The organism is Kribbella kalugense, from assembly GCF_004365875.1.
In the GTDB taxonomy this organism is placed as follows: Bacteria; Actinomycetota; Actinomycetes; order Propionibacteriales; family Kribbellaceae; genus Kribbella; species Kribbella kalugense.
Genome location: NZ_SODF01000001.1, coordinates 451,229 through 508,736 on the forward strand (window position 1 = coordinate 451,229; position 57,508 = coordinate 508,736).

The 57,508-nt window shown below is 67.4% G+C and carries 53 protein-coding genes (2 of these 53 cut by a window edge); 28 read left to right on the plus strand and 25 right to left on the minus strand.

Translation table 11 applies throughout. The features are described 5' to 3' along the window. The 4 genes in view from EV650_RS02210 to EV650_RS02225 are tightly spaced (at most 35 nt apart) and all read left to right on the plus strand, a layout consistent with a single transcriptional unit that may run on beyond the window. Nucleotides 1-1,000, plus strand: the 3' portion of a protein-coding gene (locus EV650_RS02210) for a cysteine desulfurase-like protein (protein WP_134114796.1). It extends 206 nt beyond the left edge of the window; 1,000 of the gene's 1,206 nt are visible here — the last part of the coding sequence; its start codon lies off the left edge, out of view; the stop codon is at nt 998-1,000. Nucleotides 1,001-1,035: 35 nt separating this feature from the next. Next, nucleotides 1,036-2,607 carry an alpha-amylase family protein gene (locus EV650_RS02215; protein WP_134114798.1) on the plus strand — a complete coding sequence of 524 codons (1,572 nt, stop codon included), beginning with the start codon at nt 1,036-1,038 and terminating at the stop codon, nt 2,605-2,607. Nucleotides 2,608-2,619: 12 nt separating this feature from the next. Then, entirely contained in the window at nt 2,620-3,861 is a 1,242-nt protein-coding gene (locus EV650_RS02220) for an ROK family transcriptional regulator (protein ID WP_134114800.1), read from the plus strand. 7 nt (nt 3,862-3,868) lie between these two features. Beyond that, nucleotides 3,869-5,140 (plus strand): glycoside hydrolase family 125 protein, encoded by a 1,272-nt coding sequence (locus EV650_RS02225; RefSeq protein WP_134114802.1) that lies wholly within the window; start codon nt 3,869-3,871, stop codon nt 5,138-5,140. Between the two features lie 340 nt (nt 5,141-5,480). Here the strand turns inward: EV650_RS02225 and EV650_RS02230 are convergent, their stop codons facing one another. The 9 genes from EV650_RS02230 to EV650_RS02270 form a co-directional block, all read right to left on the minus strand. Next, entirely contained in the window at nt 5,481-5,828 is a 348-nt protein-coding gene (locus tag EV650_RS02230; protein WP_134114804.1) for a hypothetical protein, read from the minus strand. 150 nt (nt 5,829-5,978) lie between these two features. Further along, nucleotides 5,979-6,836 carry a helix-turn-helix domain-containing protein gene (locus EV650_RS02235; RefSeq protein ID WP_134114806.1) on the minus strand — a complete coding sequence of 286 codons (858 nt, stop codon included), beginning with the start codon at nt 6,834-6,836 and terminating at the stop codon, nt 5,979-5,981. 32 nt (nt 6,837-6,868) lie between these two features. Continuing rightward, the gene (locus EV650_RS02240; RefSeq protein ID WP_134114808.1) at nt 6,869-7,381 is read right to left on the minus strand and encodes a DUF6879 family protein; all 513 of its coding nucleotides are present in this window, start codon (nt 7,379-7,381) and stop codon (nt 6,869-6,871) included. After that, nucleotides 7,359-7,598, minus strand: coding sequence for a hypothetical protein (locus EV650_RS02245; protein ID WP_134114810.1), 240 nt, complete (start codon nt 7,596-7,598; stop codon nt 7,359-7,361). Before EV650_RS02245 ends, EV650_RS02240 begins: the two co-directional genes overlap by 23 nt. Before the next feature lie 135 nt (nt 7,599-7,733). Further along, nucleotides 7,734-8,579, minus strand: a complete 846-nt coding sequence (locus tag EV650_RS02250) for a DUF2705 family protein (RefSeq protein ID WP_134114812.1) — start codon at nt 8,577-8,579, stop codon at nt 7,734-7,736. Then, a complete protein-coding gene (locus EV650_RS02255) occupies nt 8,569-9,468 on the minus strand; it encodes an ABC transporter ATP-binding protein (protein ID WP_134114814.1) in 900 nt (299 codons plus the stop codon). The genes EV650_RS02250 and EV650_RS02255 overlap by 11 nt, the downstream gene beginning before the upstream one ends. Before the next feature lie 99 nt (nt 9,469-9,567). After that, nucleotides 9,568-10,233 carry a response regulator gene (locus EV650_RS02260; RefSeq protein WP_134114816.1) on the minus strand — a complete coding sequence of 222 codons (666 nt, stop codon included), beginning with the start codon at nt 10,231-10,233 and terminating at the stop codon, nt 9,568-9,570. A 116-nt stretch (nt 10,234-10,349) separates the two neighbouring features. After that, complete coding sequence (locus tag EV650_RS02265; RefSeq protein WP_134114818.1) at nt 10,350-11,006, minus strand: response regulator; 657 nt, start codon at nt 11,004-11,006, stop codon at nt 10,350-10,352. After that, nucleotides 11,003-12,139, minus strand: coding sequence for a sensor histidine kinase (locus EV650_RS02270; RefSeq protein WP_238173979.1), 1,137 nt, complete (start codon nt 12,137-12,139; stop codon nt 11,003-11,005). The genes EV650_RS02265 and EV650_RS02270 overlap by 4 nt, the downstream gene beginning before the upstream one ends. 164 nt (nt 12,140-12,303) lie before the next feature. Here EV650_RS02270 and EV650_RS02275 point away from each other — a divergent pair, with 164 nt between their 5' ends. Beyond that, a complete protein-coding gene (locus tag EV650_RS02275; protein ID WP_202874316.1) occupies nt 12,304-12,768 on the plus strand; it encodes a DUF6069 family protein in 465 nt (154 codons plus the stop codon). Here EV650_RS02275 and EV650_RS02280 read toward each other — a convergent pair. Beyond that, entirely contained in the window at nt 12,694-13,452 is a 759-nt protein-coding gene (locus tag EV650_RS02280) for a FadR/GntR family transcriptional regulator (protein WP_134114822.1), read from the minus strand. The two genes, EV650_RS02275 and EV650_RS02280, sit on opposite strands and share 75 nt — an antisense overlap. Nucleotides 13,453-13,526: 74 nt before the next feature. Between EV650_RS02280 and EV650_RS02285 the strand changes: the two genes are divergently transcribed. Further along, nucleotides 13,527-14,738: an alpha-hydroxy acid oxidase gene (locus tag EV650_RS02285; protein WP_134114824.1), complete on the plus strand. Its 1,212-nt coding sequence runs from the start codon at nt 13,527-13,529 to the stop codon at nt 14,736-14,738. Nucleotides 14,739-14,749: 11 nt separating this feature from the next. Continuing rightward, entirely contained in the window at nt 14,750-15,439 is a 690-nt protein-coding gene (locus tag EV650_RS02290; protein WP_134114826.1) for a 4a-hydroxytetrahydrobiopterin dehydratase family protein, read from the plus strand. Nucleotides 15,440-15,442: 3 nt separating this feature from the next. Here EV650_RS02290 and EV650_RS02295 read toward each other — a convergent pair whose 3' ends face one another. The 3 genes from EV650_RS02295 to EV650_RS02305 form a co-directional block, all read right to left on the minus strand. Continuing rightward, nucleotides 15,443-16,585 carry a sensor histidine kinase gene (locus EV650_RS02295; RefSeq protein WP_238173980.1) on the minus strand — a complete coding sequence of 381 codons (1,143 nt, stop codon included), beginning with the start codon at nt 16,583-16,585 and terminating at the stop codon, nt 15,443-15,445. A 78-nt stretch (nt 16,586-16,663) separates the two neighbouring features. After that, on the minus strand, nt 16,664-17,302 hold the full coding sequence (locus EV650_RS02300) for a pyridoxamine 5'-phosphate oxidase family protein (protein WP_134114828.1): 639 nt from the start codon (nt 17,300-17,302) through the stop codon (nt 16,664-16,666). Continuing rightward, on the minus strand, nt 17,302-18,558 hold the full coding sequence (locus tag EV650_RS02305) for an MFS transporter (protein ID WP_134114830.1): 1,257 nt from the start codon (nt 18,556-18,558) through the stop codon (nt 17,302-17,304). The genes EV650_RS02300 and EV650_RS02305 overlap by 1 nt, the downstream gene beginning before the upstream one ends. Nucleotides 18,559-18,677: 119 nt before the next feature. Between EV650_RS02305 and EV650_RS02310 the strand changes: the two genes are divergently transcribed. Beyond that, nucleotides 18,678-19,124, plus strand: coding sequence for a putative glycoside hydrolase (locus EV650_RS02310; protein WP_134114832.1), 447 nt, complete (start codon nt 18,678-18,680; stop codon nt 19,122-19,124). Nucleotides 19,125-19,141: 17 nt separating this feature from the next. On the opposite strand, the gene EV650_RS02315 is transcribed toward EV650_RS02310, so the two are convergent. Beyond that, the gene (locus EV650_RS02315) at nt 19,142-19,822 is read right to left on the minus strand and encodes an alpha-ketoglutarate-dependent dioxygenase AlkB (RefSeq protein ID WP_134114834.1); all 681 of its coding nucleotides are present in this window, start codon (nt 19,820-19,822) and stop codon (nt 19,142-19,144) included. Between the two features lie 111 nt (nt 19,823-19,933). On the opposite strand from EV650_RS02315, the gene EV650_RS02320 reads away from it, so the two are divergent. After that, nucleotides 19,934-21,187 carry an amidohydrolase gene (locus tag EV650_RS02320; protein ID WP_134114836.1) on the plus strand — a complete coding sequence of 418 codons (1,254 nt, stop codon included), beginning with the start codon at nt 19,934-19,936 and terminating at the stop codon, nt 21,185-21,187. Between the two features lies 1 nt (nt 21,188). Here the strand turns inward: EV650_RS02320 and EV650_RS02325 are convergent, their stop codons facing one another. Together EV650_RS02325 and EV650_RS02330 are read right to left on the minus strand one after the other, a co-directional pair. Beyond that, a complete protein-coding gene (locus EV650_RS02325; RefSeq protein WP_134114838.1) occupies nt 21,189-22,094 on the minus strand; it encodes an aminoglycoside phosphotransferase family protein in 906 nt (301 codons plus the stop codon). A 101-nt stretch (nt 22,095-22,195) separates the two neighbouring features. Continuing rightward, on the minus strand, nt 22,196-22,522 hold the full coding sequence (locus EV650_RS02330) for a dihydrofolate reductase family protein (protein ID WP_202874321.1): 327 nt from the start codon (nt 22,520-22,522) through the stop codon (nt 22,196-22,198). 195 nt (nt 22,523-22,717) lie between these two features. Here EV650_RS02330 and EV650_RS02335 point away from each other — a divergent pair, with 195 nt between their 5' ends. After that, nucleotides 22,718-23,107 (plus strand): VOC family protein, encoded by a 390-nt coding sequence (locus tag EV650_RS02335; protein ID WP_134114840.1) that lies wholly within the window; start codon nt 22,718-22,720, stop codon nt 23,105-23,107. Between the two features lie 30 nt (nt 23,108-23,137). Beyond that, nucleotides 23,138-24,487 (plus strand): amidohydrolase, encoded by a 1,350-nt coding sequence (locus EV650_RS02340; protein WP_134114842.1) that lies wholly within the window; start codon nt 23,138-23,140, stop codon nt 24,485-24,487. Between the two features lie 101 nt (nt 24,488-24,588). On the opposite strand, the gene EV650_RS02345 is transcribed toward EV650_RS02340, so the two are convergent. From EV650_RS02345 to EV650_RS02355, 3 genes are all read right to left on the minus strand, one after another. Then, nucleotides 24,589-25,320 carry an SGNH/GDSL hydrolase family protein gene (locus EV650_RS02345; RefSeq protein ID WP_238173981.1) on the minus strand — a complete coding sequence of 244 codons (732 nt, stop codon included), beginning with the start codon at nt 25,318-25,320 and terminating at the stop codon, nt 24,589-24,591. A gap of 118 nt (nt 25,321-25,438) precedes the next feature. After that, entirely contained in the window at nt 25,439-28,315 is a 2,877-nt protein-coding gene (locus tag EV650_RS02350; RefSeq protein WP_238173982.1) for a S8 family serine peptidase, read from the minus strand. A 56-nt stretch (nt 28,316-28,371) separates the two neighbouring features. Next, complete coding sequence (locus EV650_RS02355; RefSeq protein ID WP_238173983.1) at nt 28,372-31,254, minus strand: S8 family serine peptidase; 2,883 nt, start codon at nt 31,252-31,254, stop codon at nt 28,372-28,374. A 132-nt stretch (nt 31,255-31,386) separates the two neighbouring features. On the opposite strand from EV650_RS02355, the gene EV650_RS02360 reads away from it, so the two are divergent. Then, a complete protein-coding gene (locus EV650_RS02360; protein ID WP_134114844.1) occupies nt 31,387-32,184 on the plus strand; it encodes a dienelactone hydrolase family protein in 798 nt (265 codons plus the stop codon). A gap of 254 nt (nt 32,185-32,438) precedes the next feature. Further along, nucleotides 32,439-33,209: a hypothetical protein gene (locus EV650_RS02365; RefSeq protein WP_134114846.1), complete on the plus strand. Its 771-nt coding sequence runs from the start codon at nt 32,439-32,441 to the stop codon at nt 33,207-33,209. Here EV650_RS02365 and EV650_RS02370 read toward each other — a convergent pair. Then, nucleotides 33,206-34,450 carry a glycoside hydrolase family 99 protein gene (locus tag EV650_RS02370; protein ID WP_134114848.1) on the minus strand — a complete coding sequence of 415 codons (1,245 nt, stop codon included), beginning with the start codon at nt 34,448-34,450 and terminating at the stop codon, nt 33,206-33,208. The genes EV650_RS02365 and EV650_RS02370 overlap by 4 nt on opposite strands. 156 nt (nt 34,451-34,606) lie before the next feature. Here EV650_RS02370 and EV650_RS02375 point away from each other — a divergent pair, with 156 nt between their 5' ends. The 8 genes from EV650_RS02375 (at nt 34,607) to EV650_RS02410 (ending at nt 48,442) form a co-directional block, all read left to right on the plus strand. After that, nucleotides 34,607-35,884 (plus strand): ROK family transcriptional regulator, encoded by a 1,278-nt coding sequence (locus EV650_RS02375; protein ID WP_134114850.1) that lies wholly within the window; start codon nt 34,607-34,609, stop codon nt 35,882-35,884. 26 nt (nt 35,885-35,910) lie between these two features. Then, nucleotides 35,911-37,395: a sugar ABC transporter ATP-binding protein gene (locus tag EV650_RS02380; protein WP_238173984.1), complete on the plus strand. Its 1,485-nt coding sequence runs from the start codon at nt 35,911-35,913 to the stop codon at nt 37,393-37,395. Between the two features lie 86 nt (nt 37,396-37,481). Beyond that, a complete protein-coding gene (locus EV650_RS02385) occupies nt 37,482-38,432 on the plus strand; it encodes an ABC transporter permease (RefSeq protein WP_238173985.1) in 951 nt (316 codons plus the stop codon). Nucleotides 38,433-38,449: 17 nt separating this feature from the next. Beyond that, nucleotides 38,450-39,487: a substrate-binding domain-containing protein gene (locus EV650_RS02390; RefSeq protein WP_134114856.1), complete on the plus strand. Its 1,038-nt coding sequence runs from the start codon at nt 38,450-38,452 to the stop codon at nt 39,485-39,487. Between the two features lie 10 nt (nt 39,488-39,497). Continuing rightward, nucleotides 39,498-40,661, plus strand: a complete 1,164-nt coding sequence (locus EV650_RS02395; protein WP_134114858.1) for a Gfo/Idh/MocA family protein — start codon at nt 39,498-39,500, stop codon at nt 40,659-40,661. Beyond that, nucleotides 40,658-41,818 carry a xylose isomerase gene (gene xylA, locus EV650_RS02400; RefSeq protein ID WP_134114860.1) on the plus strand — a complete coding sequence of 387 codons (1,161 nt, stop codon included), beginning with the start codon at nt 40,658-40,660 and terminating at the stop codon, nt 41,816-41,818. Before EV650_RS02395 ends, xylA begins: the two co-directional genes overlap by 4 nt. Nucleotides 41,819-41,902: 84 nt before the next feature. Then, nucleotides 41,903-47,272: a ThuA domain-containing protein gene (locus EV650_RS02405; RefSeq protein WP_134114862.1), complete on the plus strand. Its 5,370-nt coding sequence runs from the start codon at nt 41,903-41,905 to the stop codon at nt 47,270-47,272. A 168-nt stretch (nt 47,273-47,440) separates the two neighbouring features. Next, nucleotides 47,441-48,442: a sugar phosphate isomerase/epimerase family protein gene (locus EV650_RS02410; RefSeq protein WP_134114864.1), complete on the plus strand. Its 1,002-nt coding sequence runs from the start codon at nt 47,441-47,443 to the stop codon at nt 48,440-48,442. 4 nt (nt 48,443-48,446) lie between these two features. Here the strand turns inward: EV650_RS02410 and EV650_RS02415 are convergent, their stop codons facing one another. Continuing rightward, the gene (locus tag EV650_RS02415) at nt 48,447-49,505 is read right to left on the minus strand and encodes an epoxide hydrolase family protein (protein ID WP_134114866.1); all 1,059 of its coding nucleotides are present in this window, start codon (nt 49,503-49,505) and stop codon (nt 48,447-48,449) included. A gap of 59 nt (nt 49,506-49,564) precedes the next feature. Here EV650_RS02415 and EV650_RS02420 point away from each other — a divergent pair, with 59 nt between their 5' ends. Both EV650_RS02420 and EV650_RS02425 read left to right on the plus strand, forming a co-directional pair. After that, nucleotides 49,565-49,885, plus strand: coding sequence for a hypothetical protein (locus EV650_RS02420; RefSeq protein ID WP_134114868.1), 321 nt, complete (start codon nt 49,565-49,567; stop codon nt 49,883-49,885). Continuing rightward, the gene (locus EV650_RS02425) at nt 49,882-50,625 is read left to right on the plus strand and encodes a YqjF family protein (RefSeq protein WP_202874325.1); all 744 of its coding nucleotides are present in this window, start codon (nt 49,882-49,884) and stop codon (nt 50,623-50,625) included. The genes EV650_RS02420 and EV650_RS02425 overlap by 4 nt, the downstream gene beginning before the upstream one ends. Here the strand turns inward: EV650_RS02425 and EV650_RS02430 are convergent. Then, the gene (locus EV650_RS02430) at nt 50,544-51,308 is read right to left on the minus strand and encodes a hypothetical protein (RefSeq protein WP_134114870.1); all 765 of its coding nucleotides are present in this window, start codon (nt 51,306-51,308) and stop codon (nt 50,544-50,546) included. The two genes, EV650_RS02425 and EV650_RS02430, sit on opposite strands and share 82 nt — an antisense overlap. Before the next feature lie 66 nt (nt 51,309-51,374). Here EV650_RS02430 and EV650_RS02435 point away from each other — a divergent pair, with 66 nt between their 5' ends. Together EV650_RS02435 and EV650_RS02440 are read left to right on the plus strand one after the other, a co-directional pair. Continuing rightward, on the plus strand, nt 51,375-51,869 hold the full coding sequence (locus EV650_RS02435; RefSeq protein WP_134114872.1) for a MarR family winged helix-turn-helix transcriptional regulator: 495 nt from the start codon (nt 51,375-51,377) through the stop codon (nt 51,867-51,869). A 227-nt stretch (nt 51,870-52,096) separates the two neighbouring features. Then, nucleotides 52,097-52,885, plus strand: a complete 789-nt coding sequence (locus EV650_RS02440) for a GNAT family N-acetyltransferase (RefSeq protein WP_134114874.1) — start codon at nt 52,097-52,099, stop codon at nt 52,883-52,885. Here the strand turns inward: EV650_RS02440 and EV650_RS02445 are convergent. Further along, nucleotides 52,882-53,565 carry an alpha/beta fold hydrolase gene (locus tag EV650_RS02445; RefSeq protein ID WP_134114877.1) on the minus strand — a complete coding sequence of 228 codons (684 nt, stop codon included), beginning with the start codon at nt 53,563-53,565 and terminating at the stop codon, nt 52,882-52,884. The genes EV650_RS02440 and EV650_RS02445 overlap by 4 nt on opposite strands. 41 nt (nt 53,566-53,606) lie before the next feature. Between EV650_RS02445 and EV650_RS02450 the strand changes: the two genes are divergently transcribed. After that, entirely contained in the window at nt 53,607-54,461 is an 855-nt protein-coding gene (locus EV650_RS02450; protein WP_134114879.1) for a phosphotransferase enzyme family protein, read from the plus strand. Here the strand turns inward: EV650_RS02450 and EV650_RS02455 are convergent. Continuing rightward, a complete protein-coding gene (locus tag EV650_RS02455) occupies nt 54,458-55,024 on the minus strand; it encodes a GNAT family N-acetyltransferase (protein ID WP_134114881.1) in 567 nt (188 codons plus the stop codon). The genes EV650_RS02450 and EV650_RS02455 overlap by 4 nt on opposite strands. After that, nucleotides 55,021-55,815, minus strand: a complete 795-nt coding sequence (locus EV650_RS02460; protein WP_202874329.1) for an SGNH/GDSL hydrolase family protein — start codon at nt 55,813-55,815, stop codon at nt 55,021-55,023. Before EV650_RS02460 ends, EV650_RS02455 begins: the two co-directional genes overlap by 4 nt. Nucleotides 55,816-55,877: 62 nt before the next feature. Here EV650_RS02460 and EV650_RS02465 point away from each other — a divergent pair, with 62 nt between their 5' ends. Next, entirely contained in the window at nt 55,878-56,315 is a 438-nt protein-coding gene (locus tag EV650_RS02465) for a cupin domain-containing protein (protein ID WP_134114883.1), read from the plus strand. Between the two features lie 52 nt (nt 56,316-56,367). Beyond that, on the plus strand, nt 56,368-57,508 hold the beginning of the coding sequence (locus EV650_RS02470) for a hypothetical protein (protein ID WP_134114885.1). Its footprint extends 1,892 nt past the window's final position; only the first 1,141 of its 3,033 coding nucleotides appear in the window; its start codon is at nt 56,368-56,370; its stop codon lies off the right edge, out of view.

Genomic DNA, 57,508 nt, shown 5'->3' on the forward strand with positions numbered 1-57,508 from the left:
GGCGATGGCCGAGCTGCTCGGCACGACCGCGCAGGGGATCGTGTTCGGCCGGAGCATGACTCAGCTGACGTACGACTTCTCCCGCACTCTTGCCAAGACCTGGTCTGCCGGTGACGAGGTGATCGTCACGCGTCTCGATCACGACGCGAACGTCCGCCCCTGGGTGCAGGCTGCCGAGGCTGCAGGTGCCACGATCAAGTGGCTCGGTTTCGACCCCGAGACCTCCGAGCTGGACGACCTCGCCCCACTGCTCACCGACCGCACTCGCCTGGTCGCGGTCACTGCCGCGTCCAACCTTCTCGGCACCCGCCCGGATACACAGAAGCTCGCCGATCAGGTCCACGCGGCCGGCGGCTTGATCTACGTCGACGGCGTCCACCTCACCGCGCACGCGCCGGTCGATGCCGGGTACGCCGACTTCTACGTCTGCTCGCCGTACAAGTTCTTCGGCCCGCACCTCGGTGTCCTGACTGCCGCGCCGGAGCTGCTCGAGACGCTCAGGCCCGACAAGCTCCTGCCGTCGTCGGACGTCGTACCGGAGCGGTTCGAGTTCGGCACGCTGCCGTACGAGCTGCTCGCCGGGACGACCGCGGCCGTCGACTTCCTCGCTAGCCTCGGCGGCGCCGGTGCCACCCGCCGCGAGCGACTCGTGAGCTCCCTCCAACTGGTCGAGGAGCACGAGGACAGCCTCAGAGATGACCTCGAGTCGCGCCTCGCGGCGATCCCCGAGATCACGCTCTACGGCCATGCGGCACGCCGTACGCCGACCCTGCTCTTCACCCTCGACGGTCACAGCCCGGCCGCCGTCTCTGAGCACCTCGCGAAGGCCGGAGTCAACGCTCCGGCGGGCTCGTTCTACGCCTACGAAGCGGCGCGCCACCTCGGTCTTGGCCCGGCCGGAGCGGTCCGCGCCGGCCTCGCGCCGTACACGGAGCAGTCGGACGTCGACCGGCTCGTGGCCGCCGTCACCGCCTTGACCACGGCGAGAGGGACTAACTAAAGTCTGTGGGGAAATTAATTCGCCCGAGGAGCCAGGTGAGAGAACCGAGTGCTGTTTTCGTCCAGGCAGACCCCTCGGACGGACTGACCAGCGCGGTCCGCTCCGGCCCGACCTGGTCGGCCGCCGGTGCTGAGGTCAGCTGGAATGACGGAGCCGTCGAGGTCACGGCGAACACGATCTGCCGCGTCGCCCTCCGCTGGACCGAGAAGCTTCCGGCCGGCGCACTGATCCTCGGTGATGCCTGGGAGCGTTCGTACGGCGACCTGCAGTGGCGTCACCAGGAACCCGAGCGCCTGCTGCCGTGGTACTTCCTGGTCCACGACCCGGAGACCCAAAGCACCACCGGCGCGGGCGTCGACGTGCAGCCGAGCGCGTTCTGTTCCTGGACAGTCGACGGCAACGGCTTCACCCTCTGGCTCGACCTGCGCAACGGCGGCGGTGCGGCACACTTGAACGGCCGGACGCTGACCGCCGCAACCGTGCGACGATTCGAAGACGCCGGCACACCCTGGCAGACCCTGAACGCAGCGGTCGCCACCATGAGCACCCGGCTACCGGCGCGACCTGAGCCCGCGCCGGTGGTCGGGGCCAACAACTGGTACTACGCGTACGGCGAGAACTTCGACGAGAAGGCAGTCCTCCAGGACGCGACCACGATCGTCGAGCTGGCGGACGGCCATCCAGTCAAACCGTTCAGCGTGGTCGACGACGGCTGGTACCCGGGCGGCATCGCCTCAGGTGGTCCCTGGGACCGCGGTACGCCGGGAGTCTTCGACGACCTCGCCGGTACGGCGGCCGCGATCAAGGAGATCGGGGCTCGGCCGGGGCTGTGGTTCCGCCCGCTGCTGGTCCGCGAGCCGGGTCGGTGGGCGTCGACGGCGCCTCATGACAAGCCGGGTCGCGCGCTCGATCCGTCGTACCCGGAGGTTCTCGACGGGGTCCGCGCGGATCTGGAGCGGTTCAAGGGCTGGGGTTTCGAGCTGGTCAAGCACGACTTCAGCACGTACGACGTGTTCGGCGCTTTCGGCCCCGCGATGGGGTCGCGGCTGACTCGCGACGGCTGGCAGTTCCACGATCCTTCGCGGACCACAGCCGAGATCATTCTGGCGTTCTACCGGGAGATCCGGGCCGCGGCGGATGGCGTCGTACTGATCGGCTGCAACACCGTCGGCCACCTCGCCGCGGGGCTTGTCGACGTACAGCGGACCGGTGACGACACGTCCGGACGGGACTGGGAGCGGACCCGGAAGATGGGCGTCAACACGCTCGCGTTCCGGCTGCCGCAGCACAACCGGTTCTTCACCGTGGACGCGGACTGCGTTCCCTGCACGCCGCAGACGCCGTGGGAGCTGAACGAGCGCTTCCTTGATCTGGTCGCCCGATCCGGTACGGCGCTGTTCCTGTCGATCGATCCGGCCGCGCGCACCGAGCGGACCGACCGGGCGCTGCGAAACGGTATACGGTTGGCGCTCAGTGGTGGTACGACGGCTGAGCTCGAGCCGACCGACTGGCTGGTGAACACCACGCCCACCTCCTGGCGCGCGGGCGACGAAGCCATCCACTACGACTGGTCTCGTCCGTGGGGTGCGGACCCGACCGCCAACTGACCTGGGGGCTGTGTGAGCGTACGGCGAGGCACCAATCTCGATCGTGTCGGCGGCTTCAACGACGCCGTCGTACTGGACGCGATCCGCCGCAGCGAACAACTCAGCCGCGTCGAGCTCGCCGAAGCCACCGGCCTTTCCGGCCAGGCCATCTCCAACATCGCCCGCCGCCTCCTCGACGCCGGACTGGTCCGGGAGGCAGGCAGGTTGCGCGGCGCCGGCCTCGGCAAACCGCGGACGTTACTCGAGCTCGAGCCCACTGGGCAGTACGCCGTCGGTGTGCACCTCGACCCGTCCGTCGTCACCGTCGTACTGCTCGACCTCACCGGCGAGGTGATCGCGCGGCGGCCGGTCGACCAGTACGCCGACGATCCCGACGTACTCATCGCTGGCATCGCGAAGACGATCGAGGAAGTCATCACGTCGTCCGGCGCACTGCGTGAGCGCGTCACCGGCGTCGGCATCGCCGCACCCGGCCCGATCGACGTCGACCGCGGTGTGGTCGTCGATCCGCCGAACCTGTCGGCCTGGCACTTGGTCCCGCTCCGCGACGAACTGCGGGAGCGGACCGGCCTCCCGGTCCTGCTGGACAAGGACGTCACGGCGGCCGCATCGGCGGAGAAGTGGGCCGGTCAGAGCGGCAGCTTCGTGTTCTTCTACCTCGGCACCGGGGTCGGCGCCGGACTGGTCATCGGCGACGAGGTGGTCCGCGGTTCGTCGAGCAACGTCGGCGAGATTGGTCACGTGATCGTCGATCCGGACGGCCCGGTCTGCTACTGCGGGCGGCGTGGTTGCGTTGGTGAGACGAGCCAGCCGCGATACCTGGTGCAGCAGGCGGTCCGGGCCGGAGTACTTGCCCAAGGCATCGATCTCGACGACCGGCCCGCGGTGGACGCAGCCTTCGCCAAGCTGTGCGCGCTGGCCGTGGACGGTGCCGGTGGCGCGCGGGAGATCGTCGCCGCGTTGGCCGGGCGGATCGCCAAGGTGGTCGAGGACATCGCCAACCTGCTCGACCTGGAGCGCGTGGTCTTCGGCGGTCCGCACTGGGAACACCTCGCTCCCGTCCTCGGCGACGCAGTACGCGATGCGCTGGACGGACGCTTCTTGCTCCGCGCGGTCCACCCGTTCGACGTCGCCGGTACGGCGCTCGGCGCGGACGTCGGCGCTATCGGCGCGGCCAGCCTGGTGCTCGACCAGACCTTCTCGCCCAACCCCTCCTTGTTGTTGCAAAGCAGTGCACTCGTCGGTGAAAGGTGACGTGTAGATGATCGACCCCGAGGTCCTTGCCCGCGCGGTTGCGGCTGTTGAGCGGGCCACCGGCGACGAGGTGATCGCGGAGATGTTCCGGCGCTCGATGGCCGGCAACCTACCCGCGGTCGCCGAACCGTTGCCGGACGGGACGACGTTCGTGCTCACCGGCGACATCCCGGCGATGTGGTTACGTGACTCCGCCGCACAGATGCGTCCGTACCTGCTGCTGTGCAAGGACGATCCGGGTCTGCAGGACTCGCTGATCGGGGTGCTGCACCGGCAGCTCGAGTACGTCGTGCTGGACCCGTACGCGAACGCCTTCAACAAGGAGGCGAACGGCGCCGGGCACACCACCGACGAGACCGACATGTCGGCGTGGGTGTGGGAGCGTAAGTACGAGATCGACTCGCTGTGTTTCCCGCTCGAACTGGCGTACCGGCTGTGGCGGATCACCGGCCGCGCGGACGTGATCGACAACCGGTTCCGGGCAGCCGCCGAGGCGATCGTCGAGCTGTGGACGGTGGAGCAGGATCACGAGGCAAGGTCACCGTACCGCTTCCAGCGGCTGCACGACCGGCCGTCGGACACGCTGGTCCGTGAAGGTCGTGGGCGGCTGACGCAGCCGACGGGGATGTCGTGGAGCGCGTTCCGGCCGAGTGACGACGCGACCGAGCTCGGGTTCAACGTGCCGGGCAACATGTTCGCGTCGGTGGTGCTCGGATACCTGCAGGAGATCGCGACCGAGGTACTACGGGACGAGCCGCTGGCCGATCGCGCGAAGACCTTGAAGGCGGACATCGACGAGGGCATCGCGCAGTACGGGACGATCGACCATCCTGTGCACGGCCGGGTGTACGCGTACGAGGTCGACGGGTTGGGGGAGTCGTTGGTGATGGACGACGCCAACATGCCTAGTTTGCTGTCGATCCCGCTGACTGGGTACGCCGCGCCCGACGACCCGACGTACCTCGCTACTCGGCAGTTGTTGTTGAGCCCGGAGAACCCCTACTACTACAGCGGTACGGTTGCGGCCGGCATCGGCAGTCCGCACACTCCGCCGCGTTATATCTGGCACATTGCGCTTGCTGTGCAGGGGATTTCGAGCACTTCGGCGGAGGAACGCCAACGCTTGCTGGAGCTCCTCCGCGACACCACCGGCGGCACCGGCCAGATGCACGAGGGCTTCAACGTCGACGACCCCTCGCAGTACACCCGAGAATGGTTCTCCTGGGCCAACGCCATGTTCTGCGAACTAGCCCTAGTCCACGCCGGCATCAAGAGTTAGAAAAGCGCGAAAAGCGGACACCGCTCCGCGGCGGCTGTCTTGTTGGCCGCCTTCGGCGGCGCGCGAACTGTTGGTTCGGGCAGCCGCATCTGGCGAAGCAGCTGCCCATCCGGTCGGACCGGTGAATTCGACACGCTTCGCGGCAGAGTCCGAGCGGACCATTAGATGCCGCGACGATTGCTCCCGCCCGGTGGCATGGAACGGCTGGCGCAGTGCAGGTCTGGCCTCACTGCACCGCGCCAGCCGGTATGGGGTCCCTGGCCGAGTCGTCCACAGGGGATAGGACGACTCGGACAAGGACGCTCGTGATGACCAGGTCGAGGCCGCTCGGCGCAAGAGATCAAGAGATTGCCTCGCCGACAAGGTTGGTCACGTCCTGGTCGATGATGACGATCCGTGCCTCGGTCGCAGCCTCGAAGTACTCGCGGATCCGGCCCGGAGACCCCAGGACCATGACGTGCAGCAGGCTCGGCAGGAGCACGACTTCGACCTGGTCTCGCACAACGGCCCGAAAGAACCGCTCGAAAGCCAGCGGCCGTCTAGCGTCGTCTTCCACGAAGGTTGCCGCGAGCTCCAACCCGGACGCTGCGGCGAAGGCATTCAAGCGCTCTTTGGTTCGGTTGACCTCGGAGGCGCACGGCAGCAGGTAGGCGCACAGGTACGCGTAGGCCAGTGGGTGATCGAACATTTGGCGGAGGTTCCCACGAGCGCAGTTGAGTGCACCCGTTGGCGTCCGAAGGTCATACCCCGATGTCACCCTCCGACCGTATGGATGGGAAGCAGGCCGGATCGATGAACTTGCGCCAACTTGCGCGCGTTCTGTGACAGGTAAGCCTCCCTAGGTCGACAGGTCAGCCAAGGCAGCCTTGATGAGGGTGCGGGCCGTAGAACCGTAGACGGCGAGCTTGGAGAGCGCGGCGAAAGTCTCGCCGTACATGGCGATTTCGCGCGGCTGGGTGATGGTCAGGAACCCGGAGACGAGCTCGACGTTGGCTTGGGCGTTGTCGAAGACGTAGAAGTCTTCGACAGGCCAGCGCGACGTCCGGTCGGCTGCGGTCGGGATCACGCCGAGACTGAGCGACGCCAGCTGCATCACGTCGAGGAGGTGTCGCAGTTGTCCGGTCAAGACCTCCGGGCCGCCGACTTGGTAGTGCAGGGCGGCTTCTTCCAGCACGAAAGCGAAGGTGTGTCCGCCCTCGACCAGGATGCGCTGGCGGTCTGTGCGTTCAGCCACGGTCGCGGCCACGTCGTCTACCTGGACGCGCCGGCGATCCCGCAGCGACGTGAGCACGGCGGTCGTGTAGTCGACGGTCTGCAACAGGCCCGGGATCATGCTCTGGCAGTAGGACCGGTACTGCCTGGTGCGGTCGTAGAGTTCCCGCACGGAGGCGTTGAGGTGGCGGAGCCCGGTTTGCTCGGCGCGCCGCCAATCCAGCCACATCGAGTCGACAGACCGGAGCTCGGCGATCAGCTCCGGAAGGACCTCGCGCGAGGAGCAAACCGCACACCAAATGCGGAGGTCGGATTCGGAAGGTTGCTGCTTGCCACGTTCGATCTTGGAGGTCTTGGCCTCATGCCAGCCGGCCGCGGTAGACAGCGCCCGCGCGGTCAGTCCCGCGTCGAGCCTGACCTCCCGCAGCCGGTCGGCAAGCGCCTGACGGGCGCTTTGTGCACTCGAGGATTGCGAAGCAGACATCCGGATTCGTAACGCCGAGAAGTAGGCCGGGGCTATAGCGCGATGGAGTAGTCGTCGTGGTCGATGCCACGTTCCCACACAGCCTCGAACGCCTGGAGGCAGAGCTTCACCACATCGGGGTCGGTGCTCACCTCGTTGCCGACGAACTGCCCGTCACCGGCGAAGAAGATGAACTGCAAGGTGCTTTCATCGAAGACCCAAACGTCATTGCCGGGAAGAGCAACCGCCGACAGTCGTGCGCGCGGCACCCAACGAATCGTCTCACCGGCCGCCACGTTGGCACGCGAGGTCACTGCGTGCTCGAAGGCGATGTAGTCAGACACCGGTTCGCTGATGACTCGAACCCGCTTCATCTGGATCCCACGCTCCGTCGCGCTTCGGGCGGTATCGGTCCAGCCGGCGTACTCGCGGACCGCCTGATCGAGGTCGCCCGCTTGCCAAGCCACATAGCCGGGATCATCGGTCATGTACTGGTCGCGAAACTCCAGCTTCAGCGCAGTCCGAGTACAGCTGGCGAGCAGTTCAGCGAACGACGGCTCCGGCACGGCAGGCCTCCACAATCATCTCCGCCATCCGGGCGGGCAGCTTCACAACGGACTCCGAGTCGGCTAGCCCGCTGTCCTGAGACAGCCTGACCAGTACCTCCGGGGCGATCACGGTCTCGCCCTGGAAGTAGAGATCTCCTGTCTCCTCGTCCCGGAAGACCGCCGGACAGTTGTTGCCCGGGCAGTTGGGATCCTTGCCGTAGAACTCTAACGCCATGATGACCTCCCGTATCGGGTAATGCGCGGACGGTGCTGGCCTATCATCAAGCGGACTACCGCCTGTAGCCAACCCTTGGGTGGGCCATCGCGCAAGTTTGAGCAAGTTGCTTGCCAGCCGATGGTTCGACTGCGGTCAAGTGATGTCCCGGCGGCGGGTGGTCCACACCGCCAGTGCGGTGAAGACCGCGCAGTAGCCGATCAGCGTCAGTAGGGCGCGGCCGCCGCTGACTGCGTCGCGTACTCCGGGTGGGGCGTCGGATGATGCCATGTCGGTGACGGTGAAGACTAGGGAGCCGGCGTTGCTGCCGGGGAGGGCGTTGGCTAGCCATTTGAGGCCTGGGAGGAGGCTGCTTACTACGCCGGCCAGGAGGGTCTCGATGCCTAGGATCCAGACGACGCCTAGGCCGATCGGTAGGGCGACGTTGCGGAAGGCAACGGCTAGTGCGGCGCCGGCGAGGCACCACATCATCAGGACCAGCCAGCCGCCGGCCAGCCCTTGGAGGAGGTTGCCGATGCTTGGCCACGCGGTCGAACCGTTCTCGGCGGCGGCGATGCCGACGCTGCAGAGTGCGCAGGCGGCGAAGATGCCGACGACCCAGAGCGCGACCGTTGTGGCGAGCGCGAGGAACTGGGCGCCGAGGATCGTGCCGCGCCCCGGCCGCTGGGTGAGAACGGTCTTGAGCGTTCCCCAGGTGTACTCGCCGCCGATCACGATCGCGCCCAGCACGAGTGCGAGCGCTCCGGCGAAGATCGGGTACCCGCCGATCGTGTTGTCGATAACGCGTTCCGGCAACATTCCGCGAAGGATCTCGGCCCGCGGTACGCCGTCGGTCTGCGGGTTGTCGTCGCCGGTCGCGTAGCCCAGGTACGGCAGCAGGTAGCCGAAGATCAGGCTCAGCACCAGGCCGGCGCCGAACAGCACCCAGACCGCGGACCGTTTCCGGAGCTTCAGCAGCTCCGCTCGGTAACTACCCAACATCAGCCTTCTCCTCGGTTGCGGTGAGCTCGAAGAAGACGTCCTCGAGAGCTCGTTCGGTACTGCGCAGTTCGGACACCGCGATCCCGGCCTCGACCAGGACCCGGTTCACCTCGGCGGCGCGATCCGGAGTCACCTTGACCCGGAGCGTGTCGTCGTACTGGTGCACGCTGCCGAACCGGGTCAGGATCGCCTGCGCCTGATCCTTCGGGTTGGCGCGGACGACCAGCTCCTGCTCGCCGCGCAGCTCGTCAACGTTGTGCTCGGCAACCATTCGGCCGGAGTTGATGATCCCGACGCGGTCGCAGATCTGCTGCACTTCGCCGAGCAGATGACTGGACAGCAGTACGGTCCGGCCGTCGGTGCCGAGCTCGCGGATCAGCCGGCGCATGTCGCGCATCCCGGCCGGGTCGAGGCCGTTGGTCGGCTCGTCGAGGATCACCAACTCCGGATCCTTCAGCAGCGCGGCCGCGACCCCGAGCCGCTGCTTCATCCCCAGGGAGTACGTCGAGAACCGGTCCTTGGCCCGATCGGCGAGGTCGACCAGCTCGAGTACTTCGTCGATCCGCTGCCGCGCCACCCCGGCGTACTCCGCCAACAGCCGAAGGTTGTCCAGCCCCGACAGGTACGGATAGAACGCCGGCGACTCGATCATCGACCCTGTCCGCCGCAGTACGTCGGCCTGCCCGGGCCTCCCGCCGAGCACGCGCACGGTTCCACTCGTCGGCGCAATCAGTCCGGTGAGAATCCGGAGCGTTGTCGTCTTGCCCGCGCCGTTCGGTCCGAGGAATCCGTACACCTCGCCCGGCAGCACTGTCAGATCGACACCATCGACCGCGAGGGTGTCGCCGTACCTCTTCGTCAGCCCGCTGACCTCAACTAGCGCATCCATACCTAGAGGGTGGCGGTCGAGGCCGGTCCGTCGCGTCGCCCAGCGGGAGTGACCGCACCTACCGCGGTGGGAGTAGCGAAACAACCTGTGAGCAGCAGGTCAGCCGAGCCAGCCGGGGCGGACGAGGCCGGTTTGGTAGGCGACTACTACCAGTTGGGCGCGGTCACGGACGCCGAGTTTGATCATGGCTCGGCTGACGTGGGTCTTCGCCGTTGCCGGGCTGAGGACCAGGCGTTCGGCGATCTCGTCGTTCGACAATCCCTCGCCGACCAACGCGACGATCTCCTTCTCGCGTTCCGTGAGTACGTCGAGTTCCTTGCTCGCATGTGGTTGCCGGCTGCGTGACGCGAACTCGGCGACCAGCCGCCGCGTGACGCCGGGGGAGAGGAGTGCATCACCTCGGGCGACGACCCGCACCGCCTGCAGCAGTTCGACCGGCTCGGTGTCCTTCACCAGGAAGCCGCTCGCGCCGACCCGGAGCGCCTCGAACACGTACTCGTCCAGGTCGAACGTCGTCAGGATCACCACGTGTACGTCGGCCAGCTCGGGGTCCGCGCCGATCTCGCGGGTTGCCTCCAGCCCGTCGGTACCAGGCATCCGGATGTCCATCAGCACCACGTCGGGCTTCTCGGCCCGCGCCAGCGCGACCGCCTCCGCGCCGTCCGACACCTCGCCGACCACCGTGATGTCGTCCTCGGCGTTCAGCAACGACCGGAACCCGGCCCGCACCAACGCCTGATCATCCGCCAGCAACACCCTGATCATGCGCTCACGCTAGAGCATCCGCGTACCGACGGACGGGTAGTAGTCGCCTCCGCTCCCACTTCTACGGCGTGGGCGCCTCGAGAAGCGCCACCACTACCCGTTCTTCGGTACGCCGCTCAGGCGAGGCCGGCGTCGTGGGCGAGGAGGGCTATCTGGGTGCGGTTGCCGAGCTCCAGCTTGGTGAGGATGTGGGAGATGTGTGCTTTGACCGTTGCGAGGCTCATGAAGAGCTCGGTGGCGATCTGGGCGTTCGCTTTACCTTGGGCGACGGCCAGCATCACGTCGTACTCACGGGGTGACAGCCGCTGGAGCTTGTCCTGCGCGATCGTGTGCGCGTCGGCCTGAGTCGCCGCCCGGTCCATCAGTCGGCGGGTGATCGCCGGCGACAGGATGGGGTCGCCGGCCGCGACCCGCCGTACGGCGTCGACGATCTGGGCCGGCGGCGTGTCCTTGAGCAGGAACCCGCTCGCCCCGGCGCGGAGTGCATGCAGCACGTTCTCATCGGTGTCGAAGGTCGTGAGTACGACGACCTCGGGCGGATTCGTCCGCGCCCGCAGCCGACGGGTCGCGACGATCCCGTCCACCCGCGGCATGCGCAGGTCCATCAGCACGATGTCGGGGAAATGCGCGTCGACCGCGGCAGGTACTTCGTCACCGTCGGCGGCCTGACCGACCACGGAGATCCCGTTCGCCCCGTCGAGCATCATCTCCAGGCTGGCCCGGACCAACGCGTCGTCGTCCACCACCAGCACACGAATGGTCGGCTCGCTCATACAGGCCACGGTAGCGAGGCCTCGAGCCGGAAGCCGCCACCGGGCACCTGCCCGTGGTCCAGCGTCCCGCCCGCCAACTGCACCCGCTCGGTCAGCCCCACCAGCCCGGTCCCGCTCCCCGGCGTCAACGACGTACCGTTCGACGCCGGATTGGTCAGCTCAATCCGCAGTCCGTCACCAGGCCGCCCGTCCACAGTCACCGTCACGGGACGCCCGGCGGCATGCTTCCGCGCGTTCGTCAGCCCTTCCTGCACCACCCGGTACGCCGTCCGCCCAGTTGCCGGGGGCAACGACGCCGGATCCGCGACGCGATCGTCGTACGCGACCGCCGTACCTGCCTCGCGCGATTCGTCGACCAGCGCCCGCAGATCACCGAACGTCGGCTGCGGCCGCCCGCCCGGCAGATCGTCGATCTCCGTGTCGCGCAGCACGCTGATCACCTCGCGCAGCTCATCGAGCGCCTGGTGTACGCCGGTACGGATCACGCCTGCCGCCTTCGCAAGCTTCTCCGGCGACGAATCCGGCCGGTACTCGAGCGCACCGGCATACGTCGCCAGCAGCGACAGACGATGAGCGAGTACGTCGTGCATCTCGCGGGCCATCTGGGTCCGCTCCAGGGTGCGCGCCTCGGCGACTCGGCGACCCTGCTCGGCCTCGGCCCGAGTCGCGCGCTCACGAAGCGACGCGAGCAACTGTTGACGAGCCTGCGTGCCCTGACCCCAACCGAGCAGAGCGGTATGCACAGCGACATCCAGTATGGCGAACCAGAGGAAAGGCAGCCCGTGGATCGGTTGCCAGAGGCCCTGGATCAGATGGCCGACTGTGCCGGCGAGCGCGACCAGGGCGGCCGTGCGGAACGGGCGGCGGAGCGCCACGGTCAGCGTGCCGACGGTGGACGGCGGCGTACCGGCGGGGGAGAGGGCGGCGAGCACGGCCAGTGCGATCGCGCCCGGCGCCGGGCGGCGGAACATGATCGGGAGAACCGCGACCGCGACGATGCCGACCGCCACGTCGAGCACCAGGAACTTCCGGTGCGACGGATCGGACAACCGCCCCACGATGGTCATTCCGGTCAGTACCGCGATCAATCCCATCGACACGGCGGTCACCCACCAGGGCGCCTTCCGCGCCATGCACGACTCCATGCCGCCGAGACTAGGTGGCCGCCCCGATCTCCACCACCGACCAAAGTCGAGGCCGCGCCGACTTCGGACCACCCTCGGGCAGCTTCCCGGCCGATGCCGCGAGTACCCGCGTTGCAGCACTGTGATGCCACCAAGCCACTGAAGGAGCCACAATGCCCAACTCGATCACCCCGATGCCCGCCGCAACCGACGCACCGGCATCAACCCGACGTACCGTCTCCGGTCGCAGCCGTCTCGCTGTCGTCGGCGTTGCCGCCGCCGCGGCGCTGGCCGACTGGGCGATCCTCAGCCCGCTCGCCGGCCTCACCCTCGAAGCTCGGCAGGGCGGGGTCCAGCACATCGGCGCGATCTCTGTCGTCGTCGCGACCCTCGTCGTCGCCTTCGCCGGCTGGGGACTGCTCGCGATCCTCGAACGTCGTACCCAGCGCCGCGTCGGCTGGGCGCGCGACACCTGGACCGTCGTCGCGACTATCGTCTGCGTCCTGTCGCTCGGCAGCCCGTTGACGAACGGAATCGGCCTCGGCGCCAAACTCGGTCTGGCGTCACTCCACCTGATCGTCGGCGCGACGGTCATCATCGGCCTCCGCCGCACCGCCCTCGCCGCCGAACGGTGCTAACTGGGCCGCTTGGTAGAACCCCCGGATGTGCGCGGTCACGAGGTCGGCCGCGCGCTCCGCTTCGCCGCCGCGCACCGCGGCCAGGATCGCCCGGTGCTCGGCGCGCAACCCCATCGCCGTCGCTTCCCAGTCGAGCAGATTGGGTACGGCGGCCAGCACGTACCCGTGGATCGCCGACCGCAACGACGCCATCACGGCAGCGATCAACACGTTCCCCGCAAGGCCGGACAGCGCGACGTGGAACTCCGCGTCGAGCAGATGAAACTCCTCCGGCGACAGACCGGCGTCGTCCATCCGGTCCAGCAATTCCGCCGCGACTTTCAGCTCGCCAGCCCCGAGATCCCGCTCGGCGGCCTCCCTCGCGGACCACGACTCCAGCAGCAGTCGAGTCTGTACGACGTCCGCCATCGGCAGATGATTGGTTGCCAGGTGCAACCGCAGTACGGCGGTCAGCGGGGAGACCGGCTCGGCCACGATCACCGCGCCCGCCTCCGGCCCGGACCCGGTCGCGGTCCGTACGACGCCCATCGCCTCCAGCACCCGGACCGCCTCCCGCACCGACGGCCGGCTGATCCCGAGCTGCTCGGCCAGCACCCGCTCCCCGGGCAGCCGCCCCCCGATCCGCAACCGCCCGGCCGCGAGGTCCGCCTCCACCTGATGCAGGACCAGCTCGTAGTTCTTCACGTGGACGACCCTACCTCTGTGGTCGGACCACAGGGTAGGGTGTGGTCCGACCACAGATTCAGCCGGGAGTTGTGATGACCGATCGCCAGATGCCCAAATGGTCCGAGTTGAAGCCGTTGCTGCGGCCGAAGCCGATCACGACCAACCCGACCGACCGGCGGCTGGAGAAGGCGCTGACGATCGCGGACCTGCGGTCGATCGCGAAACGGCGTACCCCTCGCTCGGTGTTCGACTACACCGACGGCGCCGCCGAGGCCGAGATCAGCCTGCGCCGCGCCCGTCGGCTGTTCGCCGAGATGGAGCTGCAGCCGTCGATCCTGCGCGACGTGTCCGACATCGACCTCGGTACGTCGATCCTCGGCGGCCGCTCCGAGCTGCCGTTCGCGTTCGCCCCGACCGGTTTCACCCGGATGATGAACCACGAGGGTGAGAGCGCGGTGGTGAAGGTCGCCGAACAGATCGGCATCCCGTATGCCTTGTCCACGATGGGCACCACCTCGATCGAGGACGTCGCGGCTGCTGCTCCGAACGCGCGGAAGTGGTTCCAGCTGTACGTCTGGAAGGACCGCGACTCCGGCGAGGATCTGGTGAAGCGCTCGGCCGCTGCCGGGTTCGAGGCGCTCATGCTGACCGTCGACGTACCCGTTGCCGGTGCTCGCCTTCGCGATGTCCGCAACGGCTTCACGATCCCGCCGTCGCTGACGGTGAAGACCGTGCTGGACGCGTCAATGCATCCGGCCTGGTGGGCGAATCTGCTCACCACCCGGCCGCTGACGTTCGCCTCGCTGTCCACCTGGGACGGCACCGTCGCCGAGCTCCTCGACAAGCTCTTCGACCCGACCATGACGATCGACGACCTCAACTGGCTGCGCTCGATCTGGGACGGCCCGTTGATCGTCAAGGGCATCCAGACCGTCGAGGACGCCCGCCGCGTGGTCGATGCCGGCGCGGACGCGGTTGTGTTGTCCAACCACGGCGGGCGTCAGCTGGACCGCGCTCCGACGCCGCTGCGCATCCTGCCGGACGTTCGCAAGGCGGTCGGCAGCGACGCCGAGGTCTACCTCGACACCGGCATCATGTCCGGCGCGGACATCGTCGCGGCGATCGCGCTCGGCGCTGATGCCTGCCTGGTCGGCCGTGCGTACCTGTATGGCCTGATGGCCGGTGGTCAGCGCGGTGTCGCCCGCGCCGCCGAGATCCTGACGAAGGAGGTACGGCGGACGATGGCGCTACTCGGTGTCTCGAGCGTGGCCGAGTTGAACCCGTCGCACGTCCGCCTGCCTTAGGGTCTGCAGTCATGGAACAGGTATTGAGCCGGCCGGAAGCGTCGGACGCGGTCTCCGACGCTGGGTGGCGCTTCTTGCTGGGCACTTTTCGAACGTCGATCCCGGTCGGGTCGTTGGCTCGTGCGATCGGCTTGGCAGCGGACGCTGTCGCGGCGTGCGGCGACGACGCCGACGGACACCTTCGGGTCGATGCCCGCGCCGATCGGGTCGTCTTCACCCTGCAGTCGTTGGAGCACGCGGCGGTCACCACCCTGGACGTCGAACTCGCGCTTCGGATCTCTGCCACCGCGGACAGTTCTGGGTTTCTGACCGAGCCCGAAATCGGAACCGGGGCACCGCGATCCGTCCAGATGCTGGAGATCGCGATCGATGCTCTGGACATTGCTGGGATTCGGCCGTTCTGGAGGGCGGTGCTGGGCTACACCGGTGAGGCGGGTGCCGAGGGACCGAAGGATCCGCTCGTCGATCCGGTCGAGCAAGGTCCGGCCGTCTGGTTCCAGCAGATGGATGAGCCGCGCCCGCAGCGCAATCGCATCCACTTCGACATCTGTGTTCCGCATGACGAGGCACAACGGCGCGTCGAAGCTGCACTGGAGGCTGGGGGCCGACTTGTGTCCGCGACGCGTGCGCCCGCCTTCTGGGTCCTTGCCGACCAGGAGGGGAACGAGGCCTGCGTGACCACTTGGCAGGGCCGAGACTGATCTTTACAGCGGCAGAGTCGCCGTGATGCGCAGACCGCCGGTGGGTGTGCGGTTGGCGGTCAGCGTGCCGCCGAGTGCGGTCGCTCGCTCCCGCATGCCGGAGATGCCGTTGCCTTCCGTCGGCGTACCGGTGAGCGACTGGCCGTCGTCGTCGACCTGCAGTACCAGCGCCTGTTCGCCGTACTGGATCCGGACCGTCGCCGACGTCGCCTTCGCATGACGTACGACGTTGGTCAGCGACTCCTGGATGATGCGGAACGCGGCGCGGTCGAGGCTGGTCGGTAGTGCACGCGGGTCGCCGTGGACGATCTTGTGCACCTCCAGGCCGGCCCGGGAGGTGCGGCTGACCAGGTGGTCCAAGTGGTCGAGTCCAGCGACCGGTTGCCGGGGCGCAGACTCGTCGGACTGCCGCATGACGCCGACGATCGACCTGAGCTCCACCAGGGCTTCCTTGCTGGCGTCCTTGATCGCCGAGAGCGCCGGAGCAGCCTGCTCTGGTTGCCGGTCGACCAGGTGGAGGGCAGTGGACGCTTGCACGTTGATCAGCGAGATGTGGTGCGCGACGACGTCGTGGAGCTCCTGTGCGATCCGGAGGCGCTCTTCACCGGCTCGGCGGAGCTCCTCCTCTTTCCGGGTCCGCGCTGCCGCGTTGACCCGGTCGCGGTGCGCGCGGAACAGTTCGGCGAGAAAACCGAGGACGACGAAGCACGTGCCGACCAGAAGGGTCTGGTACAGGCCGAACTCGTGCAGGCCGAGCACCATCCGTCCGCCGACATGCCCGACGTACAGCACAGCCAGCGCCGACCAGCCGGGAATCCGGTAGCCGAGCCGGATCGCGGTGAACACGGCGATGACGAACGCGAAGATCATCGGGCCGTAGGCGTACTCCATCAGCACGTAGACGAGCGTCGACACGACCGTTGCCCACAGCACGGGGATCGGCCGGGTCCGGAGCCAATACAGCGACAGCGATCCGATCAGGATCAGCACCACCATGAACCAGTCCGGATGCCGGGCCTCCGGCTCACCGTGGACCGCCGCGCCGATCGACCCGACCACCGCGATGATCGAGACGACGACAGGCAGGCCGATCCGCCGCGCCCAGTACCCGAAGGTCGGTGCGGTGATCGGCTCAGTCGTGCTCACAGTAAGCAACCGTAGAGTGCGGCCGGGCAGGTGTCATCGTCGCCACGGAGTACTTCGGCCTGCGCCCGTGGCAGTAGGTCAGTACTTGACCTGGTAGATCTTCTCCTCGTAGATCGGGCCGTAGTACTCCTCGAGCGTCGCGAGGTCCTCGCCTTGGCGCTCCAGCGCCTGCGAGATCCGCGCCCGGCTCGGCACCGCGTCCGGCTCCCAGGTCTCCGGCTTCCACAGCTTCGAGCGCAGGAACGACTTCGAGCAGTGGTGGAAGATCTGTTCGATCTCGACCAGCACGGCCAGCTGCGGACGGTTGCCCCGGACGATCATCTCGTCGAAGAACGGCGCTTCCTTGATGATCCGGGCCCGGCCGTTGATCCGGAGCGTGTCAGTGCGGCCGGGGATGAAGTAGATCAGCCCGACGTGCGGGTTGCTGATCAGGTTGGTGAATCCGTCGACCCGGCGGTTGCCGGCCCGGTCCGGGATCGCGATCGTCGACGGGTCCAGGACCTTGGTGAACCCGGCCGGGTCTCCCTTGGGCGAGACGTCGCAGGTGCCGTCGGCTCCGGAAGTGGCGATCAGGCAGAACGGCGACGCGCCGAGCCACTCGATGTCCAGGTCGTGGAGCTCCTTGCGCTCCTTGCTCGCAGCGGCTGCCAGTGGCGGCGGGACGAGCTCACGCAGCTCGTCGTACGTCGTGATCTCGACCAGTCCGGGAATCTCCATCAGGCGGCGTTCTCCTCTACCAGCGACGGCGTGGCTTCCACGTCGACGGCCCTCGTCCGCGCAGCCCATCGTACGGCGGGACCAGCTGCGCAACTGGTCCCCAGGAAGAGGACGCCGACCAGGATCCAGCCGATCGGACCCCAGCCGAGGATGACCGTGGTGAGCAAGGCCGGACCGAGCATCCTGGCCACTGCGGGGCCGGTGCCGAAGAAGCCTTGGTACTGACCCTGCTTGTCGGCGGGTGCGAGTCCGAAGCTGATCTCCCAGGCGCCGGACGCGAGCTTCATCTCGCCGACCGTGAGCAGCGCGGCCGCGATTACCAGGACGAGCGCAGCGATCGCCGGGCTCAGGTTGGCGGCAGTTGTGGCGAATACGGCGCAGGCGGCCAGCATCGCAATTCCGGCGTACCGGACGGAGCGGGTCGCGGTGCGGAGATCCTTGACCCGCTTGGCGATGTGGACCTGGAAGAACGCGACGCCGAGCGTGTTGACGATCATCAGCGAGGCCACGGCCCAGCTCGGTGCGTTGGTCCGGGTGACGATCCAGAGCGGGCCGACCAGGCTGATCAGCGGCATGAAGAGCAGCATGATCGAGTTGATCAGCGCGAGTACGGCGTACGGGCGGTCATGCAGTACGGCGAGCCGCGGTTCACCCTTGCTGCGAACCGTTACCGCGATCGATGGGACCCGACGGATCAGAGCGGCGGCGATCAGGAAGCTGAGTGCGTCGATGGCAAAGACGGTGAGGTACGCCGCTTTGGTGTCGAAGCGGAGCGCGATCCCGCCGAGCAGCGCGCCGACCGCGAGACCGGCGTTCACCGTGGACTGGAGGAAGGCCCGGATCCGGGTCCGCTCGGCCGGCTGTACGAGGCCCGCGAGGAGCGCCTGCCGGGCCGCGGTCAGTCCGGTCTGACTGCAGGCGTAGACGATTGCGGCAATCAGGAAGGCGGCGAAGCCTCGGACGAACAGGAACGAACCGACCGCGGTCGCTGTGGTCAGCGCGAGTACGACCCCGACGCCCCTCGCGCCTCGACGGTCCGCGAGGTTGCCCAGCGGGACGCCGGCGAGGAATCCGAGCAGCCAGGCGACCGTCAGCCCGAGCCCGACTTCGGCGGTCGAGAGGCCGACCACCCTGGTGAAGAACAATGCGGAGGTGACGACGAACGCGCCGTCGCCGACCGAGTTGGCCAACTGCGCCATCGCCAGGTCCCGCGGCGCTCCGGCCGGGGGAAGCATCTGTCCAAGTCTGCGGCTCATGACTTGAGCCTAGGATCTCGGCGGCCCAGCGGGCAGGTCCATTCGCGGGGTTAGATGTTGGGCCACTTTGGTCTGTGGACAACTCGGATCCGGGGCCGGAACCGCTGCACTTTATAGGCATGAGCTTCGACAATCTGACTCCTGCCTGGACCGACCAACCACTGACCAACCCCGGCGTCGCGGCCGATGTCGTCGACCTCGTGCTGAGCCTCGGCGACCGCCAACGCGGCACGTTCGCCGTGGTGCTCTGCGACCCGGATGATCACTACCGAGCCACCGTACTGATCGACCTCCCGTCGGAGTTCGACCACCTCAGCCCCGTCGTGGACGCCGCAGAGGTCTGCACCACGGCCCTGAAACCGATCATCGCCGCCGTCGACACCGCACCCGACACCGGCGTCATCCTCGCCCTAGGCCGCCCGGGCCACGCCAACTTGCCCGACCTAGACGCCGAATGGACCAAGGCAGCCACCACCATCTGCACCACAGCCAACATCCGCCTCCTCGGCTTCTACATAGCCACCAAGGAAGGCGTCCACCACCCCAACTCCCTAGCCGCAGCCTGACCCCCGCGCCCCCGCGCTCAGCGGACGCCCTGGGGGCGGAACTGGATGCTGATTCGCGGGCCGATCCGGCCGGCAGCCTTGGGAATCGCGTGTTCCCAGGTGCGTTGACACGATCCACCCATCACGATGAGGTCCCCATGCCCCAGCGGATACCGAACAGTCGAACCCACCGGCCCACTAACCCCACTCCCGTGACCCGCCCCACCTGCGCCGCCCGATCCGCCGGGTCGTGGGCGGAGTGTCAGTACGCGTGGTTCGCCGACGGACAGGATGGCGACCATCGTGTCCTCGTGGTTCCCTCGCCCGATCCGGTCGCCATGCCACGCGACGCTGTCCCGACCATCCCGGTAGAAACACAACCCCGCCGTACGGAACGGCTCACCCAGCTCCTCCGCATAATGCGCACTCAACGCATCCCGCGCCTCGTCCAGGATCGGCAACGGCAGGTCCACGTTCTCCCCGTAGAAGCAGAGCAGTCGCGGTACGTCGACCACCCGGTCGTACATCTGCCGCCGCTCAGCCTGCCACGGCACGTCGCGCGCCAGCCGCCCGTACACCTGATCGGCCCCGGTCAACCACCCCGGCAACACGTCGACCCAGGCTCCACGCCCCAGCTCGGTCCGCGCCAGCCCGTCCAAGGACCCCAGCTCCGGATCCTCGAAAGCATCCAGCAACGAGCCCTGAAGATCAGCACCCATACCCCCACCATACCCGAGATTCGAACATACGTTCCCCTAGGTCTCCGTAACGATGGTGAGGGCGAGGCCGGGGAGTACGGTGTAGGCGGAGTCGCACATGGGAGGTCGAGCATGACTGGGGCTGTGCTGGGCGGGTTGGCGGCTTTGCGAGACGAGCTGGCCACGCTGTATCGCGACTTGCATCAGAATCCTGAGCTGTCGCTGCAGGAGACGCGTTCGGCCGGCGTGCTTGCGCAGTGTCTGCGTGCTGCCGGCTTTGACGAGGTCACGGAGCAGGTGGGTGTGACCGGCGTCGTGGGCGTGCTGCGCAACGGTCCCGGCCCGGTGGTCATGCTGCGTGCCGACTTCGACGCTCTGCCAGTAGAGGAGAAGACCGGCCTCCCGTACGCGAGCACGGCTCGGGCTGTGGACCGCGACGGCGATGACGTTCCCGTGATGCACGCCTGCGGGCACGACATGCACGCCACCTGCCTGGTTGGCGCCGCGACTCTGCTGAAGCGGGCCTCAGACGAATGGCGTGGAACGCTGATGGTGGTGTTCCAGCCTGCCGAGGAGCTCGCGATCGGTGCACGCGAGATGATCGACGACGGACTGTTCGAGCGCTTCGGCAAACCAGAGATCGTCCTCGGTCAGCATGTCGCCCCACTGCCGGCCGGCTTCATCGGCTACGGCACCGGCCCGGTGATGGCGGCCGCCGACTCCCTCAACCTCACGCTGTACGGCCAGGGCGGGCACGGCTCCCGCCCCGAGTCGACGATCGACCCGGTCCTGATGGCGGCGAACGTCGTCACGCGCCTGCAGGGCATCGTCGCCCGCGAGGTGCCGCCGGCCGAGTCAGCCGTGGTCACCGTCGGCCGACTGCAGGCAGGATCGAAAGACAACATCATCCCGGACAAAGCCGAGCTCGGCATCAACGTCCGTACCTACACCCCGCAGGTCCGAGACCTTGTCCGCAACGCCATCGAGCGCATCGCTCGAGCTGAGTCCGCGGCCAGCGCCGCCGTGGCGGAGCCTGATCTCGACTGGTTCGCCAGCGTGCCCGCGCTGGTCAGTGAACCTGAGGCCACCAACATCACTATCGACGCTTTCAGCCGGCACTTCGGCGTGGAGCGGATCCAGCTGATGCCGCAGGTCAACGCCAGCGAGGACGTCGGCGTGTTCGGAGAGGCGGTGCAGGTCCCGACCGTGTTCTGGTTCTGGGGCGGCCTCGAGACCGAGCCCACCCTTGCCGCCTTCCGTGAGGGACGCATAGATCAGCTTCCGGGCAACCACTCGCCGTACTTCGCCCCAGTCATCGAGCCGACCTTGACCACCGGCGTCGAAGCACTCGTCCTGGCCGCCCTGGCCTGGCTCGGCAAACCCTGACTCATTGCGGAGCTGCGAGCGCCTCGCCGATGGCGTGCCGCGTGTAGGTCGTCAGCGCCGGGTTGGTGTCCTTTTGGTACGACCACACGATCAGGGCCTGGGACAGTACGCGCCCGCGTCCGCGCAGCCACGTCGCGTCGTCCACGTCCAGCGCCGCACGGAACTCGTCGCGGACGTTCGCGGGCAGCAGGTACCACACCGGGAACAGGTCGCACGCCGGATCGCCGACACCGCAGGTCTCGAAGTCGAGCACCGCGGTCAGCCGGCCCTCCGCCGACACGAGCAGGTTGCTCGGCGTCAGGTCCGAGTGCACCCACACCTCGCGCCCGTCGTACGGCGCCGCGAGCGACTCCTCCCACGACGCCAGCGCCGCGCGAGTGTCGATCAGGCCATCCAGCTCGCTGATCGCCTTCCGCGTCGGGGAGTCCATCGAGACCATCGAGGCGCGCGTACGGCGCTCGCCCGGATACGCCGGCGGCCGGTCTGGCAGGTCGATCCGCCGGAACGCGTCGACGAACGCCGCGAGGTCCGTCGCCAGCCCACGCGGATCAACCAGCGCGTAGGGGGAGGGGTGCGCACCGGCGAGCCAACGGTGGACGGACCACTCGCCCGGGAACGCGTCGGTGGGTGAGCCGATCGCCTCGACCGAAGGGATCGCCACAGGCAGGAACGGCGCGAGTGCCGCGAGTTTCGCCTGCTCCCGTCGGACTTCGTCGGTGATCGACGGCCGGAGCGGAAGCCGTACGGACAGGTCGGAACCGAGGCGGTAGATCGCGTTCACCAATCCACCGGAGTCGACCGGCTCCAGCGGCAATGCGGCCCACTGCGGGAACTGCTCGGCCAGCAGCTCGCGGACGAGCGGCGTGTCGATGTCGGCCTGATCGGCGTGGACCTTGCGGGGACTCACGAGCCATTCGAACGGTCGGATCCGTCCGCGGTCAACCCAGTTTCGCATCGAGTCGCTCAACAGCCGGGGAGTCGACGCACGCTCGAGGCACCGACGTCGAGCTACGCGGGTTTCAGCGGTCCGGTGGGCTTGTAAGTGGTGAGGATGACGCCGGACGGGAACGGCGTCGCGCTGGTCAGTTCGAAGGTCTGCGCCGAGGTGCCTTCCGCGAACAGGCGTTTGCCGGTGCCCAGCAGGACCGGGTTGATGATCAGCAGGACTTCATCCGCCAGCCCGTGTTCGAGCAGCGTCGAGGTCAGCGTGGAGCTGCCCGAGAGGATGAGGTCGGGGCCGTCTTCTGCCTGGATGCGCCGAACGCGGGTCGACGAGGTATGGTCCAACGCCTTCGAACGGGCCCCAATCGAGACTTTCCGGATGGTGGGTGGCAACGAACTTCGTCGCCGCGTTGATCCGGTCCGCCATCGGGCTGCTCGGCATCTTCGGCCAGAAGCCCGACCAGAGATCGTAGGTGCGACAGGCGTCACGAGATTCTGGTGATTCCCATGGAGCTGAGCGCCTGGTCGTAGTGCTGCGTTTAGGGTGTGGGCTTCGGCGGAGCCGCTGTTTGAGTCGGAGGTCGGGCAATGACCAGTAAGTTCACTGAGCTGGCGATCGACTGTGCCGATCCGAGTGGGCTCGCCCGGTTCTGGTGCGCGGTACTCGGCTATGAGGTACAGGACGAGGAGGACGGGCTGGTGACGATCGGGTCGCCGTTGCTGCCCGAAGGTAGGGAGCGTCCTGGGCCGGTGCCGCCGACGTTGACGTTCGCGCGGGTGCCCGAGGGCAAGACGATCAAGAACCGGCTCCATCTCGACCTCAATGCGACCGACGGGGGACAGGACGAGGAGGTACGCCGCCTGCTCGACCTCGGTGCCCACCACGCCGACGTCGGCCAAACCGGCGAGGAGAGCTGGGTAACGCTTGCCGACCCGGAGGGCAACGAGTTCTGCGTCCTAGCCGGCCAACACCCCTGACTGCGCCACCGATCAACGGTTGGAGAACGCATGACCCGCATGCTGATCCGGAACGTCTCCGTGCTGGTAGTCCCCGAGCACGGCGACTGCCGAGTAGACCAGGCCCAAGACATCCACATCACCAACGACCAAATCACCGCAATAACCCCGACCGGCGTGGGGGAGGTGGGGGAGCGGGAGGTGATTGATGGGACTGGGTTGGTGGCGGTGGCTGGGTTGGTTAATTCGCATACGCATAGTCCGATGGTGATGATGCGGGGGGCGGCCGAGGATCTTTCGATTGAGGATTGGTTCAATCGGCGGATTTGGCCGATGGAGGTGAATCTGACGCCGGAGCGGGTGCGGGTCGGGGCGCGGTTGGCGTGTGCTGAGATGTTGCTGGCTGGGGTGACTACGTTCGTCGACCACTACTTTCACGCCGAGCAGATCGCGGCCGCTGCGATCGAGTCCGGGATCAGGGCTGACCTCGCGCCCACGTTCTTCTCGTCCACCGGCCATTCCACCGCGGGGCAGGATGTGATCGGAGCGGCTTTCGACGTGACTCGTGAGTTGAGTCGGGTTCATCCGCGGATTAGCGCGAGCCTTGGGCCGCACGCGACGTACACAGTCACTGACGATGATCTGCGGCGTACGGCGGACTTCGCGCGGGACGAGGGGTTTCGGATCCATCTGCATGCGGCCGAGACGGACGATCAGACTCAGGCGTCGCTCGATAGGCACGGCGTCACTCCGATCCAGGTGCTTGAGCGGACTGGCGTACTCGATGCCGGCGCGCTGATCGCGCACGGGTGCGGCATCCGTGAGTCTGACCTCGCGATCCTCGAGCGGTATGCAGACCGCACGACAGTTGCCTCTTGCCCGAAGGTTTACCTCAAGCTTGCGATGGGCGAGGTCACTCCGATCAAGGGGCTCCGGTCGGCTGGCGTACGAGTCGGGATCGGCACTGACGGAGCCGCCGTGCACAACACCCTCGACGTCTGGGAGGCGATTCGCATGGTCGCGCTGACCCAGAAGCAACGTGAGCATGACGCCGAGTGGATGACGCTGTCCGACACCCTTCGTCTAGCCACCCGAGGCAGCGCGGCAGCCGCTGGTCTCGCCGACAGCATCGGCGTCCTTGAGCCAGGCCGCCAAGCTGACATCGCGCTCGTCGATCTCAACGGTCCGCACAACCAGCCGCTGCACGATCCGCGGGCGGCCCTGGTGTACTCCGTGCGCGCCTCGGACGTGGTCACCGTTCTTGTCGCCGGGCAGGTGGTCGTCCGCGACCGGCAGTTGCTGACCATGGATCGCGACGAGGTCGTCGCCGAAGCGCGCGAACTGGCCCACACCCTGGTCGATCTCTCCCAAGGCGGGGCCGTTCAGCACTACGCCCCCTGACTCAGCACCACGAGCCGCAACTCAGCACCACGGGCCGCGACTCAGCACTACGCGCCCTGACTCGGCACGACGGGCCGTGATTCAGCGCGCCGAGCCGTGGGTCAGTTTGATAGGAGGGCTTGGAGGATTAGGTCGTTGCGGGCTGTTTGGCCGGCTGGGACTGAGGTGTGGACGCCCTCTCGCAAGTACGTCGTCAGGTGGGCTGGTGATGCGGCCAGGGACTCCGCCCAGCGGACCACCTTCAGGTTCGAGTACTTCTTCGAGGCGTCCGACAGCTGCGAGTTGATCCACGCGCTGTTGCGTTGGTCGGCCAGCTGCACGGCCGCGGACTTCGCCGTACGAGCGCACTGGACGTTGACCCAGACAACCGTCCGCTGCGAACCGACGATCCGCATCGTCCGGTCGACCTGCGCGGCGAAGACCGGCGGGTTGAAGATGTCGTTCGTTCCCGTCGCCATCAGGATCCGGCGCGGCATGCCGTACCGGACTGCCCAGTTCTGCAAGGCGTCGACCGCCGGCGCGGTCGGACGGCCGGACCAGTTGTGTACCGCGATGGTCTTGCCGGTGCGCGCGATCAGCTGCGACGCGAGCGCCTTGCCGTCCTGCACCGCGATGCTGTCGCCGAACATATAGACGCCGTCGTTGTCGCGGACGGACGTAATGGTTGCTTCAGTTGCGATCGCGTGGCTCAAGATTGTCCAGTCGCCGAGCGCGCCGGACCCATACGGGTCGGACGCAGCGGCGGTCTGGGCCGTCGATGCCTCGCCGGTGGCGACGGCCGCGACAGTGGCCACGGCTCCCGCCATCAGGACGTGGCGACGGTTCGGTTTCATAGTGTTGCCCCCAGGAGATGGTCGGGATCCGCGTGGACGATACAAGGTGACTGAGCGCAACCGTCAAGCCGTTGTGATCCAACAGAGATCTGACAGACGGTTGGCTGCAATCATTTCGTCAGCTGATCGTGAGGATCTTGTTCGCGGTGAACGCCTGCGCATGGTCGGCATCACCGGGGAACCAGACCCGGTAGGCGACCTGGCCGCGGACGGCCGGTTTGATGCCGAACGCGTACTTGCCCGAGGCACTCAGCTTCACCGAGGCGATCGACTTCCACACCTTGCTTCCGTACTGCTGCAGGTAGACGGTCTGGCCGGCGTGCGCGGGAGCGACGTACCCGCTGATGGCGGCGGCCTGGCCGAGCCGGATCGCTGCCGGCGCCAGGGTCGCGGAGATCGTCGGTGCGACCTGGACGGTGATGTCTGGCGTCCGCGTCCCCATCAGGTCGGTGTTGCCGGGGAACGTCATCATGAACACCGACGACACGGTCGGCTTGTAGGAAAGGCTGACGGTCCCGGTCGACGAGGTCTTCAAAGCGGCGAGCAGCTTGAACGTCGAGGAGTTCTTCGGCCGCACGTACAGGTTCGTCGGCAGACCGGCGTACGCCAACTTGTCGATCCGCAGCGTGCTCCCGGTCAGCGTGATCGACCCGCCGTAGTTGATCAGCGTCGATGACGGCGTGAGCACGGTCTTCATGCCGAGCAACTGGCTCGTCGCGATCAGGCTGAACTTGCCACCGCGGTCCTTGACCCAGGCGCCGTAGGTGTAGGTGACGCCCTGAGCCAACCCGGTGTTCTTGTACGCCGACGCCGCACCCGAGTAGACCAGCGTGCCGGTCGTCGGAGTCGGTGCCTGGCTGGTCGAGTTCCGCCGCACCATGACCTGGTCGAGGTCTGGCGTCGGCGGGATCTTCCACGTCAGGTTCGCAGCCAGGTACGCACCGGTCGCGTCGAACGTCAGCTTCTGCGGCGCCAGGTCGGCCGTCGCGAAGCCACTGCTGACCGGCAGCACCTCGTCCCCGTTGGTCTCCGTGATCCCCTCGAGGACCTGGATGCGGTACGCCGTGTTGTCGGTCAAACCGCCCGTCGGCGTGATCACTGCCTGCCGAGTCGTCGCGTCATAGCCGACCGTCGCCCCGATCGTGGCGCCACTCTTGGCGTTGACGAGCCGGACCGTGCTGGCGGTGACAGTGCTCGCGACCACGGGACGGGCGAACGTCACGAACGGCCGGGTCGACAGGTCCGAGATGGTCGAGCGGTCCTCCGGCTGCGCATCCCGGAGCGAATAGTCCGTGCCGGAGCCCGCGCCGCCGGTGCCCTCCTCGGTGATGTTCAGCGAGTAGGCCCGGGTGTCGCGCGACCCGTTGTCGTTGCTGACCGCGATGTAGGTGCTGCCCGGATTGGCGCCGACGTCGACCGATGCGGTCAGCGGACCCCACTGCGGTTCCTGCGACACCGGGTCGATGTCCGGGAAGGCCTTGACCGCACTGCCGAGCGCCAGCAGGGTGCCGTCGTACACCTGGACCCGCGGACCCATGTTCTCCGCGTAGATCGGCTGGAAGTCGGCGCCCGTGACCGCGATCCGCAGGTTGCGGGCCGCCTCCGAGGTGACCTCGAACCAGTCGACGTCACCCTCGGCGCCGATCGTGGTCTCCAGCGGGCTCGACTCCGGGCTGACCGAGATCGCCCGCTCGGGCTGGTCGTTGCCGTCGGACCCGCTGACCGGGAAGTCCGGCGCGAAGCGGCCGCCGAGCGCGGCGTACGCGTCCAGGATGCCGGCGCCGTAGTACGGGTCGGTGCCGCGCGGACCGGCGTCCCGGGCGAGCGTCTTGAGCCGGCTCTCCACCTGCACCGGCGTGAACGTCGGCCACTTGTTCCTCACCAGGGCCGCGACGCCCGCGACGATCGGCGCGGAGCAGGACGTGCCGGTGCAGAACCAGTACGGCGCCTTGCCGGCCGGCGTCAGCGACCGGGCGCCGGTGGTCAGGATGTTGAAGCCGGGAGCAGCCAGGTCGACCCAGCTGCCGTACGAGCTGAAATCGGTCTTCACACCACCCGGGCTGGTCGCGCCGACCGCGATCACGCCGTAGAAGGCCGCTGGGTACTGCACGACGTCCGTACCGTCGTTGCCGGCCGCCGCGACCACGACGACGCCGTGGGCGATCGCGTTCGCCACCGCTTTGTCGAGCACAGCGTCGTACCCCGGAGCGCCGAGCGACATGTTGATCACCTTGGCGCCGTGACCGACAGCCCAGTTGATGCCTTCGGCAATGTCTGCGTCGTACCCGCTGCCGTCGGCGCCCATGACCTTGACGGGCATCGCCTTGACGTTCCACCCGACACCGGCGACACCGATGCCGTTGTTGGCGCCGGCCGCGATGATGCCGAGCGTCATGGTGCCGTGGCCGTTGTCGTCGACCGGGTTGGGCCGGGTGGACGAGACGGCGTTGTAGCCGGTCACGAGATGACCGACGAGATCTGGATGACCGGCATCAACGCCGGTGTCGAGTACGGCGACGATCTGGTTGCCGGTCGACTTCGACAGATCCCAGGCGGCCGGAACCCGGACTGTGTTCAGCGAGGTCTGCTGATTGACCGCGTAGTACGTGTCGTTCGGGGTGGCCGAGATCCGGCGCTTGTAGTTCAGCGAAGCGAGCTCGACGGACGGGTCGGTCTGGACCTTCTTCAGCAGGTCCTGGGCCGGGAGGTCGCCCTTGAGTTTCACGACGTCCGACGAGACGGAGTCCTCGGTGGTGGCGCGGACCTTGGCGACCGCGGCGTGGCGGGCCGAGGAGGTGCTCTTCTTCTTGAACTTCACCACCACCGCGTTCGGCTCGAACTCAGGCTTGCCGGTCTGGTGTGCGGCCGGGTACGGCGGTTGGTACAGGTCAGGTTGCGCCGCCGAACCGGACGAGCTGGTCAGGGCTACCAGCGAGCCGGCGACCAGCGCCGCGGGGACGGCGAGACGCAGGAGGTGGGCAGGACGGAAGGACACAGGACTTCCCAGTGGTTGCAAAATCAAGGACGACGGGCCGGGGCCATGCAGGGCCTTTAGCTGATGGTGACGATCTTGTTCGCGGAGAACGCCTGCGCGTGATCGGCGTCGCCGGGGAACCAGATCCGGTAGGCGATCTGGCCCCGTACCGCAGGCCTGATGCCGAAGGCGTACTTGCCGGACGAGATCGGCTTGACCGACGCGATCGACTTCCAGACCTTGTTCCCGTACTGCTGCAGGTACAAGGGCTGACCAGCGTGGGCCGGCGCGATGTAGCCGCTGATCGCGGTGGTCTTGCCGAGCTTGACCGCCGTCGGTGCGAGAGTGGCCGAGATCGTCGGGGCCACCTGGACGGTGACGTCCGGCGTCCGGGTGCCCATCAGATCGGCGTTCCCGGGGAACGTCATCATGTACACCGAGGAGACGGCCGGCTTGTAGGTGTAGCTGACGGTCCCGGTCGAGGACGTCTTCAGCGCGGCCAGCAGGGTGAACTTCGTCGAGTTCTTCGGCCGGACGTACAGGTTGGTCGGCAGACCGGCGTACGCCTTGTTGTCGATCCGCAGGGTGCTCCCGCGCAGCGTGATCGAGCCGCCGTAGTTGATCAGCGTCGACGTGGTCGAGATCCCGGTCTTCATCCCGAACAGCTGCGTGGTCGCGATCGGGCTGGTCTTGCCACCGCGGTCCTTGACCCAGGCGGCGTACGTGTACGTGACGCCCTGCAAGAGCCCGGTGTTCTTCACCGCGGAGCCCGTGCCTGCGTAGACCAGCGTCCCGGTCGCCGCCGTCGGCGGCTTGCTGATCGGGTTCCGGCGGACGATCACCTGGTCGAGGTCGCCGGTCGGCGGGATCTTCCAGGCAAGGTTCGCAGCCAGGTACGCACCCGTCGCGTCGAAGGACCCGGCCGCGGACGGCGTCTGGTCCACCGTCGAGAACACACTGGTGAACGGCGCGATCGTCCCACCGTCCCCTTGCACCCCGCTCACAACAATCCGGTACGGCGTGTTGTCGAGCAACGGCACCGTCGGCTTGAGAGTGGCCAGACGGGTCCCGGCGTCGAAGGCGACCGTCGCGCCGACCGACGAACCGGTCCTGCCGTTCAGCAGCCGCACCGTCGTCGGGTTCACGCTGGCGGCAACGACATCCCGCGCGAACATCACGATCGGCGTCGTCGTCAGCACGGCGTTGGCGGACAGGTCGTTCGGCTTCACGTCCGCGACCGGGTAGGCGGTCCCGGTCGGGGTCGAGCCGGCGCCCTCCTCGGAGACGGTCAGCGTGTACTTCCGGGTGTCCCGGGATCCGTTGTCGTTGCGCACGGCAATGTACGTCGTGTCGTTCGCGCTGACGTTCACCGTCGCGGTCAGGTTGGTGGCCTGGGGACAGCCGGTGGCGGGGTCGATCGGCGTGGACGGATACGGGTTCACCGCATGGCCCAGGGAGAGCAGGCTGGAGTTGTAGACATCGATCCGGGGCCCGAAGTTCTCCGCGAAGGCACAGCTGAACAGCGGCCCGGTCACCGACACCTTGAGGTTGCGGTTCGTCGCCGACGTCACCTGATACCAGTCGACGTCGCCTTCGACGCTGATCGTCGAGCTGGTCGTCTTGGAGCCCGCTACCGGGACCGCCACCGGGAAGGAACGCGATGGCTGGTCGAGGTTGTCCTCGGGGTTGACCGGGAAGTCCGGGGCGAAGCGGCCGCCGAGGGCGGCGTACGCGTCGACGATGCCGTGGCCGTAGTACGGATCGATTCCGCGTGGACCGGCGTCCCGGGCGAGGACCTCGAGCCGCTGCGCGACCTGGGCCGGCGTCAAGGTCGGCCACTTGTTCCGGACGAGGGCCGCGATCCCGGCCACGATCGGCGCCGAGCAGGACGTGCCGGTGCAGTACCAGTACGGCGCGAACTCCGGTGGCGTCAGCGAACGCGCGCCGGTGGTCAGGATGTTCCAGCCGGGAGCGGCCACGTCGACCCAGTCGCCGTACGAGCTGAAGTCGGTCTTCACACCGCCAGGGTTGGTCGCGGCGACCGCGATCACGTCCGGGTACGCGGCCGGGTACTGCACAACGTCGGTCCCGTCGTTGCCAGCGGCAACCACAACGACGACGCCCTTGTTGACCGCGTTCGTCACGGCGTTGTGCAGCACGGAGTTGTCGCCGGGCCCGCCGAGGGACATGTTGATCACCTTGGCGCCGTGGGCAACGGCCCAGTTGATGCCTTCGGCAATGTCCGCGTCGTACCCGGAGCCGTTGGCGCCCATCACCTTGACCGGCATCGCCTTGACGTTCCAGCCGACACCGGCGACGCCGATGCCGTTGTTCGCGCCGGCTGCGATGATGCCCAGCGTCATGGTGCCGTGCCCGTTGTCGTCGACCGGGTTCGGCCGCGTGCTCGAGGTCGCGTTGTACCCCGGCACGAGGTGGCCGACGAGATCCGGGTGACCGGCGTCGACGCCGGTGTCGAGTACGGCGACGATCTGGTTGCCGGTCGACTTCGACAGATCCCAGGCGGCCGGGACGCGGGTCGTGTTCAGGTACGTCTTCTGATCGCTGTTGTAGTACGTGTCGTTCGGGACCGCGGAGACGTACCGCTTGTAGTTGAGCGAGGCCAGCTCGACGTTCGGGTCGGCCTCGACCTTCTTCAGCAGCTCGGGCGCGGACAGCTTGCCGGTGACCTTCACGAAATCCGAAACGACAGAGTCTTCGGTACTGCCGCCGACCTTGGCGACCGCGGACCGGCGAGCGGCGGTCGTTGCCTTCGGCTTGAACTTCACCATCACGGTGTTCGGCTCGAACTCGCCTTTCGCGGACGGATGGGCGGTGAACGGCGGATGGAAGGGACGCGGCTGTGCGGCCGAGCCGGACGACCCCGTCAGCACGATCAGCGAGCCGGCAACCAGAGCTGCGGGCAACCCCAGGCGCAACAGGAGCGCAGGGCGGAATGACACAGGACCCCCCACGGGTCAAAGTGATAGACCTGCGGATTATGGCAGAGGACTGAATTCCAGTGGAGACCGGAATCGATGTCACAAGCTGCAATTTCACGACAAGGTGACGGCATGCCGCTCTAAGCTCTGGTCATGACTGAGGAACTGAGTTCCTGGCGGAGGGCGCCGTTCACCGGCGGCGGCCTGACCTACGACTGCTTCGAGAAGGGCGAGGGGCCGGGCGTCGTCCTGATCCCCGAGATCCCCGGACTTAGCCCTGGCGTCATCGGCTTCGGCGAACACCTGGTCGAGGCGGGCTTCACAGTCGTCATCCCGTCGCCCTTCGGTACGCCGGGACGCAAGGAGTCGATGGGGTACGTACTGGGCACCGTCGCGCGACTGTGCGTCTCGAAGGAGTTCCGCGCCTTCGCGGTCAACGCCGAGCGGCCGATCACGAAGTACCTGCGTGCCGTCGCGACCGACCTCGCCGGCCGGACGCCCGGACGCGGCGTCGGTGTGATCGGGATGTGTTTCACCGGGGGATTCGCGCTCGCCACCGCCGTCGAGGATGTCGTCACCGCGCCAGTGCTCAGTCAGCCGTCGGTGCCGTTCCCAGTGAGCGCCAAGCGGCGCAGCGATCCGGGGTTGTCGCAGCAGGAGTTCGAGGTCGTCAAGGAGCGGACGCGGACCGACGGGCTGTGCGTGCTCGGCCTGCGGTTCAGCGGGGACCGAGCGGCGGCGCCTGAGCGATTCAGCACTCTGCGCGCGCAGCTCGGTGATGCGTTCGAGGTGATCGAGCTCGACTCCTCGCCAGGGAATGCGGACGGATACAGCAAGAATGCGCACGCGGTGCTCACGGCCGAGGTCCGCGACAACCCGCCGAACTCGGCCTTCGCCGCCCGGGCCCGAACCGTCGACTTCCTCCGGGAACACCTGACAGCGACCGCCTGACGACGTTCCGTGTGGAAATGTCAAAACCACGTTGAGTAACGCAGACGGTGTGATTCGGTCGCCGTTGAGCGGGGGAGGCTAGGAATGCCTGGGGATTGATCGTTGCGGTCCGCAAGTATGGGGGTGCGGTGGGTGACGCCGATGTTTTCCTCTGGTCGTGGGTGCCTGGTGCATGGCACGATCGGCCGTCGGAGGCACAACAGGGGACGCGCATCGCGCATGGCGGGTGCCAGGCATCAGATGAGTGAGGCTGTATGAACGGGCGGGTAGCGCAAGACAACCGGATCCAAGTGAACGGGACCAACGGTCACGGACATGGTCACGCTCCGCAACCAAGCGCTCACCTCGAAGCACCGGCGGACGACCAGAAGGACGAACAGCAGGTCGACCAGACGGTCGATCAGAAAGGCGACCAGCCGGCGCCGGAGTGGCAGTCCGGGCAGCAGATCGCCGAGATCCAGGTGCGCCAGCCGGACGACGTACCTCGTTCGGAGTGGCTGTCCGAGGTTCGCGATCGGCCTAGAACGCCGAACGGTACGACGCTGCGCCAGTTCAACACCCCTGTCCGCGTGGACGAGATCGCGGTTGCGGCGATGACCCTGGCCGAAGATCTGCACGCGGCGACGCAGAGCATGCCGGATTCCGTTGAACTGCGGCGTTTCCGGCGTGATCTCGACCAGGCCGCGACTACCTTCCGCGACTTGGCGACCAAGCTCGAGGTGACCGCCGGCAAGCTCGTCCGGCTGGCGGCGAACGAGGGCCAGGCGTGCGGTGTCGGCTGGGGCGTCTGCCCCGAGCACGGCCTCACGCTGATGAACATCGGCGAGACCGCGACCTGCCACGTGCTCGGCTGCGGCCGGCAGAACGAGGGCGAGGTCGAGCGCTGCGAGCACCCGGTCGCGTACCGCGTCGTCGACGCGGCCGGACCGGCTCTGCTCACCTGCACCGGCCACGCCATCGCCTGCCGGCTGTACTTCGACAACCCGGTCATCACCGCGGCTGCCGACAGCATGGAGCTCTTCTAGACAACGGGTTGCGTCGGTCGCGTCTCCGTGACCGGCGCTTCGCCCTTGAGCATCCGGCCGCCGTCGTTGGTCAGCCGGAGGTAGTAGTCGGACGAGCAGGCAGTGCCGTCCTCGTCGAGCGCGCGGATGCCGGAACTGGACGGAATCCAGGCCGAGGACTCCGCGGTCTTCGCGATCTGGTTGCCCTCGTTGAACTCGTCGAACATCGAGATGTAGAAACCCTGCACGCCAACGCGCGTCAGGTTGTAGAACTGCCGCCACATCAGCTCACCGTGCGCACGATGCCCGGACTGCAGGTCACCTGGGATCACGCACGGCTGGTAGTCGATCCCGTGGGCGTTGCAGTCCGCCTGGTCCTGCTGGTTCACGTTGTTGTAGTAGTGATCGGCGCCCGCGATGTCGCTGATCCGGCCGACCATCCACGGCGACAGCATGTTGAACGCGTGGTAGACGTCCAGGTACCCGGGCCGCGAGTCCTCGTTCCCCGGCAGCCAATGCGTCGGTACGCCGCCGATCACGTAGCAGCCCTGGTCCTTGAACCAGTTGATGACGTCCAGACAGACCGATGCCGGAAAGTCCTTGTTCGCCTCGTTGAAGCCGAAGCCCCAGATACACACGACCGGCTTGCCGTTCTGCCGCGCGTACGCCGATGACGACGTGTACGCGCTCATCTTCGAGGTCCAGTCGGACTTCATCTCCGACTGCATGTTCGTCCAGCCGGTCGCGTCGTACATGATGTAGAACTTCCGCCCGTACTGCTCGGCGGACTGCCGCACCTTCGCGGCCATCGCGTCGCGGGTCGGCCCTTCGCCGCCGGTCGGGTTGAACCGTTGCAGCGCGGCCGTGTCGCAGCCGTTCTGCTGCATCCACTGGAAGTGCGTGTCGACGGTCTGCTGGTCGTACGACGAGAACAGCTTGGCCGGCTGTCCGTTGCCGAGGTTCGAGTACGCGGTCTGGTACGTCGAGTTGTAGTCGCGGACGTCGGGCCAGCTGACGATCGCGGTGTTGGTCGGCGAGGGCGGCTGCCCCCAGTTGTTGCTCCAGTGCCACCACCCGTTGATCGGGGCGCCGTCACCGGCACAGGCGAACCAGCCCTGGTATCCGACGGTGACTTTGCCGACCACGTCACCAGGCGGGCTGGCGGCGAAGGCGGACTGGAGATTGGTGCCGACCGTGCCGGCTGTGCCAACAGTGGCAGCGGCGGCGGTGGCGGCGAGGAAGGTACGGCGAGAGAGCGTCATGAGCGTGCTCCTGGTGGGGGCGGACAGGAGAGAACCCGGCGAGCGTACAAAGTTCGACAAAGCCCTGCAAGAACTCGACTGTTGCGAACACTTGACGGTTTTCCGGCGTGAACTTAGTTTGTTGGGTCAACAGACAAAGTCTGGAGAGGGGGCTGGATGACGCTCACCGACGGTCGTCGCCCGGGGAGCCGGGGCGTCGCCGCAGACCACGTCTCGCTCCGGCGGAACAACCTCTCCGTCGTTCTCCGGCACGTCCGCGACCTCGGTCCGCGCTCCCGCGCCCGGATCGCCGACGACACCGGCCTGAACAAGGCGACCGTCAGCAGCCTCGTCGCCGAGCTCGTCGAACGCGGACTGCTGCGCGAAGGACGAGCGGACTCCAGTCGCGCGCTGGGCCGCCCGGGACAGCTCGTCGAGCTCGGCGGCTCCGCCGTCTGCGGCGTCGGCGCCGAGATCAACGTCGACTACCTCGCGGTCGCCGCCCTCGACCTATCCGGCGATGTCGTTCTGGAGAAGCGCGTCCCGGTCGACGTCGCCCACCTCGACCCGGGTACGACGCTTGACCGGTTCGCGGAGCTGGTCCAGGAAGCGGTCGCGGCCGTGGATGCGCGTGGCGGGCAGTTGGCCGGCGTCACCCTCGCCGTACCGGGTCTCGTCCAGGGTGAGACCGGCGAACTGAAGCTCGCGCCGAACCTGGGGTGGGGCGAGCTGTCGGTCGCTCAGGAGATGCGCACGCGGCTGGGCGAGCCGACGTACCCGCTGCATGTGGACAACGAGGCGAACCTGGCGGCGTTGGCGGCGTACGCCGATCTGCGCCAGACCGAGGACGGGCCGGTGCATGACCTGGTCTTGCTGACCGGAGCCGTCGGTGTTGGTGGTGGCGTCGTGGCCGGTGGGCATCTGCTGCGCGGCGGGCACGGGTACAGCGGCGAGGTCGGGCACATGCCGGTCGCGCCGCCGGGCCGGACCTGCGGCTGCGGGCGGACCGGATGCTGGGAGACCGTCGTCGGGCTGACCGCACTGTTGCACAAGGCAACGGACAGGGACGACCCGGTGCGGGATCCGTCGCTGGACGTGGAGCAACGGCTGGCCGGGATCACCCGGCGGGCCGAAGCGGGGGATGCGCGGACGCTGTCCGCGCTGAAGGACGTCGGCATCTGGCTGGGGATTGGGGGAGCGATCCTGGTGAACATCCTGAACCCGGACGTGCTCGTGCTCGGCGGCTACTTCGCCGTACTCGGGCCGTGGCTGAGAGAACCACTGGAGAAGGCGATCCGCGAGCGCGTGATCGCACCGGACGGCGGCGGCTGCCGGGTCGTCCGCTCGGAGCTCGGCTTCGCCGCGGCCGTCCGCGGCGGCGCGCAGATCGCGCTCGACCGGGTCTTCGTAGACCCGACGATGATCGGCCGCTCCGAGACCGGAGTGGCGCAGTGAATATGCCTGGGAGCGATCTACTGACCATGACGGGGATCGTCAAGGAGTTCCCCGGCGTACGGGCGTTGGACGGTGTCGATCTCGATGTCCGGGCCGGCGAGGTGCATTGCCTGCTCGGGCAGAACGGCGCCGGCAAGTCCACGCTGATCCGGGTGCTGACCGGTGCGCACCAGCCGGACGCCGGCACGATTCGTCTCAACGACGAGCCGGTCCAGCTGAACAGCCCGACCGCGGCGATCGAGCGCGGTATCGCCGCGATCTACCAGGAACTCGACCTGGTGCCCGAGCTGACCGTTGCCGAGAACATCTTTCTCGGCAACGAGCCGTCCCGCTTCGGCTTCAGCCGGGCCCACGAGGCGACCACGAAGGCGCGGGAGATCCTGGCCGGTCTCGGGCACGCCGAGATCCCCACCCATCGGACGGTCGGTTCGCTGCCGGCCGCCGGGCAGCAGGTCGTCAGCATGGCCAGGGCGCTGTCCCGGGACGCTCGACTGATCGTGATGGACGAGCCGTCCGCGGTCCTCGATCCGGAAGAGGTGTCGAACCTGTTCCGGGTGATCCGCGGCCTGACCGAACGCGGTGTCGCGGTCGTCTACATCTCGCACCGGCTCGAGGAGATCCGCCAGATCGGCAACCGGGTCACGGTCCTGAAGGACGGCGCGACTGTCGCCACCGGACTCGATGCGCGCGACACCCCGACCAGGGAACTCATCCGGCTGATGACCGGCCGCTCGATCGAGTACGTCTTCCCGCCGCGCAACGAGATCCCCACCACGGCGCCCGTCATACTCGAGGTCATCAACCTGAGCCGGCCCGGTGAGTTCGCCGGCATCGAGTTCAGCGTCCGCGCGGGGGAGATCGTCGGACTGGCCGGACTCGTCGGGTCCGGGCGTTCCGAAGTACTTGAGACCGTGTACGGCGCACGTCGGCCGGCGACCGGGTTCGTCAAGGTCGACGGCGTCGCGCTGCGGCCGGGGCGGGTGCAGGCCGCGGTGAAGGCGGGGATCGGGCTCGCGCCGGAGGAACGGAAGAGTCAGGCGCTGCTGCTGGACGAGGCCGTGTACAAGAACATCACGGTGTCGACGCTGGGACGCTTCGCCAGCGCGGGATTCCTGAACAACCACGCCGAGCGAGAAGCGGCTGCGAAGTTGACCCGGACGTTGGATGTTCGTCCGGTCGGCGTGGACCAACCGGTCCGGAACTTGTCCGGCGGCAATCAGCAGAAGGTCGTGCTGGCTCGCTGGTTGCTGCGCGACTGCCGGGTGCTGCTGCTCGACGAACCGACGCGCGGCGTCGACGTCGGTGCACGCTCGGAGATCTACACGCTGATCCGCACGCTGGCGGCCAACGGGGTCGCGATCGTGCTGGTCTCCAGTGAAGTCGAGGAAGTGCTCGGTCTGTCCGACCGGGTCGTCGTACTGCGGGAGGGGCGTTCCGTCCACACGGGACCCGCACAAGCCATCGACGAACACCAGGTCCTCGACCTGGTGATGGAAGGAAGTGCGGTGTGATGAGTGAGGACATCACAACCCCTGAAACGACACCGTCTACTCAAGCGACAGTGACCCCACCGGCTACCCGGAACTCGGCCAGGCTGATGAGATCCGGTGTCGGACGCAACCTTGGTCTGGTCGTTGCGCTGGTTGTCCTTTGCATCGTCGGGGTGATCACGGCCGGCGATACGTTCGCGACTGGTGCGAACGTGCTGACGATTCTGCGGCTGGCGGCGGTTATCGGCGTGGTCAGTGTCGGGATGACGTTCGTGATCACCGGGGGCGGGATCGATCTGAGCGTCGGCGCGATGGTCGCGCTGGCGTCAGTTTGGGCGACTACGTTGGCGACCCAGCAACTGGCTGCCGACTTCCACTGGATCTTCATGGTCACGACCGCGCTGGTGGTCGGCGCCGCGTGTGGTCTGGTCAACGGGCTCCTCGTTGCCTACGGCAAGATCGTGCCGTTCATCGCGACGCTGGCGATGCTGGCGGCGGCGCGTGGTCTGGCCGAGATCATCTCCGACCGGAAGACCCAGATCATCACGGTCAACTCGTTCGTCGACTTCTTCGGCGGCTCGCTGCTCGGCGTACCGGTGCTGGTCTGGATCTTCCTGCTGGTCGCCGCGGCCGGCTGGGTGGTGCTGAACCGGACCACCTTCGGCCGCCGTACCTTCGCCGTCGGCGGCAACGCCGAGGCCGCCCGCCTCGCGGGTATCAAGGTTCAGCGTCACACCGTGGCGCTGTACGTCCTGGCCGGGCTGTGCTGCGGGATCGCCGCGGTGATGCTGATGGCGCGGACGACAACGGGGAGCTCCACCCACGGTCAGTTGTACGAACTGGACGCGATCGCGGCGGTGGTGATCGGCGGCACGCTGCTGTCCGGTGGCCGCGGCACGATCGTTGGCACGGTGATCGGCGTACTGATCTTCACGACGTTGAACAACGTCTTCACCCTGAACAACCTGAGCATCTCCGCCCAGTCGGTGGCGAAGGGCGCGATCATCGTGGTCGCCGTCCTGCTCCAGCAGCGCCTCGCCCGCAGCAGCAACACCTAGTTCTGAGGAGGACAAGGATGTCCCGTTCCGCCCGAACACTCGTCCTGGCCGGGGTGAGCGTGCTCGCCCTCACGGCCTGTACCGGTAACACCCCGAAGGCCGAGGAGAACGCCGGCAACGCGCCGGCCAACCAGGCCGCCGTCAAGAACGACGAGCCCGGTAAGAAGGTCAAGATCGGCTTCTCCGCACCGGCCGCCGACCACGGCTGGATGGGCGCCATCACCAAGGCGACCCAGGCCGAGGCGAAGAAGTACTCCGACGTCGAGCTGGTCGTTGCCGAGGGCACCAACGATGTGAACCTGCAGATCAGCCAGGTGGAGACGTTCATCAACCAGAAGGTCGACGCCATCGTCCTGCTGCCGTTCGACGGGGCCGCGCTCACCCCGGTCGCGACGAAGGCGATGGAGGCCGGAATCACGGTGATCAACGTCGACCGCGAGTTCGACAGCCCGTTCGCCGCCCGTACGACGGTGCTCGGTGACAACCATGGGATGGGCGTGTCGGCCGGCACGTACATCTGCGACCAGTTGAAGGGCAAGAAGGACGCGGTGGTCGCGGAGATCGCCGGGATCGACTCGCTGCCGTTGACTCAGGACCGCAGCAAGGGCTTCAAGGAAGCGCTGGCCGACTGCGGCCTGAAGGTGAACAACCGGGTCGCCGCCGAGTTCACCGTCGAGTCCGGTGAGAAGGCCGCCGCCAACCTGTTGCAGGCGGCACCGAAGATCGACGCGATCTGGAACCACGACGACGACCAGGGTGTCGGCGTGATGGCCGCGATCAAGAACTCCGGCCGCAAGGAGTTCTTCGTGGTCGGCGGGGCCGGCTCGGCGAACGTGATGCGGGACATCAAGTCCGGCAGCTCGTTGCTGAAGGCCACCGTCATCTACCCGTCCACGCAGGGTGCCGACGGCATCCGGCTGGCCCGGCTGCTGGTGCAGAAGAAGGCCCTCGGCGACCTGGTGGAGGTCGAGGTGCCGCGCACGGTCCAGCTGTACGCGCCGGTGGTGACCAAGGACAACGTGGACCAGTACCTACCCACTGCATTCGAGAGCTGATTGGAGAGTTATGAGTGACCTGGGCATCGGCCTGATCGGCTACGCGTTCATGGGAGCGGCCCATTCGCAGGCCTGGCGGAGCGCACCGCGCTTCTTCGACCTGCCGCTGAACCCTGCCATGAACGTGTTGTGCGGTCGCAACGCCGAGGCTGTGCAAGCGGCCGCCACCAAGCTGGGCTGGAAGGAGACCGAGACCGACTGGCGCAAGCTGCTCGGCCGCGACGACGTCCAGCTGGTCGACGTGTGCACGCCGGGCGACAGTCACGCCGAGATCGCCATCGCCGCCCTGGAAGCCGGCAAGCACGTGCTGTGCGAGAAGCCGCTGGCGAACACCGTCGAGGAGGCCGAGGCGATGACCGCCGCGGCCGAGGCGGCCAGGGCCAAGGGGATCAGGTCGATGGTCGGGTTCACCTACCGCCGGGTGCCGGCCATCGGGCTGGCCCGCCAGCTCGTTGCCGAGGGCAAACTCGGTACGATCCGGCACGTCCGGGCGCAGTACCTGCAGGACTGGATCTCCGACCCGGAGGCGCCGCTGTCGTGGCGGCTGGACAAGGAGAAGGCGGGCTCCGGCGCACTCGGCGACATCGGCGCGCACATCGTCGACATGACGCAGTACATCACCGGTGACACCATCGGCGAGGTCAGCGCGCGGCTCGAGACGTTCGTCAAGGAACGGCCGGTCGCGGCGGAGCACTCGGGTCTTGCCGGTACGGCGGGGACCGAACGCGGACCCGTCACGGTCGACGACGCGGCTGTCTTCCTGGCCACCTTCCGGTCCGGCGCGCTCGGCGTCTTCGAGGCGACCCGGTTCGCGACCGGCCGCAAGAACGCGATCCGGATCGAGATCAACGGGAGCCTCGGAAGTCTGGCGTTCGACTTCGAGGACATGAATCTCCTGCACTACTACGACGCAGGAGAAGACTCGAGGACCGCGGGTTTCCGCCGCATCCTCGTCACCGAACCCGCCCACCCTTACGTCGCCGCCTGGTGGCCGCCCGGCCACCTGCTCGGTTACGAACACGGGTTCACCCATCAGGTCGTCGACCTGGTCAATGCGATCGCCGAAGGAGTCGATCCGACACCGTCGTTCGCCGACGGGCTGCAGGTCCAGCGAGTGCTGGCCGCGGTCGAGACCAGTTCGACGTCACGACAATGGCAGGAGATTCCTGAATGAGTAGCTATACCCCGACCAAGGACGACAAGTTCTCCTTCGGTCTGTGGACCGTAGGCTGGGAAGGCGTCGACGTCTTCGGTACCGCGGTCCGCCCGCGGATGGACCCGGTGCACGCGGTCGAGAAGCTCGCCGAACTGGGCGCCGCCGCGGTCACGTTCCACGACGACGACGTCGTACCCGACGACGCCACTCGCGGCCAGGTGCTCGAGCGTTTCACGAAGGCCCTGGCCGACACCGGCCTGGTCGTCGAGATGATGACCACGAACCTGTTCAGTCATCCCGTCTTCAAGGACGGCGGCCTGACCGCCAACGATCGTCAGGTACGGCGGTACGCGCTGGCCAAGGTGCTCCGCAACGTCGACCTCGCGGCCGAGCTCGGCGCGTCGACGTACGTGCTCTGGGGCGGTCGCGAAGGCGCCGAGTCCGGTGGTTCGAAGGACGTGCGGGCCGCGCTGGATCGGTACAAGGAGTCGATGGACCTGCTGTGCGCGTACGTGCGCGAGCAGGGGTACAACATCCGCTTCGCGATCGAGCCGAAGCCGAACGAGCCGCGCGGTGACATCCTGCTGCCGTCGATCGGGCATGCGATTGCCTTCATCAACGATCTCGCCGATCCCGAGCTGGTCGGGATCAACCCCGAGGTCGGGCACGAGCAGATGGCTTCGCTCAACTACGCGCACGGGATCGCGCAGGCGCTGTGGCACGGGAAGCTGTACCACATCGACCTGAACGGGCAGCACGGTCCGCGGTTCGACCAGGACCTGCGGTTCGGTGCCGGGAACCTGCGGGAGGCCTTCTGGACGGTCGACGTACTGCAGGGAGCCGGAAGCTACCCGGCGTACGACGGGTACATCCACTTCGACTACAAGCCGCCGCGGACCGAGGACGAGGAAGGCGTCTGGGAGACCGCCCGTGGCTGCATGCGGAACTACCTGATCCTGCGCGACAAGGTGCAGGCGTTCCGTGCCGACCCCGAGGTTGCGGAGGCACTCGCCGACGCACGGGTCGCGGAGTTGTCCGAACCCACCCTGGCCGAGGGTGAGTCGCTGGACGAGCTCCGCAACGCGAAGTACGACCGGGAAGCGCTGGCCGAGCGCGGTCTCGGGTTCGAAAAGCTGGACCAGCTGGCGATGGAGCACCTGCTCGGCGTTCGTTGATCCGGTAGTGGTCCCGCGCAGGGCAGAGCACGGGATTCGTAGTGATGGAGCGCGCACCCTTATCCGTCCCATGAGGAGCTCCGCATGATCCAGCTACGCAGACCTGGCACGTTGGTGTGCCTTCTCGTGCTCGCCCTGATCGCGGCTTTGCTGGCACCGTTGCCAGCCAGGGCCCACCCTGGTCACGGTGACGAGACTTTCAACGCCCTGATCTTCAGCAAGACGGCCGGCTTCCGGCACGACTCGATCCCGGCCGGCATCCAGGCGATCACCGAGCTGGCGACCGAGAACGGCTTCACGGTCACCGCCACCGAAGACGCCACCATGTTCAACGACACCGAGCTGGCGAAGTACGAGGTCGTCATCTGGCTGTCCACGACCGGTGACGTGCTGAACGCCGACCAGCAGGCCGCCTTCGAGCGGTACATCCGGGCCGGTGGCGGGTACGCCGGTATCCACGCTGCCTCCGACACCGAGTACGACTGGCCCTGGTACGGCCAGCTCGTCGGCAGCTACTTCGACAGCCATCCCGCAGGTACGCCGACCGCGACCGTGAAGGTGGAGGACCACGCCCACCCGTCGACGGCCGATGCGCCGACGCTGTGGCAGCGGACCGACGAGTGGTACAACTACCGCACCAACCCGCGCGGCACCGTCCACGTGCTCGCCTCACTCGACGAAACGTCGTACACGGGCGGGAACATGGGGCCTGAGCACCCGATCACCTGGTGTCAGGACTACGACGGCGGCCGCGCCTGGTACACGGGCATGGGTCACACGATCGAGTCGTACTCCGATCCCACCTTCCGCAAGCAGCTGCTGGGCGGCATCAAGACTGCTGCCGGTGTCGAGCCGGCGGACTGTGGCGCGTCGCTGAGCGACAGCTACGAGAAGGTGACGCTGGACGACGACACGTCGAACCCGATGGAGCTTTCGATCGCCGACGACGGCCGGGTGTTCTACATCGACCGGAACGGCGCGGTGAAGATCATCAAGACCGACGGAACCGTCGTCACAGCGGGCACGCTGGACGTCTACACCGGCCAGGAGTTCGGCCTGCTCGGGATCGCACTGGACCCGGCCTTCGCGACGAACGGTTTCATCTATCTCTACAACTCCCCGGTGGGCACCGAGCCCTTCGATCAGGTCTCGCGCTTCAAGGTGACTGGTGACACGCTTGAGCTCGCGAGCGAGAAGCAGGTACTGCGGATCGACACGCAACGGGACCAGTGTTGCCATGCCGGCGGTGCGCTGGAGTTCGATGGCAACGGCAACCTTTTCGTTGCCACCGGCGACAACAGCAACCCGTTCGACTCCGACGGGTACGCGCCGCTGGACGAGCGACCGGGCCGCGCGGCCTGGGACTCGCAGCGGAGCGCGGCCAACAGCAATGCCCTGAACGGCAAGATCCTCCGGATCCACCCGGAGGCGGACGGTTCGTACACGATCCCGGCCGGCAACCTGTTCGCGCCGGGTACGGCGAAGACGCGGCCGGAGATCTACGCGATGGGCTTCCGCAACCCGTTCCGGATCGGGATCGACCCGACCACGAACCACCTGTTCGTCGCGGACTACGGACCTGACGCCGGCGCGGTCTCGCCGACCCGCGGTCCGGACGGCCGGGTCGAGTGGAACATCCTCGCCAAGCCCGGGTTCTACGGCTGGCCGTACTGCGTCGGCGCGAACACGCCGTACAACGACTACGACTTCGCCACCGGTACGTCGGGGCCGACGTTCGACTGCAACGCGCCGGTCAACGAGTCGCCGAACAACACCGGCATCACCCAGTTGCCGGCCGCGATCCCGGCGACGATGTGGCAGGGCAAGTCCACGACCGGCGTACCGGAGATCGGTGGCAGTGGCGCGCCGATGACGAGTGGGGCTTACAAGTACGACGCTGCGAACCCGTCGGACCGGAAGTGGCCGCAGTACTTCGACGGCAAGGCGGTGTGGGCCGACTGGAACGACAGCCGGCTGTTCTCGGTGCAGCTGAACGACGACCGGACCGGCGTTGCCGACGTGTCGCGGATGTTGCAGAAAATGAACTTCATCCGGCCGCACGCGTTGCAGTTCGGACCGGACGGCGCGCTGTACGTGATCGAGTGGGGGAGCGGGTTCGGTGGCAACAACGCCGACTCGGGGATCTACCGGATCGACTATGTACAAGGGAATCGGGCACCGATCGCGCAGTTCACCACCGACAAGACGTCCGGTCCCGTCCCGTTGACGGTCGCCTTCGACTCGACCGGATCGCGTGATCCGGACGGGCAGCCGGTGACGCTGGCCTGGGACTTCGACGGCAACGGTACGACGGACAGCACCGACGCCAAACCGTCGTACACCTATGCGAGCGCCGGCGTGTTCACGGCACGGTTGACTGTGACTGATCCGGATGGTCGTACTGCGGTCTCGAACCGGACGATCACGTCTGGGAACACCGCGCCGACGATCACCGTGCAGGCGCCGGTCGACGGTGGGTTCTTCGACTTCGGCGACACGATCCACTACAAGGTGACGGTCACCGATCCCGAGGATGGCGTTGTCGACTGCAACGACGTGATCACCCAGCCGGCCCTCGGGCACGACGAGCACGCGCATCCGTACGAGCAGTATCACGGGTGCGAGGGTGACTTCCCGCTGCCCGGCGACCAGGGCCATGTCGGCGCGAACATCTTCGGCATCGTCACCGTCACGTACACGGACAAGGGTGCGCCGGGGACGGGCAAGATCACGACCCAGAAGGTGGTCCAGCTGCAGCCGAAGACCCGGGAGGCCGAGTTCTTCAACGAGACCGGCGGGCCTGGATCGGCGCCCGGCGTACAGGTCGAGGACACCGGTGACACCGCGGGTGGAGGCAAGAACATCGGGTTCATCGAGGACGGCGACTGGTGGGGCTGGAAGCCGACCAACCTGACCAACATCAACCAGCTCCAGTTGCGGGCCGCGTCACCGGACACCGGTGCCACCGTCGAGGTCCGGCAGGGATCGCCCACGGATGGTCCGGTTGTGGCAACGATCCAGGTGTCGCCGACCGGTGGTTGGCAGACGTACGGCGACTTCACCGGTCCGGTCAGTGGTGCGTCGCTGGACAGTGGGCCGTTGTACTTCGTGAAGACGACCGGGCAGCTGAACGTCAACTGGGTGAAGTTCATCGGCAAGGGCGTGACGGAGAACGAACGACCTGACGTGACGGTGACAGCGTCCGTGACCCAGGGCAAGGCGCCGTTGGCAGTCGACTTCACCGCGGCGGCGACCGATCCCGAAGGTGACCTGCCGCTGACCTACGCCTGGAGCTTCGGCGACGGTGGAACGGCAACTGGAGCAACCGCGAGTCATACCTTCACGACGCCGGGCACGCACACGGCCGTCGCGACGGTCACCGACGCGCGGGGAGCCGCGGGGACCGCGAAGGTCAACATCACCGTGGACGCCCCGACGCTGCCGACCTGCCTGACCGGCCGGTCCGACGGCTTCGAGGATACGGCGCTTGACACCGGACGCTGGTCGTCCGTTGTCCGGGGCAACCAGGAACTGTCGGTTGCCAACGGCAATCTGTCGATCCCGTTGACCGCGACGGACATCTACGGCACCGGCAACACCGGTACGCCGAACCTCGTCCTGCAACCACTGCCCGCGGGAGCCTGGTCGGCGACGACCAAGGTGACGTTGCCGGCGCGACTGGCGTATCAGCAGGCCGGGCTGATCGTGTACGGCGACGACGACAACTACGCGAAGATGGTGATCCAGGGCCGGTCGACCGGTGATCCGTCGGCGGCCGACCGGATCTTCCAGTTCATTCGTGAGGAGAACGGCGTACCGAACGAGGTGGCGGCGTCGAACACAGCCAACCTCGGGGAGGCGTATCCGGACGCGGTGTGGGTCCGGCTCACGTCGGACGGCGCGAACCTGAAGGCGGCGTACAGCGCGGATGGTGCGACGTTCACCGAGATGCCGGAGACGAAGCAGCTCGCCGGGATCACGAACCCACGGATCGGTCTGTTCGGGCTGGCGAACCGGACCGAGGCGCTACCGATCACGGCGTCGTTCGACTACTTCACGATCACCCCGGACGACACCGCCGAGCAGCCGACGCCGGACGACGAGTTCACCGGCACCTCGCTGGACGCGTGCCGCTGGACGGACGTCGTACGACCGGATCCTGCCGCCTACCGGGTGACCGGTGACGGGCTGGAGATCGACACCAGCAACGGCGACATCTACGGCGGTACGGCGACCAACCCGCGCAACCTCGTACTGCAGCCGACGCCGGACGGCGACTGGACGATCGAGACGAAGGTCGACGCGTCGTCATTCGACGAAGCCTTCCAGCAAGCCGGCCTGATGGTCTATGCGGACGACGCGAACTACGTGAAGCTCGACTACCTCACGACCAACGCAGCCGGATCAGCTGTTGCCCGTGGCATCGAGCTTCGGAGTGAGGTGGCTGACGTTGTGCAGTTGACGCAACCGAACGCTCCGGCTCCGACGCAGGGCGTTTGGTATCTCCGGATCAGCAAGTCCGGCTCGACGTTCACCGGGTCCTACAGCTCGGAGGGTGTCGCGTGGAACGCTCTCTCACCGGTGACCAACACCGCGCTGGCAGCTGCGAAGTTCGGCGTCTACGCGTTCGGGGTGGATCAAACCGCATCGAAGACGGCGAAGTTCGACTACTTCAAACGAGTCACGGACACGGTGGCTCCGACCGTCACGCTGGGCCTCGATCCCTCGACACCATCGGGTCAGGCCGGGTGGTGGACCGCTCCGGTGAGTGCCACTGCGATGGGCGTGGACGACCAGGGTGGTCAGGTGTATCTGGAACAGAAGGTTGGTGACGGCAACTGGTCCGAGTGCACCGCACCGGTCACGCTCTCGACGGACGGCACTCACACGCTGTCGGTCCGCGCGAGTGATACCGCGGGCAACGTCTCGGAGCCGGCAACCGTCACGGTCAAACTCGACCAGAGCCCGCCCACAACAACGGTCACCGGTCTACCGGCCACCCTCGGCGTCGCTTCGACCACCACGGTCGTAGCAACTGTCGCGGACGCGCTGTCCGGACCGGGCGCCGCCACGCTGGCTGTGGACGGTAAGGCGACGACGGGGAGCCTTGACGGCGTCGCTCTAGGCCTCGGTGCACACACGCTGTCGGCTACAGCTACCGACAAGGCCGGCAACACCTCGGTGACGAAGGTTCCGTTCACCGTGGTCGCGTCGTACGCCGAAGCGGTCAAGCTCGTCGATCGCTACCGTCTTGGCGGAAAGGTGCCGTTGGCAACAGCCGTTGTGATGAAGATCCAGCTCGGCCTGGCCGAGCGCGCTGCGGGCCGTGGGCAACCATTGGTCGCCGCGGTCGCGCTGAACCTGTACCTGGCTCAGGCCCGGACCGTCCGGGACGTGCCCGCAAGAACCCTGCTGACCGCGGTCGGACAGGACCTGAAGGCACGGCTCGGCTGATGACGTCGCCGTGGGAACTCGCTGCCGTACACCTGCCGCCGCCCCGGCTGGTTCGGCCCCAGACGGGCGACGGTAACGCGAGTCCCACGGTGACCGTCCCCGGCGGCGGCCTCGCGCTCCGGACGCCGCCGGGGACACCCCTGCTGTAACACGACAAGGAGAAGACGAATGGCTCGACCGATCACGTTGTTTACCGGGCAGTGGGCCGACCTCCCGTTCGAGGAGGTGGCACGGCTGGCGTCCTCGTGGGGTTACGAGGGGCTCGAGATCGCCTGCTGGGGCGACCATCTCGACGTACGGCGTGCTGCCGAGGACCCGGCGTACGTCCAGGACCGCCTGGACATCCTGGCGAAGTACAACCTGAAGGTGTGGACGATCTCGAACCACCTGCTCGGTCAGGCCGTCTGCGACGACCCGATCGACCAGCGGCATCAGGCGATCCTGCCCGCGCACATCTGGGGCGACGGTGACCCGGAGGGTGTGCGGCAACGGGCCGCCGAGGAGATGAAGACGACGGCCCGGGCCGCGCGAGCTCTCGGCGTCGACGTGGTCGTCGGGTTCACCGGGTCGTCGATCTGGAAGACGGTCGCGATGTTCCCGCCGGTACCGCCGGCGATGCTCGAGGCTGGCTACCAGGACTTCGCCGATCGATGGAATCCGATCCTCGATGTGTTCGACGAGGTGGGGGTGAAGTTTGCCCACGAGGTGCATCCCTCGGAGATCGCGTACGACTACTGGTCGACCGTCGCGACGCTGGAGGCGATCGGGCACCGGCCGGCGTTCGGCCTGAACTGGGACCCGTCCCACTTCGTCTGGCAGGACCTGGACCCGGTGGGCTTCCTGTGGGACTTCAAGGACCGGATCTACCACGTCGACTGCAAGGACGCGAAGCGCCAGGTCGGCAACGGCCGCAACGGGCGGATGGGTTCGCACCTCGCCTGGGGCGACCCGCGCCGCGGCTGGGACTTCGTGTCCACCGGGCACGGGGACGTCCCGTGGGAGGCGTGCTTCCGGATGCTCAACACGATCGGGTACGACGGCCCGATCTCGGTGGAGTGGGAAGACGCCGGGATGGACCGACTGGTCGGCGCCGCCGAAGCCGTCCAGTTCGTCCGCTCGCTGGCCTTCGACGCGCCGACCGCGTCCTTCGACGCGGCGTTCTCGTCCTAGAGTCCTAGAGCTTGCCGAAGAACGCTCGGAGGTCCTCGATCACCAAGTCGGGGACCTCCAGCGCGGCGAAATGCCCACCGCGGTCGAACTCGGTGTAGTGCACGACGTCGAACTCCCGCTCGACCAGCTTGCGAACGGTGCTGTCGTTGGGAAACACGGCGAGGCCTGTCGGAACCGGACAGTGGGTGACCTCGGCACCCCACGATGACTGGCTTTCGCGGTACAGCCTGGCCTGTGAGCCAGCAGTGCCGGTCAGCCAGGTCAGCGTCACGGTGTCCAGGATCTTGTCGTTGCTGATGGCACCGATCCGGTGGCCGTAGTCGTCGTACCACTCCAGGTTCCAGGCCAGCTGACCAACGGGGGAGTCCACCAGCGCATACGCCAGCGTCTGCGGTCGCGTGCCCTGGATCGACGCGTACCCGGACCGCTCCGCCTGCCACCGATCCAGCCCACTCAACCGCTGCTGCTCGGCCTCCGTCAGCTCCTCACCCTGCGGAAACGCCAAGTAGCCGTCCAGGTGCAGACCGACCACCCGTTCCGGCGCCAACCGGGCGAGCGCCGGCCCGATGCGCGCACCCCAGTCGTAGCCGTGTACGCCGTACCGTTCGTATCCGAGCTGCTCCATCAACGTCGCCCACGCCCGCGCGATCCGGTCGACGCCCCAGCCGGTCGCGGTCGTCGGGCCGGAGAACCCGAAGCCCGGCATGGTCGGGATCACCAGGTCGAAGTCCTCGGCGAGCGGCTCGATCAGCTCCAGGAAGTCGGAGCTCGCTCCCGGCCAGCCGTGCAGCAGAAGCAGCGGCGGCCGCGACGACTTCGTGTGGATGTATTGCACCCGCTGCCCGTCGATCTCGGTCACATACTGCGGATGCGCGTTGAGCCGGTCCTCGAACCGCCGCCAGTCGTACGACGTACGCCAGTACTCCGTGATCTCCTTCAGCCGGTCGCGCTCCACGCCGTACGACCAATCCGCCTCCGGCAACTGATCCGGCCACCTGGCTGCGCCGAGGCGTCGTTGCAACTCGTCCAGCTCTGTCTGCGGTACTTCTGCCCGAAAGTCCATACGGCCGACACTAGAAGGGGTAGCGGACACCGGGTGACCGCTGCGGCTACTCTCGGCCTATGAGTGCTGGAAAGTACACCGCGCGCATCGTGGAGGTCCCGGACCACGGCATCAAGCTGGAGCCGGGGGAGGGCACGACTGTCCCGGAAGAGCCGAACGAGGTGAACCTGCTCGGAATGGCGATCGCGCTCGCACTCGGAGCAGCCGGCTACCGGCACCACGAGGAACAGCGCGATCCTGAGTTGCAGACGCTGGACGCCTTGCTCGCGGGTGATGCGGTCATGCCGTGGAAGCCGGCCGAGTCCGGCAGTACGGCGTACATAGTTTGTGAACTGAACGATGGCCGGCCGACGTGCGAGGTTCGGCCCACAGCGGAGTGACCTGGCCGGAGGCGCCGCCGTTGCCGCGGCCGCGCATCCTGCGGCAGCGATGGCTTGATCTGACCTTCCTGCATTGGGCGCTCGACCCGGCCGAGGTCGCGCACTTCTTCCCGCCCGGCACCCGCCCGGACACCTTCGAGGGACGCACGTACGTCGGTCTGGTGCCCTTCCGCATGGTCGATACAGGTCTGCCGCGCGGGCCGGGCGTTCCGTATCTCGGCTCGTTCCTGGAAACGAACATCCGCCTGTACTCGATCGACGACACGGGCCGGCGCGGTGTCGTCTTCCTCAGCCTCGACGCTGATCGCCTGGCCGTGGTCGCCACTGCGCGGACCGTCTTCGGGCTCCCGTACCGGTGGGCCAGCATGACCCACGAACGCAAGGGCAATCTCCAGACCTACACATCGACCCTCCGCCACTCGCGTGTTGAGGCAAGCGTCGGGATCGAGCAGGGTCCGCGCCTCTGGGCGGGCCCGCTCGAGAACTTCTTGACCGCGCGTTGGGGTTTGCATATCCATCGCTTCGGACGCACCTGGTACCTCCCCAACGAGCACCCGCCGTGGGTCCTCCACACCGCGACGGTTACCAGCCTGAACGCAGACGCGTTGCTGACCTCGGTCGGCCTGACTCCGCCGGGCAGGCCGCCGGATCACGTCGCCTACGGCGCCGGCGTACCGGCGGCGTTCGGACTTCCCATCAGTTCCGCGGTCCCCCGAACGATGAACTCCAGGTCCACCTGACGCGCCCATCGGTTGACCTCGGTGGCAAGCGCCCGCGATCCGGCGATATCGCCTTCATCGCGGAGCAGCATGGCGAGCAGAGACTGCTGGGCCAGCGCGCCGAGCAGGTGCCCGACCTTCTGCCGCAACTCGGTCGACCGCTCCCAATGCGTCCGAGCGAGGACGAGGTCGCCGGCTGTGTGCGCGTGATCGCCGAGATGCCGCAGTGCCAGCGAGATCAACAGTTCGTCCTGGCTCTTTTCACCCAAGGCCAACGCTTCTTCGTAATGCGCGAAGGCCTGCGCGGGCTTCGTGTACAGGTTGTCGGCCATGACTCCCGCGTAGAAGTTGGCCATTCCTCGGCGAGCGTCGTCCGGTGCTTGTGCGATGAGCGCCAGAGCGCGCTCGCTGAGGTCTCCGGCAGCTCCCCCGAACAGCGCCGTCGAGTAGTCCTTCCGGAACTTGAGGAACTCGAGGTCCCACGAATCGTCGAGCACGGCTTCGAGGGCGGCCGATCCGTGGTTCGTCCGTTGAGCGAAGTCCTGGTCGACCGCGACCTCGGCGAGCGCCAGCGTCAGTGTCGCGCGCTCGGCCGGATCCTCGGCGTTGGTGGCGGTCAGCAGGGCGGTCGCGGCGGTCCATTGGCCGGCCCGCATCAGGTGAGTGGCGGCGGTGACGACATCGATGGCGGCAAGTTGACTCATGCCACGACGGTATTTCGACATCGAAATATTTGACAACTAACCTTCAGTGGCTGAAAAGTTAGTCCGGTGAAGGATTTCGTCGACGCGCACATCGAGCTCTGGGCCGGAGAGCTCGACCACCTCGACCGCGACGTCGAGGGCATCACGGTCCGGCTCCAGGTCCTGACGCGGTACCTCGACCGCCGCCGGGAAGCCGTCCTCGCCGCGTACGGGCTGCAGTCTTGGGAGTTCAAGACGCTCCACATGCTCCGCCGCGGCGGGACGCCGTACCGTGCGACGCCCGGGGAGCTGGCCAGGCAGCTCGGCATGTCCGCGGCCGCGCTGACCAACCGGATCGACGCGCTGGTACGCCGTGGGTACGTCGAGCGCACGCAGGACCGCGACGACCGCCGCAAGGTCGTCGCGACGCTCACGCCCGCCGGCAGAGAGCTCTGGGAGCGCGGGATCGGCGACATCCAGCGGGTGGAGGAGGAGCTGATCCACCACCTGTCCGCCGGTGACCGGACCCGCCTCGACGACCTGCTCCGGAGCCTGGTCCTGGTCACCGAGAAAGATTCTTAGCTGGGCATGTCAAGTTCGCCCGGTCCGGTCCGACGTACCTGTGTAAGCGCCGAGAGACCGGAGGACGGACTGATGGAACCGCTGAACCTGATGGTGTCGCTGAGCCACTTCGCCAACGACAAGCCGAAAAACCGGCACGGCCTGAGCCAACCGGCCGGTCGTCGGCGGAGGCTTTCGGCACGGTGGAATGTGCGGCGGTTGGTCCTTCGCCGTGCCAGAGTCCTCACGTGACCGATGCCTCGAAGCGCGAGCAGTTGCTCGCCGTGTACGACGACCAGCTGCGCGGGACGAGTGAGAGCGCGGACGTGCCGACGAGCATGGACGGGCCGGTGATCCGGGTCGAGTACCCGAACCGTGGATTCGTCAGCTACCGCTCGCTCGACGGTCTCGACAGCGCTGCCGTCGACGCGCTGATCGCCCGGCAGCGGGACTACTTCGCCGCCAAGGGCCAGGCGGTCGAGTGGAAGCTGCGCGGTCACGACCTGCCTGCTGACCTGCCGGACCGGTTGCGGGCGGCCGGATTCGAGCCCGAGGAGCAGGAGACCGTACTCGTCGCGGAGAGCGCGGACATCGCTGAACGGCTGCACGGCCGCGAGTCGGTCAACGGTGTGACGATCCACCTGGTGAACGATCGCGCGGACTTCGAGCGCATCGCCGCGATGGAGTCGACGGTCTGGAACGACGACTGGTCCTGCCTGACCGACGACCTGGTACGCCGGCACGCAACCGGACTCACCGACATCTACGTCGCCGAGGCTGACGGGCAGGTGGTCTCCGCAGCGTGGGCTGTGTACAAGAAGGGCACCGAGTTCACCGGTCTGTGGGGTGGATCGACGCTCGCGGAGTGGCGGGGGAAGGGCATCTACAAGGCGTTGGTCGCGGTCCGTGCAGTGCGGGCGGTCGAGCTCGGCTACAAGTACCTCCACGTCGATGCCTCCGACGACAGCTCCCCGATCCTGCAGCGCCTCGGCTTCCTCGCGGTCACGACGACCACGCCGTACGTCCACAAGCCTTAGAGCACGCTGAATCGCGCGACCGTGCTGCGGACGTGATCGTGCATCGCCGGGCTGCCTTTGTGGCCGGCGTCGTCGAAGGCAACCAATTCCGCATTGGGCCAGGCCTGAGCGAACTGCCAGGCCGCGTCGTACGGACAGCTCAAATCGAGCCGCCCATGCATGATCACCGCCGGAATCCCTGCCAGACGCCCGGCATTGCGAAGCAGAGCCCCGTCCTCCAACCAGCCGTTGTTGGCCGCGTAGTGAGCGCAGATCCGCGCGAACGCCAACAGGTCGTCCGAGGCACGGTCGCTGAACGGAGCCGGCTTTCCGTGAGGCTCCAGCGAGAGCACGGCATCCTCCCAAGCAGACCAGTCAACCTCCGCACGACCCATCAACCAGAACGCCGGCAGCATCTCCGACACCCGCTCCGGATGCCGTTCCGCACAGGCGACTGACAACGCCGACCCCCACGACCCACCGAACGACAACCACCTCTCCACCCCAAGCTGCGCACGCAGCTGTTCCATGTCACGCAACAGATGCTCGGTCGTGTTGAGCGATATGTCCGTCGCAAGATCACTCGCGTGCGGCGTGCTGCGTCCGCAACCGCGTTGATCGAACAGGATGATCCGGTAGCGCTCCAGGTCGAACAACTTCGGCGTACCGGAAGGACTACCGGCCCCAGGGCCACCGTAAATTCAGGGGACCGGACAAGGTCACGAATGTAGCCTGACTCGTCATGGAGACTTCCGAGGTTGCGCGGGCGATTGCGGTTGCGACTTCGATTGCTGTGTCGCTTGACCTGCAGGCTGATGACGCGGTCGTTCTGCATAACTCGAACAAGTTGGCGTTGCGGTTGACGCCGTGCGACGTGTTTGCCCGGGTTGCTCCTGTGGGGCAAGAGGTTGCGCAGTTCGAGGTCGAGCTGGCTCAACGGCTTGCCGAGGTTGGATCGCCGGTAGCAGCCTTGGAGCCTCGGGTGGAGCCGCTGGTGTACACGCGTGACGGCTTCGCAGTGACGCTGTGGACCTACTACGAGCCGGTGACACCTGGCGTCTCACCGGCCGAGTTCGCCGAGGCGCTGGAGCAGCTGCACGCCGGTATGCGCAAGGTTGATCTGCCGAGCCCGCGGTTCACGGATCGGATCGCGGAGGCGGTAGAGATCGTCGGCAATGCGGAGCTCTCGCCGGAGCTCGCTGACGAGGACCGCGTGTTCCTCAGTGGCAGACTAGAAAGCCTGCGACGGGCGATCGACGACCGCGAACCCCCGGAGCAGCTGCTGCACGGCGAGCCGCATCCAGGCAACGTACTCAGCACGAAGAACGGCCCGCTGTTCATCGACTTCGAGACGTGCTGTCGTGGACCGGTCGAGTTCGATCTCGCGCATGTTCCTGCGGCGGTCTGCGAGCACTACCCGGGCATTGATCAAGGACTGCTGGACGATTGCCGGCAGCTCGTTCTCGCGATGGTCGCAGCGTGGCGTTGGGACGTCGGCGACGAGTTCCCGAACGGGAGGCGCTTCGGCGAGGAGTTCATCCGCGTGCTGCGCGCGGGTCCTCCTTGGCCGACCCTCGACATGATGATCGCCGACTAGCGGGCGGCGCGATACATCGCGTAGTGGATCGGCCCGCGGTGGGGGAGTTCCAGCTCGGCGGTCACGATGAAGCCCAACGATTCGTAGAAGCCGACGTTGGCAGGGTCCTGCGTCTCGACGAAGGCGGCAACGTGCTCGGCGTCCGCTGCTGCCAGTCCAGGCGCGATAACAGCGCGCCCGAGCCCCTGCCGCTGGAGATCCGGATCGACAGCCGCAAGAGCCAGCACCCACAAGGGCTCCGGGGGATGAAAGATCGCGGTCGCTTGCCCGTACTCCGCAGCCACCGCCGCCCGCGAACCAGAGATCTCCTGGAACGCAGCCGCATGCGGTGCAAACACGTCCGCAGCCATGGTCGGCGGGAACCACACGGCGACCGCGCTCACATCATCGGTCACCCAGATCCGGCCGTGCGGCAGACCGATCGCGCTGACGAACAGTTGGTGGTACTCCGTCAACCGCCCCGGATCGATGCACGCGAGCGTCATCGGATAGTCGCCCAAGGCCCGATCCAAGATCTCCACCGCCGCGTCGACATCCGAAGTGGTTGCCTCCCGCACCTTCATGCCCGAAGCTCCTTGACGATCAGGTCGGCGATGGCTCGCATGCCGGCCGCGTTCGGGTGATACGGCACGAACCCGCCGAGATTAGGCGGCAGCAGCGTGAACCCGGTCGTCCACGGTTCCGCCGTACCGATCGCATGGTCCAGACTCGCCGCCGACGCCGCGACCAGATCGGCGCCCGTCGCCGCAGCAGCCTTCGCGAAGGCGGCAGCCAGACCCTCCGCCATCATCGCAACGCTCGGCAGTTGCTCCTCGTTCAGCGGTACGTCGAGACGCGCCCGCGTACCCGGACCGACCAAACTCAGGTAGTCGACCAGCACGATCCGAGCCTCCGGGGAGCGCTCTCTCGCTCGCTCGACCACGGTCGTCAGCGAGTCCGCGATGGCCTGGTACGACGCCTCGTCCTTGAGGTAACTGACCCGCGCCCGGATCCGGTTCGCCACCCGGCGGCCGAAGATCGTCGCCGGTTTGGCGAGCGTGTTGAGGAAGCTCCCGCGGAGAAACGTCCCGATGTACTCGAGATCGTTGCCGCCGACGGTGATCGTGACCAGCGCCGTGTCCGGCGTGAGGGCCTCGAGCTGTGGTGGGGCGTCGTCCTGCGGGGTGTCGAGCAGGTGGGCCGTGGTTGCGCCGGAGTACGACACGTCGGTCAGGTCGAGCCCGAGCTCGGCCGCGACCAGGTGCGCGTAGTTGTTGCCCGAACGGCCCGCGGGCGGGTGCACGATCGGGCTGATCCCCGGCCCGGCCGCGAACGAACTACCAAGGGCGACGTACCGGCTGCCGGATGCGATCACCGCACCACGATAGTTGACCTGCCACCATGAGCCGACAAACCGCTTCAGGAAAGGTAATCCTCATGTACCGATTCACTCGGGGAGCCCTCACCGCGGTCGCCGCCGGTGGGCTGGCGATCGGTCTGCTCCCGTCCGCGGCGGACGCCACACCGGGGTCGGGCGTCACCGGCACGATCCTGTCGCAGACCACGGTCGGCGGGACCGACTACGTGCTGCGCGAGATCACCATCCAGCCGGGCGGCACGACGGGGTGGCACTTCCACGACGGCACGCTGTACGCGTTCGTGAAGGCGGGCACGCTGACGCACTCCGATCACGACTGCAAGACCGACGGCGTCTACCGGGCCGGCGCCGCGTTCACCGAGCCGAACGGACCCAGCCACGTCCACGTCGGCCGCAACCTCGGCACCAGGCCGATCGTGCTCGAGGTGCTCTACGTCCTCCCGCATAGCAAGCCGCTGTCCGAAGACGCACCCAACCCGGGCTGTTCGTTCCAGTAACCGTTATGTTGCGGGCAGATTCGGTTGCCCGGAGGTGCGACATACTGCGTCGGTGACTGACGACGTGTTCGGTACGACGGGGATCCGCGAGCGGGTGCTGGCCGGGTGGGAGGCCGCGCCCGTCCGCTTCCGGGAGGACGCGAACGCCGAGGAGGAACTCGCCCTCGGCGGGTACGTCGACCGCCTGGTGATCGAACTCGCGCAGAACGCCGCCGACGCCGCGGCCCGCTTGGGCGTGCGGGGTCGTGTTCTGTTCGAGTTCAGGAACCACACGCTGGTGGTGGCAAACACCGGTGCACCGCTGAACGCCGAGGGCGTCGAATCACTGGCAACCCTCCGAGCCTCCGCCAAGCGACCGGATCTCGCACCCCCGGGTGGGGAGGATCTTCTACCCGGATCGGGCGGAAATCCTCCCCAGGCCGGCGGCGGTGAGTGGGTGGCGTCGGTCGGGCGCTTCGGCGTGGGCTTCTCAGCCGTACTCGCCGTCACCGACGAACCGGTCGTCCTCTCGCGGACCGGCGGCGTCCGGTTCTCGAAGGCCGACACCGCGGCCGCGATCGCGGGGATTTCGCCTGATCTCGACACCGAGGTGCGTCGCCGCGACGGTCAGGTCCCCGTCCTCCGGTTGCCGTTCGAGGCCGACGGCGAACCACCCGCCGGGTACGACACCGCGGTCATCCTTCCGCTCCGCGACGAGGCAGCCGTCGCTCTGGTACGCCGCCTGTTGTCCGAAGCAGACGACGCGCTCCTGCTCGCCCTCCCCGGTCTGGAACGCATCGAGATCGAGACCGACGACGGACGTCGAGTCCTGGAAGACGCCGAGTCTCGCTGGTGGATCCAGCGGGCGAGCGGCGTGTTCGACGCGGCCGAACGCGAACAACTCCTCGCCGACCGCCCGACCGAGGAGCGCTCCCGCCCGAACTGGTCCGTCGTCTGGGCCCTACCCCGCACCCAAGTCCCGCCACCGGGAACGGTCCACGCGCCGACCCCCACGGACGAGCCGCTCTCGCTCGGAGCGTTGCTGTTGGCAACCTTCCCGCTCGACTCCACTCGCCGGCACGTTGCCAAAGGCCCCTTGACCGACTGGCTGGTGAAGGAAGCGGCGACGGCGTACGGCGAGCTGTTGAGGGAGCGGGCTGCCGACGGCGACAACGTGCTGGGCCTCGTGCCCACCGGGCTGGCGGCCGGAGCGC

Excerpts from the sequence above, each read along its gene's own strand:
- EV650_RS02225 (WP_134114802.1), top strand. The coding sequence starts at position 3,869 with ATGATCGACCCCGAGGTCCTTGCCCGCGCGGTTGCGGCTGTTGAGCGG.
- EV650_RS02230 (WP_134114804.1), bottom strand. The coding sequence starts at position 5,828 with ATGTTCGATCACCCACTGGCCTACGCGTACCTGTGCGCCTACCTGCTG.
- EV650_RS02235 (WP_134114806.1), bottom strand. The coding sequence starts at position 6,836 with ATGTCTGCTTCGCAATCCTCGAGTGCACAAAGCGCCCGTCAGGCGCTT.
- EV650_RS02245 (WP_134114810.1), bottom strand. The coding sequence starts at position 7,598 with ATGGCGTTAGAGTTCTACGGCAAGGATCCCAACTGCCCGGGCAACAAC.
- EV650_RS02250 (WP_134114812.1), bottom strand. The coding sequence starts at position 8,579 with ATGTTGGGTAGTTACCGAGCGGAGCTGCTGAAGCTCCGGAAACGGTCC.
- EV650_RS02255 (WP_134114814.1), bottom strand. The coding sequence starts at position 9,468 with ATGGATGCGCTAGTTGAGGTCAGCGGGCTGACGAAGAGGTACGGCGAC.
- EV650_RS02260 (WP_134114816.1), bottom strand. The coding sequence starts at position 10,233 with ATGATCAGGGTGTTGCTGGCGGATGATCAGGCGTTGGTGCGGGCCGGG.
- EV650_RS02265 (WP_134114818.1), bottom strand. The coding sequence starts at position 11,006 with ATGAGCGAGCCGACCATTCGTGTGCTGGTGGTGGACGACGACGCGTTG.
- EV650_RS02270 (WP_238173979.1), bottom strand. The coding sequence starts at position 12,139 with ATGGCGCGGAAGGCGCCCTGGTGGGTGACCGCCGTGTCGATGGGATTG.
- EV650_RS02275 (WP_202874316.1), top strand. The coding sequence starts at position 12,304 with ATGCCCAACTCGATCACCCCGATGCCCGCCGCAACCGACGCACCGGCA.
- EV650_RS02285 (WP_134114824.1), top strand. The coding sequence starts at position 13,527 with ATGACCGATCGCCAGATGCCCAAATGGTCCGAGTTGAAGCCGTTGCTG.
- EV650_RS02290 (WP_134114826.1), top strand. The coding sequence starts at position 14,750 with ATGGAACAGGTATTGAGCCGGCCGGAAGCGTCGGACGCGGTCTCCGAC.
- EV650_RS02300 (WP_134114828.1), bottom strand. The coding sequence starts at position 17,302 with ATGGAGATTCCCGGACTGGTCGAGATCACGACGTACGACGAGCTGCGT.
- EV650_RS02305 (WP_134114830.1), bottom strand. The coding sequence starts at position 18,558 with ATGAGCCGCAGACTTGGACAGATGCTTCCCCCGGCCGGAGCGCCGCGG.
- EV650_RS02310 (WP_134114832.1), top strand. The coding sequence starts at position 18,678 with ATGAGCTTCGACAATCTGACTCCTGCCTGGACCGACCAACCACTGACC.
- EV650_RS02315 (WP_134114834.1), bottom strand. The coding sequence starts at position 19,822 with ATGGGTGCTGATCTTCAGGGCTCGTTGCTGGATGCTTTCGAGGATCCG.
- EV650_RS02320 (WP_134114836.1), top strand. The coding sequence starts at position 19,934 with ATGACTGGGGCTGTGCTGGGCGGGTTGGCGGCTTTGCGAGACGAGCTG.
- EV650_RS02335 (WP_134114840.1), top strand. The coding sequence starts at position 22,718 with ATGACCAGTAAGTTCACTGAGCTGGCGATCGACTGTGCCGATCCGAGT.
- EV650_RS02340 (WP_134114842.1), top strand. The coding sequence starts at position 23,138 with ATGACCCGCATGCTGATCCGGAACGTCTCCGTGCTGGTAGTCCCCGAG.
- EV650_RS02345 (WP_238173981.1), bottom strand. The coding sequence starts at position 25,320 with ATGAAACCGAACCGTCGCCACGTCCTGATGGCGGGAGCCGTGGCCACT.
- EV650_RS02360 (WP_134114844.1), top strand. The coding sequence starts at position 31,387 with ATGACTGAGGAACTGAGTTCCTGGCGGAGGGCGCCGTTCACCGGCGGC.
- EV650_RS02365 (WP_134114846.1), top strand. The coding sequence starts at position 32,439 with ATGAACGGGCGGGTAGCGCAAGACAACCGGATCCAAGTGAACGGGACC.
- EV650_RS02370 (WP_134114848.1), bottom strand. The coding sequence starts at position 34,450 with ATGACGCTCTCTCGCCGTACCTTCCTCGCCGCCACCGCCGCCGCTGCC.
- EV650_RS02375 (WP_134114850.1), top strand. The coding sequence starts at position 34,607 with ATGACGCTCACCGACGGTCGTCGCCCGGGGAGCCGGGGCGTCGCCGCA.
- EV650_RS02380 (WP_238173984.1), top strand. The coding sequence starts at position 35,911 with ATGACGGGGATCGTCAAGGAGTTCCCCGGCGTACGGGCGTTGGACGGT.
- EV650_RS02385 (WP_238173985.1), top strand. The coding sequence starts at position 37,482 with ATGAGATCCGGTGTCGGACGCAACCTTGGTCTGGTCGTTGCGCTGGTT.
- EV650_RS02390 (WP_134114856.1), top strand. The coding sequence starts at position 38,450 with ATGTCCCGTTCCGCCCGAACACTCGTCCTGGCCGGGGTGAGCGTGCTC.
- EV650_RS02395 (WP_134114858.1), top strand. The coding sequence starts at position 39,498 with ATGAGTGACCTGGGCATCGGCCTGATCGGCTACGCGTTCATGGGAGCG.
- xylA (WP_134114860.1), top strand. The coding sequence starts at position 40,658 with ATGAGTAGCTATACCCCGACCAAGGACGACAAGTTCTCCTTCGGTCTG.
- EV650_RS02405 (WP_134114862.1), top strand. The coding sequence starts at position 41,903 with ATGATCCAGCTACGCAGACCTGGCACGTTGGTGTGCCTTCTCGTGCTC.
- EV650_RS02410 (WP_134114864.1), top strand. The coding sequence starts at position 47,441 with ATGGCTCGACCGATCACGTTGTTTACCGGGCAGTGGGCCGACCTCCCG.
- EV650_RS02415 (WP_134114866.1), bottom strand. The coding sequence starts at position 49,505 with ATGGACTTTCGGGCAGAAGTACCGCAGACAGAGCTGGACGAGTTGCAA.
- EV650_RS02420 (WP_134114868.1), top strand. The coding sequence starts at position 49,565 with ATGAGTGCTGGAAAGTACACCGCGCGCATCGTGGAGGTCCCGGACCAC.
- EV650_RS02430 (WP_134114870.1), bottom strand. The coding sequence starts at position 51,308 with ATGAGTCAACTTGCCGCCATCGATGTCGTCACCGCCGCCACTCACCTG.
- EV650_RS02450 (WP_134114879.1), top strand. The coding sequence starts at position 53,607 with ATGGAGACTTCCGAGGTTGCGCGGGCGATTGCGGTTGCGACTTCGATT.
- EV650_RS02455 (WP_134114881.1), bottom strand. The coding sequence starts at position 55,024 with ATGAAGGTGCGGGAGGCAACCACTTCGGATGTCGACGCGGCGGTGGAG.
- EV650_RS02465 (WP_134114883.1), top strand. The coding sequence starts at position 55,878 with ATGTACCGATTCACTCGGGGAGCCCTCACCGCGGTCGCCGCCGGTGGG.